Annotated in this window: 34 protein-coding genes; 15 read left to right on the top strand and 19 right to left on the bottom strand. The window is 70.1% G+C overall.

The features are described 5' to 3' along the window. The 4 genes from HY68_RS41130 to HY68_RS27530 form a co-directional block, all read left to right on the top strand. Positions 1–2425: discoidin domain-containing protein (locus tag HY68_RS41130; protein WP_078863816.1), on the top strand; the 2425-nt coding region annotated here is incomplete at its 5' end. 28 nt (positions 2426–2453) lie between these two features. Beyond that, positions 2454–5792: a discoidin domain-containing protein gene (locus HY68_RS27540; protein ID WP_241778698.1), complete on the top strand. Its 3339-nt coding sequence runs from the start codon at positions 2454–2456 to the stop codon at positions 5790–5792. Between the two features lie 242 nt (positions 5793–6034). After that, a complete protein-coding gene (locus HY68_RS27535) occupies positions 6035–6868 on the top strand; it encodes a PIG-L family deacetylase (protein ID WP_041993755.1) in 834 nt (277 codons plus the stop codon). 544 nt (positions 6869–7412) lie between these two features. Beyond that, entirely contained in the window at positions 7413–7979 is a 567-nt protein-coding gene (locus HY68_RS27530) for a YcxB family protein (protein WP_041993752.1), read from the top strand. A 39-nt stretch (positions 7980–8018) separates the two neighbouring features. Here HY68_RS27530 and HY68_RS27525 read toward each other — a convergent pair whose 3' ends face one another. Continuing rightward, entirely contained in the window at positions 8019–9449 is a 1431-nt protein-coding gene (locus HY68_RS27525; RefSeq protein ID WP_198533354.1) for an NAD(P)/FAD-dependent oxidoreductase, read from the bottom strand. A gap of 141 nt (positions 9450–9590) precedes the next feature. Here HY68_RS27525 and trxA point away from each other — a divergent pair, with 141 nt between their 5' ends. Further along, a complete protein-coding gene (gene trxA, locus HY68_RS27520; RefSeq protein ID WP_041993750.1) occupies positions 9591–9986 on the top strand; it encodes a thioredoxin in 396 nt (131 codons plus the stop codon). 68 nt (positions 9987–10054) lie between these two features. On the opposite strand, the gene HY68_RS27515 is transcribed toward trxA, so the two are convergent. Beyond that, positions 10055–11248 carry a thiolase family protein gene (locus tag HY68_RS27515; RefSeq protein WP_041997320.1) on the bottom strand — a complete coding sequence of 398 codons (1194 nt, stop codon included), beginning with the start codon at positions 11246–11248 and terminating at the stop codon, positions 10055–10057. A 141-nt stretch (positions 11249–11389) separates the two neighbouring features. Continuing rightward, on the bottom strand, positions 11390–11668 hold the full coding sequence (locus HY68_RS27510; protein WP_041993747.1) for a hypothetical protein: 279 nt from the start codon (positions 11666–11668) through the stop codon (positions 11390–11392). Between the two features lie 159 nt (positions 11669–11827). On the opposite strand from HY68_RS27510, the gene HY68_RS27505 reads away from it, so the two are divergent. Continuing rightward, on the top strand, positions 11828–12292 hold the full coding sequence (locus tag HY68_RS27505) for a type II toxin-antitoxin system PemK/MazF family toxin (protein WP_041993744.1): 465 nt from the start codon (positions 11828–11830) through the stop codon (positions 12290–12292). On the opposite strand, the gene HY68_RS27500 is transcribed toward HY68_RS27505, so the two are convergent. Beyond that, entirely contained in the window at positions 12277–13149 is an 873-nt protein-coding gene (locus HY68_RS27500; RefSeq protein WP_041993742.1) for a TIGR02452 family protein, read from the bottom strand. The two genes, HY68_RS27505 and HY68_RS27500, sit on opposite strands and share 16 nt — an antisense overlap. A gap of 171 nt (positions 13150–13320) precedes the next feature. Between HY68_RS27500 and egtA the strand changes: the two genes are divergently transcribed. Genes egtA through egtD form a run of 4 tightly spaced genes read left to right on the top strand, consistent with a single transcriptional unit; the run spans position 13321 to position 17733 of the window. Then, positions 13321–14631 carry an ergothioneine biosynthesis glutamate--cysteine ligase EgtA gene (egtA, locus tag HY68_RS27495; RefSeq protein WP_041993739.1) on the top strand — a complete coding sequence of 437 codons (1311 nt, stop codon included), beginning with the start codon at positions 13321–13323 and terminating at the stop codon, positions 14629–14631. After that, positions 14628–16019, top strand: coding sequence for an ergothioneine biosynthesis protein EgtB (gene egtB, locus HY68_RS27490; RefSeq protein ID WP_078863815.1), 1392 nt, complete (start codon positions 14628–14630; stop codon positions 16017–16019). Before egtA ends, egtB begins: the two co-directional genes overlap by 4 nt. Further along, a complete protein-coding gene (gene egtC / locus HY68_RS27485; RefSeq protein WP_041993736.1) occupies positions 16019–16774 on the top strand; it encodes an ergothioneine biosynthesis protein EgtC in 756 nt (251 codons plus the stop codon). Before egtB ends, egtC begins: the two co-directional genes overlap by 1 nt. Further along, entirely contained in the window at positions 16771–17733 is a 963-nt protein-coding gene (gene egtD, locus HY68_RS27480) for an L-histidine N(alpha)-methyltransferase (protein WP_041993733.1), read from the top strand. The genes egtC and egtD overlap by 4 nt, the downstream gene beginning before the upstream one ends. Here egtD and HY68_RS27475 read toward each other — a convergent pair. The 8 genes from HY68_RS27475 to HY68_RS27440 form a co-directional block, all read right to left on the bottom strand. Beyond that, positions 17628–18515 (bottom strand): lysophospholipid acyltransferase family protein, encoded by an 888-nt coding sequence (locus HY68_RS27475; protein WP_041993729.1) that lies wholly within the window; start codon positions 18513–18515, stop codon positions 17628–17630. The genes egtD and HY68_RS27475 overlap by 106 nt on opposite strands. Next, positions 18512–19348, bottom strand: a complete 837-nt coding sequence (locus tag HY68_RS27470; RefSeq protein WP_041993725.1) for a GNAT family N-acyltransferase — start codon at positions 19346–19348, stop codon at positions 18512–18514. The genes HY68_RS27475 and HY68_RS27470 overlap by 4 nt, the downstream gene beginning before the upstream one ends. A 187-nt stretch (positions 19349–19535) precedes the next feature. Beyond that, entirely contained in the window at positions 19536–20798 is a 1263-nt protein-coding gene (locus HY68_RS27465; protein ID WP_041997314.1) for an extracellular solute-binding protein, read from the bottom strand. A 199-nt stretch (positions 20799–20997) separates the two neighbouring features. Then, the gene (locus HY68_RS27460; protein ID WP_041993722.1) at positions 20998–22431 is read right to left on the bottom strand and encodes a cellulose binding domain-containing protein; all 1434 of its coding nucleotides are present in this window, start codon (positions 22429–22431) and stop codon (positions 20998–21000) included. Then, complete coding sequence (locus HY68_RS27455; protein WP_041993719.1) at positions 22428–23948, bottom strand: beta-N-acetylhexosaminidase; 1521 nt, start codon at positions 23946–23948, stop codon at positions 22428–22430. Before HY68_RS27455 ends, HY68_RS27460 begins: the two co-directional genes overlap by 4 nt. A gap of 13 nt (positions 23949–23961) precedes the next feature. Beyond that, the gene (locus tag HY68_RS27450) at positions 23962–24795 is read right to left on the bottom strand and encodes a carbohydrate ABC transporter permease (protein ID WP_041993716.1); all 834 of its coding nucleotides are present in this window, start codon (positions 24793–24795) and stop codon (positions 23962–23964) included. Further along, complete coding sequence (locus HY68_RS27445; protein ID WP_107070134.1) at positions 24792–25700, bottom strand: sugar ABC transporter permease; 909 nt, start codon at positions 25698–25700, stop codon at positions 24792–24794. Before HY68_RS27445 ends, HY68_RS27450 begins: the two co-directional genes overlap by 4 nt. Continuing rightward, positions 25697–26830 carry an extracellular solute-binding protein gene (locus HY68_RS27440; protein ID WP_241778697.1) on the bottom strand — a complete coding sequence of 378 codons (1134 nt, stop codon included), beginning with the start codon at positions 26828–26830 and terminating at the stop codon, positions 25697–25699. The genes HY68_RS27445 and HY68_RS27440 overlap by 4 nt, the downstream gene beginning before the upstream one ends. Here HY68_RS27440 and HY68_RS45575 point away from each other — a divergent pair. Beyond that, positions 26814–27086 carry a hypothetical protein gene (locus tag HY68_RS45575; RefSeq protein ID WP_241778696.1) on the top strand — a complete coding sequence of 91 codons (273 nt, stop codon included), beginning with the start codon at positions 26814–26816 and terminating at the stop codon, positions 27084–27086. The two genes, HY68_RS27440 and HY68_RS45575, sit on opposite strands and share 17 nt — an antisense overlap. A 71-nt stretch (positions 27087–27157) precedes the next feature. After that, positions 27158–27988: a GntR family transcriptional regulator gene (locus HY68_RS27435; RefSeq protein WP_041993710.1), complete on the top strand. Its 831-nt coding sequence runs from the start codon at positions 27158–27160 to the stop codon at positions 27986–27988. 46 nt (positions 27989–28034) lie between these two features. Here HY68_RS27435 and HY68_RS27430 read toward each other — a convergent pair whose 3' ends face one another. Continuing rightward, positions 28035–29873 carry an MFS transporter gene (locus HY68_RS27430; protein WP_041993707.1) on the bottom strand — a complete coding sequence of 613 codons (1839 nt, stop codon included), beginning with the start codon at positions 29871–29873 and terminating at the stop codon, positions 28035–28037. A 282-nt stretch (positions 29874–30155) separates the two neighbouring features. Here HY68_RS27430 and HY68_RS27425 point away from each other — a divergent pair, with 282 nt between their 5' ends. Further along, positions 30156–30371 (top strand): dodecin, encoded by a 216-nt coding sequence (locus HY68_RS27425; RefSeq protein ID WP_041993704.1) that lies wholly within the window; start codon positions 30156–30158, stop codon positions 30369–30371. 55 nt (positions 30372–30426) lie between these two features. Further along, complete coding sequence (locus HY68_RS27420; RefSeq protein ID WP_041993701.1) at positions 30427–31431, top strand: LLM class flavin-dependent oxidoreductase; 1005 nt, start codon at positions 30427–30429, stop codon at positions 31429–31431. A gap of 38 nt (positions 31432–31469) precedes the next feature. On the opposite strand, the gene HY68_RS27415 is transcribed toward HY68_RS27420, so the two are convergent. Genes HY68_RS27415 through HY68_RS27405 form a run of 3 tightly spaced genes read right to left on the bottom strand, consistent with a single transcriptional unit; the run spans position 31470 to position 34898 of the window. After that, positions 31470–32216 carry a succinate dehydrogenase/fumarate reductase iron-sulfur subunit gene (locus HY68_RS27415; protein ID WP_041993698.1) on the bottom strand — a complete coding sequence of 249 codons (747 nt, stop codon included), beginning with the start codon at positions 32214–32216 and terminating at the stop codon, positions 31470–31472. Continuing rightward, complete coding sequence (locus HY68_RS27410; protein ID WP_041993695.1) at positions 32213–34189, bottom strand: fumarate reductase/succinate dehydrogenase flavoprotein subunit; 1977 nt, start codon at positions 34187–34189, stop codon at positions 32213–32215. The genes HY68_RS27415 and HY68_RS27410 overlap by 4 nt, the downstream gene beginning before the upstream one ends. A 1-nt stretch (position 34190) precedes the next feature. Beyond that, complete coding sequence (locus HY68_RS27405; RefSeq protein ID WP_041997309.1) at positions 34191–34898, bottom strand: succinate dehydrogenase cytochrome b subunit; 708 nt, start codon at positions 34896–34898, stop codon at positions 34191–34193. Positions 34899–34980: 82 nt separating this feature from the next. On the opposite strand from HY68_RS27405, the gene HY68_RS27400 reads away from it, so the two are divergent. Then, positions 34981–35889, top strand: coding sequence for a LysR family transcriptional regulator (locus HY68_RS27400; protein ID WP_241778797.1), 909 nt, complete (start codon positions 34981–34983; stop codon positions 35887–35889). Positions 35890–35911: 22 nt separating this feature from the next. Here the strand turns inward: HY68_RS27400 and HY68_RS27395 are convergent, their stop codons facing one another. The 3 genes from HY68_RS27395 to HY68_RS27385 all read right to left on the bottom strand — a co-directional run bounded on the left by HY68_RS27395 (position 35912) and on the right by HY68_RS27385 (position 40021). Beyond that, on the bottom strand, positions 35912–38083 hold the full coding sequence (locus HY68_RS27395; protein ID WP_041993689.1) for an EAL domain-containing protein: 2172 nt from the start codon (positions 38081–38083) through the stop codon (positions 35912–35914). After that, the gene (locus tag HY68_RS27390; RefSeq protein WP_041993687.1) at positions 38080–38889 is read right to left on the bottom strand and encodes an SAM-dependent methyltransferase; all 810 of its coding nucleotides are present in this window, start codon (positions 38887–38889) and stop codon (positions 38080–38082) included. Before HY68_RS27390 ends, HY68_RS27395 begins: the two co-directional genes overlap by 4 nt. 208 nt (positions 38890–39097) lie before the next feature. Beyond that, positions 39098–40021, bottom strand: coding sequence for an SCO0930 family lipoprotein (locus HY68_RS27385; protein ID WP_041993684.1), 924 nt, complete (start codon positions 40019–40021; stop codon positions 39098–39100). Between the last annotated feature and the right edge of the window lie 357 nt (positions 40022–40378).

Here is a 40378-nt window from a genome sequence, read left to right as displayed (position 1 = left end):
CCCGGCGCACGCCGCCGCCGCGGCGCGCGCCATCCATGTGGCCAAGAACGGCAACGACGGCAACGCGGGCACGCAGGCCTCCCCGTATCTGACGATCAACCACGCCGCGCAGGTCGCACAGCCCGGCGACACCGTGGTGGTGCACGCCGGGCTGTACCGCGAGACGGTCAAGCCCGCGCGCGGCGGCACGGACGAGCAGCACCGGATCACGTACACCAACGCCGGCGACGGTGAGGTCGCCGTCAAGGGCTCCGAGGAGATCAACTCCTGGACCCGCGGCAGCGGCGACGTCTGGAGCGTCACGCTGCCCAACAGCTACTTCGGCGACTGGAACCCGTATGCCCAGGGGCAGCCGAACGGCGGCGGCGGGGGCACCTTCGCCGGCTACACCGCAGGTGACGTCTATCTGGACGAGAGCGCGTACCGCGAGAAGCCGTCGCTCAGTACGGTGCAGGGCGCGGCCAACACCTGGTACTCCGAGGTCGGTTCGACCAGCACCACCGTCTGGGCCAACTTCAACGGCGCCGACCCCAACGCCCGGCTCGCCGAGCTCAACGTCCGCCGGCAGGTCTTCGCGCCCGACGTGTGGGGCCTCGGCTACATCACCCTCAACGGCTTCACGATCAAGCAGGCGGCCAACACCTACTCGGACTTCCCCGACAGCCCCGACCGCAGGCAGGCCGGCGCGATCAGCGTCTACGGCGGGCTGAAGTGGATCATCGAGAACAACATCGTCATCAACGCCAGGACGATCGGCATCGACATCGGTCTGAGCAACGACACCTGGGCGGGCAACCGCCCCGGCACAGCGCGCACGGACTTCCACAACACCGCCGCTTACGGCTCGCACATCGTGCGCAACAACTACATCGCGAAATGCGGCCAGTCGGGCATCGCGGGCGTCTTCTCCTGGCACTCCCAGATCCTCTACAACAGGATCGAGGACACCAACTACCGCGACGAGTTCAGCGGGGCGGAGACCGCCCCGATCAAGGTCCACTACATGAACGAGGGCCTGATCAAGGGCAATTACGTCAAGAACTCCAAGGGCGGCAACTCGGCCGGCATCTGGACCGACTGGGGCAGCCAGAACGTCCGTGTCACCGGCAACATCGTGATGAACAGCCCCTGGGGCTACTACGCCGAGGCCGTCTTCGGCCCCGTCCTGGTGGACAACAACGTCTTCATCGGCAACAGCGACATCCGCACCCTGGACGCGACCGGCATCGTCTTCGCCAACAACCTCTTCGTCGACAACGGCGCCATCCACCACGACGGCAGCGGCCGTGAGGCGTACTACTTCCAGCCGGGCACGATGAACGAGACCAGCGCGCTCACCTCGCCCGAGAAGTTCTTCTGGTACAACAACCTGGTCCAGGGCTCGACGCTGCCGGAGAACGCCACGGACAAGACCCAGGTGAAGGAGGGCAATTCCACCGGCACGGTCTCCAACGTCCGGTACGCGGCGACGAACACCCAGCTGTCGCTCACCTTCGACCTGGACGCGTCCGGCATCCACGGCAACACCCCGGTCACGCGGGCCAGGGTCGGCAACATCCCGCTGGCCAACCAGTCCATCCAGGCCGATGTGACCACGGACTTCTTCGGCCAACAGGTCAGCGCCACCGACACGATGGCCGGTCCTTTCGCCACCGCACACAACGGCGGCAACTCCCTCACCCTGTGGCCGCCGGCCGGCCAGACCGTACCCACCCCGCCGGCCCCACCGGCCGGCACTCCGGTGAACCTGTCGCTCGGCGCCGACGCCAAGGCCGTCGCCTCCTATCAGGACGGCAGCTACCTGGCGTCCAACGCCATCGACGGCAACGGCTCGTCGCGCTGGTCGAGTGACCACAACAACGACCCGAACGCCTGGATCTACGTCGACCTCGGCGCGCGGTACGCGCTGTCCACCGCCGTACTCAACTGGGAGGCCGCATACGGGAAGGCGTACAAGATCCAGGTCTCGGACAACGCGTCCGACTGGACCGACGCCTACTCGACGACCAACGGCCAGGGCGGCACCGAGACGGTCGGCGTGGGCAAGAGCGCCCGCTACGTACGGATGCAGGGCGTCACGCCCGCCACCGCATACGGCTACTCGCTCTACGAGTTCGAGATCTACGGGACACCCGTCGGCGGCACGGGCACCAGCAACGCCACCGTCTACGGCGACGCCAACTACACCGGTACCTCGGCCGCCTTCGGGCCCGGCGACTACGACCTGCCGGCGCTCCAGGCCAAGGGCATCGCCAACGACTCCATCTCGTCGCTCCGGGTCCCGGCCGGCTCCACCGTGACCGGCTACGCCGACGCCGGATTCTCCGGCGCCGCCTGGAAGTTCACCGGCGACACCCCGAACCTGACCGCCACCGGCAACAACGACGCCATCTCGTCCCTGCGCGTCACCGCCAACGGAAGCTGAGGGGCGAATCCCCATGACCGAATCCCCCATGACCCGATCACCCATGACCGAATCCCGCACGATCGTCGTCAAATCCCGCACACCGCACACGGGGAGAAAGCTGCTCGGCGTCGCCGTGACCTTCTTCCTCCTGCTCACCATGGCGTTGCAGGCGTCCCCGTCGAGCGCCGCCGACACCCCCGTCAACCTCGCCCGCAATCCCGGCGCCCACGCCGTCGCCTCGTTCCAGGACGGCGACCACGTGGCGTCCAGCGCCATCGACGGCAACACCGGCACCCGCTGGTCGAGCGACCACAGCAACGATCCCGGCGCCTGGATCTACGTCGACCTCGGCGGCGCGTACACGGTCTCGTCCGTCGCGCTGACCTGGGAGGCCGCGTACGCGAAGGCGTACAAGCTCCAGACGTCCGACGACTCGGTGCACTGGACCGACGCCTACTCCACGACGAGCGGCACCGGCGGCACCGAGACCGTCGCCGTCAACAAGTCGGCGCACTACGTGCGGATGCAGGGTGTCACGGCCGCCACCCAGTACGGCTACTCCCTGTGGGAGTTCGCGGTCTACGGCACCGGGAGCGGCGGCAGCGGCGGCGCGGCCGTCGGCTCGCCGACCGTGGCGCCGTCCACCACCTACCCGACGACGTACGGCGACTGGCAGAACGGGCTGCTGGCCGGCAACGGCAAGCAGGGTGTCATCGTCTTCGGCAACCCGCGCGACGACACGGTCGTCTTCGACGACAAGGACTTCTTCATGGCGCGGTCCGAGGCGCGCCCGCACCGCACCTTCAACACCGTCAGCCAGGACAACATCAACACGATCCGCGACGAGCTGATCTCCGGCCAGTACCAGCAGGCCAACCAGCTCGCCGCCGACGTGCAGGGCTACCAGGGCGGCGGCGAGGGCAGCAAGCACCCCGGCTACAAGATGACCGTCGCGATGCCGGACGCGGGACCGATCAGCGACTACGTCCGCTCCACCGACTACGCGAACGGCGTGGTGAAGGTCAACTGGGCCGACAACAAGGGTGCGTGGGAACGGGACTCGTTCGTGTCCCGCACCGACGGCGCCACCGTCCAGTACCAGGCGGCGCCCGCGGGCCAGAAGGAGACCCTGACCCTGGGCCTGTCCATCGACCCGGCGATGAACCTCCTCAACAAGGGCGTCACCTCCACCGACAACTCCACCACCGACTATCTGAACCTGCGGGTCAAGTACCCGAGCGGCAGCTACAACGCCGGCTACGAGGGCGTCACCCGTATCGTCACCGACGGCACCAAGACCATCAGCAACGGCAAGGTGACCGTCGCGAACGCCAGTTACGTACTCCTGCTGTCGCTGACCCAGCGCTACAACGGCACGTACAACGGTGGTGTCCCGGCCGAGCAGGAGTGGAGCAAGAACCTGCTCCGGCAGAAGCTCGCCGGGCTCAGCAGCGACTACTCCACCCTGCTCAACCGGCACACGAGCGCGCACAGTTCGATCTTCGGCCGGGTCTCGGTCGACTTCGGCGCCACTCCCGCCGACCGCGCGAAGTCCACCGAGCAGCTGCTCGCCGAGCAGAAGTCCTCGTCCACGCCGGTCCCGGCGCTGTACGAGCGGATGTTCTACGCCGGCCGCTACCATCTGCTCGGCTCCAGCGGGCCCACACAAGCCCCCGACCTGCTCGGCAACTGGACGGGTGACAGCAACGTCGGCTGGGACGGCTACTACCATCTGGACGCCAACCTCAACCTGCAGATCTCCGGCGGCAACATCGGCAACATGCCGGAGGCCATGGCGGGTTACTTCTGGCTCAACCAGCAATGGCAGAAGGACTTCGAGACCAACGCCAAAAAGCTCCTCGGCACCCGGGGCATGCTCACCGGCGGCAACACCCCGAACGGCGAGGGCCTGATCTCCAACATCAACTTCGACTACCCGTACCAGTACGTGACCGGCGGGGAGTCCTGGCTGCTCGAACCGTTCTGGGAGCACTACCAGGTCACCGGGGACACCACGTTCCTGGCCGACAAGTACTACCCGCTGATCCGCGACATGGGCGACTTCTACGAGGACTTCCTCACCAAGAAGGACGTCAACGGTAACTACATATTCGCCGGTTCCGTCTCGCCGGAGAACACCCCGCCGGGCGGGGTGCCGCTGGCCGTCAACTCCGTCTACGACATCTCCGGCGCCAAGTTCGCGCTGACGACGCTGATCCAGACCGCGAAGACCCTCGGCCGCGACGCCGACAAGATCCCGGTCTGGCAGGAGAAACTGGACCACCTGCCGCCGTACCTGATCAACAACGACGGTGCGCTGGCCGAGTGGGCGTGGCCCGACCTGGCGAACAAGAACAACTACCAGCACCGCCACTCCAGCGGCCTGCTGCCGGTGTGGCCGTATCGCGAGATCACTCCGGAGACCAACTCCGCCCAGTTCAAGGCCGCGCAGGTCTTCCTGCAGAAGAAGGACCAGGGCGCGTACGAGAACGCGGGACACGGGCTGCTGCACGGGGCCCTGATCGCGGCCGACCTCGACATGCCCGACTCGGTGGGCGCGAAGCTGCTGCGCTTCGCCAAGGACGACTACTACTACAGCAGCATGGCGACGTCCCACTACAACAACCACAACACCTTCGCCACGGACGTCGTCAACTCCGTGCCCACGGTGATGATGGAGATGCTGGCCGCCACCAAGCCCGGCACGCTGGAGCTGCTGCCGGGGCTGCCGAAGGGCCTGGACAAGGGGTCCGTCTCCGGGATGCTCGGCAAGAGCCAGTTCACCATCGACAACCTGGCCTGGGACACCAAGGCCCACACGGCGAAGGTGACGCTGACCTCGAAGATCAACCAGAACCTGACGCTGATCCAGCGCTCGGGCATTTCCTCGATCACCGCCGACGGCGTGACCGTGCAGAGTTCCCCGCTGGGCAACATCGCACGTGTGCTGCCGCTCCAGGCCGGCAAGACCGTGACCGTCAACCTCACCATGAGCGCCCCGAGGACCAACCTGGCCCAGGGCAAGCCGGCGACGGCCTCGTCCCAGTCCGGCGCCGACCAGTCGGCCGCCAAGGCCGTCGACGGGGACCTGAACACCCGGTGGAGCGCCAGCCAGGACCCGAACAGCTGGATCCAGGTGGACCTCGGTGCCACGTACAGCCTCTCCGAGGTGGACCTGCTGTGGGAAGCGTCGTACGCGAAGGCGTACGCGCTGCAGGGGTCGACGGACGGCACCACCTGGCACGACCTCGCCACCCGCACCAACGCCTCGGGAGGTACGGAGAAGATCCCGGTGAGCGGGCAGGCGAGATACGTCCGCATGAAGGGCAGCCAGCTGTCGGGACAGTGGGGCTACTCGCTCTACGAGATGCAGGTGTACGGCTGACGCGCGGCGGCTGACGGCGCGCGGCCGTAGGCGAACCGGGGTGCCGGGGCTACCGAGCGTGGTGGCCCCGGTACCGTCATGTCGGGCGTCGGCCCAGGCCACGACGCGCCTGGCGCTTCGACGTGCTGGTCGCGCCGGGAACAGGGGGTGCGGCCGGCACGGTTGTACCGGCCGAAGGACCAGCGCCGGTATGCCCGCCGCGCACTCGCATCACGACGCATTTTCCGCAGGAGGACTTTTTCATGACTGACCGGCCCTTGACGCTGATGGCGGTACACGCCCACCCCGACGACGAGGCCACCGGAACCGGAGGGGTCCTGGCACGCTATGCGGCGGAAGGCATCCGCACGGTCCTGGTGACCTGTACCGACGGCGGCTGCGGTGACGGACCAGGAGGTGTCAAGCCGGGCGATCCCGGCCACGATCCGGCGGCCGTCGTCGCGATGCGCCGTCGGGAACTCGAAGCGAGCTGTGAAGTCCTGAAGATCAGCGATCTTGAGACGCTCGACTACGCCGACTCCGGAATGATGGGCTGGCCGACCAACGACGCCCCCGGCTCCTTCTGGCAGACCCCCGTGGAGGAAGGCGCCGCCCGGCTCGCGGACCTCATGCGCCACTACCGGCCCGATGTGGTCGTCACCTATGACGAGAACGGCTTCTACGGCCACCCCGACCACATCCAGGCCCACCGCATCACGATGGCGGCGCTGGAGATGATCGAACAGACGCCCAAGGTGTACTGGACGACGATGCCCCGCTCGGCGATGCAGCGGTTCGGCGAGACCCTGCGCGAGTTCCAGGAGGACATGCCGGAGCCGGACCCCGCCGAGGCCGAGGCGATGGCCGAGATCGGCCTCCCGGACGACGAGATCACCACCTGGGTGGACACCACCGCGTTCAGCGGTCAGAAGTTCGACGCGCTGGCCGCGCATGCCAGCCAGGGCGACAACATCTTCTTCCTCAAGATGGGCAAGGAGAGGTTCGGCGAACTGATGGGCACGGAGACGTTCCTACGCGTCAAGGACGCCACCGACGCGCCCGTACCCGAGACGGACCTCTTCGCCGGCCTGCGCTGACCTGCCCGTATCGCCTGAGGAACGGCGGGTCCGGAGCAGCCGCAGCCCGCACGGCTGCTCCGAACCCCCGCTGATCAGTTGACGACCGGTCAGTTGCCGGTCAGGACCGCCGTGTTGTTCGTGAGGTCCGGGTCGACGTCCCGTCGGTGCCGAGCGGCAGCGTCTGCTCGTACGGCTCGTTTTCCGTCCCTGATGGGTCAACCGCTCACCATGAAAACGTCAGGCACCGGTTGAGCTTCAGCAAAATAGTCAAACTTCCTTCACGAATATTCACGAATGGTTCACCTGCCTTCGGATGCGCTTTGTCCCTAAAGGCCCTATCACGACGTGCGGTTGAGGTCGAGGGCGACCGGGGGAACAACTGCCCCTGCCTCAAGGGTTTTGGGGCCCTGAGCAGGGCCCGGGGCGGCCACGGGTCGGGGAGCGTCCGGCACGGGCCGGCACCCGCAGGTGCCTGGCTGGGGCAGGCGGGTGGTGAGCGTAATATCCGGCTGATCTTTCGCCCGGCGGCGCACACTGCCCGCCTTGAGCTCAAGGGGACAGCGTGACCGTCGAACAGCAACCGGACACCACGAACACCGAGGACACCGTGCGCCTTGTCTGCCGGCCGACCCGGGAGGACATAGCCGAAGTCATGCGCGTCAGACGGCGGGTGACTCCGAGTGGGCGACGGAGCCGGATCATAGGGGCTGTCGGCCTGGTCCTTTGGGCTGTCGCGCTCGTGCTGTTCGCGATGAACGGCCAGCTGCTCGACAGTGCGGTGCCCCTGTTGATCGTCGTGGTGGCGCTGTGCGCTCTGACGCTCGGCCTGAGGCGCCTCGCCGCGCGCCAGGTGCACAAGCTCAGGACGAGCCGCGGCGAGCACACGATCACGGTGGGTTCCGACGGTGTTCGCGTCGCAACCGACCTGAACACCATGCGAGTTCCGTGGTCGCAGCTCTCCGGATACGTGGAGACGGAGAACCTCTTCGCCCTTCTGCACACGGGAATGAACGACATCAACACCACGCCACTGCCGAAGGCGGCCCTCGCGCAGCCGGCCGATATCGACCGGCTGCGTGACGTGCTCGACCTCCATACGTCCCGCATCGGAAGCGCATCGCGAGCCTGAGAAGGAACCGCCAAGGCACGTCGCCGGGCTGACGAGACGTCAGCCCCGGTACGTCTCCAGAAGGCGGAGCCAGATCTCGCTGATGGTCGGGTAGGCCGGGACCGCGTGCCAGAGGCGGTTGACGGGGACCTCGCCGGCTACCGCGATCGTGGCCGAGTGGAGCATTTCGCCTACCGCAGGGCCGGCGAAGGTGACGCCCCGGAGGATTTCTTCGTCCAGGTCGACGATCATGCGGGCGTGGCCCGTGTAGCCGTCCGCGTAGAGGCCCGCGCCTGCTACGCCGCTCATGTCGTAGTCGACCGCGCGGACGCGGTGGCCCGCTGCTGCGGCTTCGGCGAGGGTGAGGCCCACCGAGGCGATCTCCGGGTCGGTGAAGACGACTTGGGTGACGGCCGCATGGTCGGCGGTGGCCGAGTGGGCACCCCAGCGGTCGGTTTCCAGGAGGGGGACGTGCTGGGCCCTGGCGGCGATGGCGGCGCCGGCGATACGGGCCTGGTACTTGCCCTGGTGGGTCAGCAGGGCGCGGTGGTTGACGTCGCCGACCGCGTAGAGCCAGTCGCTGCCCTTGGCGCGGCAGCTGTCGTCGACCTCGATCCAGTCGCCGGGCTTGCGGCCGACCGTCTCCATGCCGAGGTCGTCGGTGCGCGGGGCGCGGCCGGTGGCGAAGAGGATCTCGTCCGCCTCGATCCGTTCGCCGTTGTCCAGGACGGCGGTGACGGGTCCGGTGCCGCCGTCGCGTTCCACCTGGGTGACGGAGGTGTTCGTACGGACCGACACACCCGCCTCGGTCAGGGACTCGGCCAGCAGCTTGCCGGCGAAGGGTTCCATGTTCGGCAGCAGCCCGTCGCCGCGTACCAGGAGGGTGACCTCGGAGCCGAGCGCCCGCCATGCCGTGGTCATCTCCACGCCGACCACTCCCCCGCCCACGACCACGAGCCGGTCGGGTACGTGCTGGGAGCTGGTCGCCTCGCGGCTGGTCCAGGGCTTCGCGCCGGCCAGGCCCGGCAGGTCGGGCAGGACCGCGCGGCTGCCGACGCACACGGCGACGGCGTGCCGTGCGGTGAGCACCTGCTCCTCGCCCTCCGGGGTCGTCACCACGACCTTCTTGGTGCCGGCGAGCCGTCCGTGGCCCCGGTAGAGGTCGGTGCCGGTGCTCTCGACCCAGGCGACCTGGCCGTCGTCCTTCCAGTCGGACGTGTATTCGTTCCGGTGGGCGAGCACAGCGGCGGCGTCGAGCGGGCCCTGCACCGACTGCTTGAGGCCCGGCACCCTGCGCGCCTCCGCGCGCGCGATGGCCGGGCGGAGCAGTGCCTTGCTCGGCATGCAGGCCCAGTACGAGCATTCGCCGCCGACCAGCTCGCTCTCGACGATCGCGGCGCTCAGCCCGTTGGCCCTGGCGCGGTCGGCCACGTTCTCCCCGACCGGTCCCGCACCCAGCACCACAACGTCGTAATCCATGGCATCCGTCATGGGGTCAGTCTGGTCCGGGCGGGGCCGCATGGCCACACGATCTTCGGGAACGGTCCAGGAATACGGCTCAGGAATACGACGGTGGCGGCAGCCGTTGTGCGAGGCGGCTCCCACCGGTGAATCAGGAAGAGGTAGCAGGCAATGGCCACAGTGGAACTCACGAAGGAAAACTTCGACCAGACGGTGTCGGAGAACGACTTCATTCTGATCGACTTCTGGGCTTCCTGGTGCGGACCGTGCCGCCAGTTCGCCCCCGTCTACGAGTCGGCGTCGGAGCGCCACGGAGACCTCGTCTTCGCGAAGGTCGACACGGAGGCCCAGCAGGAGCTGGCCGCCGCGTTCGAGATCCGCTCCATCCCGACACTGATGATCGTCCGTGACAACGTCGCGGTGTTCGCCCAGCCGGGTGCGCTCCCCGAGACGGCCCTTGAGGACGTGATCGGTCAGGCCCGCGCGCTGGACATGGACGAGGTCCGTAAGTCCGTCGCGAAGGCCGAGGCCGAGGGCGACAACAAGCACGTGGAGAACCAGGGCTGAGACAAGCCCCGGTCCCGGCGTTCGGCGGTCCCGGTCAGTGGTCTCGCGCCGTCAGCGCTCTCGGGCCGTCAGCGCTCCAGCACCAGCGCCAGGCCCTGGCCCACGCCGATACAGAGCGCGGCGAGGCCGGTGCCTGAACCGGCTGCCGCCAGCTGATGCGCCACCGATCCCGCCAGCCGGGCGCCTGACGCGCCGAGCGGGTGGCCGATGGCAATCGCACCGCCGCGCGGGTTGACCAGTCGCGGGTCGAGTTCGGGCCATTCGGCGAGGCAGCCGAGCGACTGCGCGGCGAACGCCTCGTTGAGCTCGAAGGTGGTCAGGTCGGCGAACGACCGGCCGGCCTTCGTGAGCGCCCGCCGGACGGCCTCGACCGGCCCGAGGCCGAACAGCTGCGGCTCGATGCCGGTGACGGCGGACGTGCGGATCCGGGCCAGTGGTTCACGGCCCGTCTCGCGCAGCCCGTCCTCGTCCACGATGAGCAGGGCCGCCGCGCCGTCGTTGAGCGGCGACGCGTTGCCGGCCGTCACCGTACCGCCGCCTTCCGTGCGGAAGGCGGGCTTGAGCTTGGCCAGGGCCTCCATCGACGTGCTGTCGCGGATGCACTCGTCGCGGGCGAGTTCCACGCCCGGGTACGGGACGACCTCACCCTCGTAGAGTCCCGCCGCCCACGCGTCGGCGGCCTTGCGGTGGCTGGCGAGCGCGAAGGCGTCCTGCTCCTCGCGGGTGATGCCGTGCTTGTCCGCGATCTGCTCGGCGCCCTCGCCGAGCGGTACGGTCCACTCGGCCGGCATGGCCGGGTTGGTCATCCGCCAGCCGAGCGTCGTGGAGTGCAGCTGCTGGTGCCCGGCGGGGAACGCGCGCTCCGGTTTCTGCAGCACCCACGGCGCGCGGGACATCGACTCGACGCCGCCCGCCAGTACGACGGAGGCGTCGCCGAGCGCGACGGCGCGGGCCGCCTGGATGACCGCTTCGAGCCCGGACCCGCAGAGCCGGTTGACCGTCACGCCCGGCACGGAGACCGGCAGGCCGGCCAGCAGGACGGCCATTCGCGCGACGTCCCTGTTGTCCTCGCCCGCGCCGTTCGCGTCCCCGAAGACGACGTCGTCGATCCTGGCCGGATCCAGCCGCGGGGTGCGCTCGACCAGTGACCGCACCACATGCGCGGCGAGATCGTCGGGGCGTACGGAGGCGAGCGCCCCGCCGAACCTGCCGATCGGGGTGCGGACGGCGTCGACGACGTAGACATCCCGGATGGTGGTCATCGGATCTGCGGATCCCTTCGACACGGCGGCTCTGCCGGACAACTCGGCTGTGTTGCCGTGCGAACGGTCGTTCACATCGGCCAGCGCGAGTCTCCGCCCGCCGACGGGCCACTGTCAACGCGCCTCAAGGACGGTGCGCGATCAGCTGGGGCTCGCGTCCACCACCCGCGCCGACAGGCCGTAGTCCACTTCCTGGCCGTCGATCAGCAGCGCCTCCACCGTGTGGGTCTGCGGGTCGATGTCGGCCTCCATGCCGTTGCCCGCGTAACGGGGGTAGCCGGAGGCGCCGATGTCCCCGGTCGCCTCCACCACGGCCGAGCGCAACGCCTGCGCGTCGTCGGGCGGTCCGTCCGAGCCGTCGGCGTGTTCGGCGTGTTCTGCGACCAACAGGATCTCGAAGCGCTGCGGAACGATAGTCATGCGGGTGACGCTAGCCCCTCCCCCGCCCCGTTCGGCGGGTACGGCGCGCGGACCGGCGCGACGTGGCGTGGGACACGCCCCGGATCGTCCGGCATCGTCCCGGATCGTCGGGGTGACCCGCCCGGCGGCGGGCCGCACACAGGTCCTAACGTCTTGCGGATGACGCCCTTTCCCAGCGCCCAGGACCATGCCGACAGCGACTTCCCGGGCCGCAGCGGCCCCACCGCCACGACAGAGGCCGAGCCCCGCGAGGTGGGTCCGGTACGCACCGAGTACGCGCCCGTCCACGACGGCGATCCCGACCCCGGCGAGATCGTCTGGACCTGGGTGCCTTACGAGGAGAACGACGGACGCGGCAAGGACCGGCCGGTCCTGGTGGTCGCCCGTGAGCCCGGCGGCACGCTGCTCGCCGTCCAGCTCTCCAGCAAGACCCACAACCAGGACCGCGACTGGGTGCCGATCGGGGTCGGCCCCTGGGACCGCGCGGGCCGTGACTCGTGGGTGGCGATCGACCGGGTCATGCGGCTCCACGAGGGAGGCATGCGGCGCGAGGCGTGCGCCCTGGACCGGGGCCGCTTCAACCTCGTCGTGAACCGGCTCAAGGAGCGCTACGGCTGGGCCTGAGCAGCCCCTGAGCTGTGCGGTCCGCGCCGGGTCAGCACGTCCGCCAGCACGTCGCGGAACGCCGACAGCGTCGTACGCGCCGCCGTACGGTCCAGCACCGCGAAGACCGTCTCGTCGAAGTGCCCGGCGAACCGCCCGTCCCCGGTGAGCAGGGCCCGAAAGGTCCCGGCCACCTGGGCGGGGTCGTTCTGGAAGACCCCGCAGCCCCACGCGCCCAGCACGAGCCGCCGGTATCCGCTCTCCGCCGCCGTCTCCAGGACCCGCTCGGCCCTGGAGGCGAGCGCGGCGGGGACGCGGTGGCTCTCGTCGGGGACGCGCCGCGCGATCACCCCCGCGTTCGGCGCGGGCGACGTGAGGAAGCCGGCCCGGAACGGGACGGCGAGCAGCCGGCCCCGGTCGTCGCGGAAGACCGGCACCCCGGGTGAGTGGATCACCCGGTCGGTGTAGAAGGGGCTGCGGTCTTCGCGGTGGTGCGCGTAGAACTCGGGCGCGCGCAGCAGCGTCGCGTACAGCGCCGAGGCGCGGCAGAGCGCTTCCTCCTGGGCCTGCGCGCCGTTCAGATAGCCGCCGCCGGGGTTACGCGCCGAGGCGAAGTTCAGCACGGCCACCGGGCCGGTCGCCGCCGCCGTGAGCCGCGCCGCGGCCTCCAGGCTGCTCTCGTCCGTGACCTCGACGGTCCCCTTTCGGCCACGGTCCAGGACGACCGGGACGGGCTCGGGCCCGTACATCCGGGTGCCGGCGAGCGCGGCGTCGAGCGCCGGGCGTATCAGCACGTCGGAACCGTCGGGGCCGCGGTAACGGCCGGCCCCGACGATCTCCTCGGTCTCCTTTGCGATCCCCCGCAGTCGCGCACTCATGTGCGGAATCGTGCGTGAGGGATCACCTCCGGGGCAACCGGATTTCTGACGATTCGGTGACTCAAGGGCACTCTTGTGCGAACTGGCGGGAGTGGCCTTAGGTTGGACCGGAGCGCTTCGTCCCGACCCCGGGACGAGGTCGGTCACGGTCTTCGACAGGAGGATCCGGCCATGCCATCCGACCGTTTGATCGACGCGGAACAACCGCTCGGCGAGGACGACGCCGAGGCGCTGTTGCGCGGCATATGTTTCAAGACCGGGCCACCGCGCACCGTCGGTGTGGAACTGGAATGGCTCGTTCACGATCTGCACGACCCGCGCGACCCCGTCCCTGTCCACCGCCTCGAAGCCGCCTTCGACGGCCTGCGGACCCTGCCGCTGACCTCGGCACTGACCTTCGAACCCGGCGGCCAGCTGGAGCTCAGCTCCCAGCCCGCCGCCTCCCTGATGGAGTGCGTCGCCTCCACAGCGGCCGATCTGGATCTCGTCCGTCCGGCGCTGCGTACGGCGGGCCTCGCGCTCACCGGTTACGGACAGGACCCCTGGCACCTCCCGCAGCGCATGCTGCACGCGCCCCGCTACGACGCCATGGAGGCGTATCTCGACCGGATCGGCACCGCCGGCCGGGCCATGATGCGTACCACCGCGTCCGTCCAGGTGTGCCTGGACGCGGGACACGAGGAGCCGGGACCGCTCGGCTACGCGCGACGCTGGCAGCTGGCCCATCTGCTCGGGGCCGTGCTGGTCGCCGCCTTCGCCAATTCGCCGATGCGTGAGGGCAGACGGACCGGCTGGCGGTCCACCCGGCAGGCGATGTGGACCCAGCTCGACCCGGCCCGCACGGCGGCGCCCTCGCTGCGGCTCGAACCACGGGCCGCCTGGGCGGCGCACGCCCTGGACGCACCGGTGATGTGTGTCCAGACGCCGGGAGGCCCCTGGCACGTGCCGGACGGGGTCTCGTTCCGTGACTGGATCAGATCGGGGCTGCCGCGCCCGCCGCTGCGCGCCGATCTCGACTACCACGTCACCACGCTCTTCCCGCCGGCCAGACCGCGTGGCCATCTGGAGCTGCGGATGATCGACGCGCAGCCGGGTGAGGACGGGTGGCTGGTGCCGCTCGCCGTCACGACCGCGCTGTTCGACGATCCGGAAGCGGCCGAGAGCGTGTACCGCGCCGTCAAGCCGCTGGCCGACACGGCGGGAGCCGGGCCCGCGCCCGGCAACCCGCTGTGGATCAGAGCGGCCCGCGACGGACTCGCGGACCCGGAACTGCACGCGACAGCGGTCACCTGTTTCGCCCTCGCCCAGGAGGCGCTTCCGCGCATCGGGGCCAGTACCGCGATCCAGGAGGCTGTCGCCGCCTTCACCGAACGCTTCGTGCTGCGGGGCCGATGTCCCGCCGACGAGCTGCGCGTCCCCGAACGCGTCACCGACCGCGTCCCGGAACGCGTCTTCGAACCTGAGAAGGATCTCCGCCCATGACCGACCGAACCGCCGGGAGCCCGCAGGCCCCGCGCGCCCCGCAAGCGACCGTCATCGAGATATCCGCCGACTCGGCCGAGGCGCTGCGCCGCCGCGCCGTCGAGTCGCTGACCACCGCACGCGCCCGTACGGCGCTGCTGACCTCCTGCGTCGACGACCACGATCTGACCGCGCAGCACTCGCCGCTGATGTCCCCGCTGGTCTGGGACCTGGCGCACATCGGCAACCAGGAGGAGCAGTGGCTGCTGCGTAACGTCGGCGGCGGGGACGCGCTGCGCCCCGAGATCGACTCCGTCTACGACGCCTTCGAGCACCCGCGCTCCGAGCGGCCCACCCTGCCGCTGCTGGCGCCCGCCGAGGCGCGCGCGTACGCCTCCGACGTACGGGGGCGGGTGCTCGACATCATCGAGCGCGCGCCGCTGACCGGGGGCGGCGGCCGGCTGCTGGACGCCGGCTTCGCCTTCGGGATGATCGCGCAGCACGAGCAGCAGCACGACGAGACCATGCTCATCACCCACCAGCTGCGCAAGGGTCCGGCGGCGCTGACCGCGCCCGAGCCGCCCGCCGGCGACGTGACGGGGCTGCCCGCCGAGGTGCTGGTACCGGCGGGGCGCTTCACGATGGGCACCACGGCGGAGCCGTGGGCGCTGGACAACGAACGCCCGGCGCACCAGCGGCTGGTGCCGGCCTTCTTCATCGACACCGTGCCGGTCACCAACGGCGACTATCTGCGCTTCGTCGAGGACGGCGGCTACACCGACGAGCGGTGGTGGGCCCCGGAGGGCTGGGCCCAGATACGCGAGCACGGCATCGGCGCGCCGCAGTTCTGGCGGCGCGAGGCCGGCCAGTGGCTGCGCCGCCGCTTCGGCACGGTCGAGCCGGTGCCGATGGACGAGCCGGTGCTGCACGTGAGCTGGTACGAGGCCGACGCGTACGCCCGCTGGGCGGGGCGCAGGCTGCCCAGCGAGGAGGAGTGGGAGAAGGCGGCGCGCTGGGACCCGGCCACCGGGCGCTCACTGCGTTTCCCGTGGGGCGACGAGGAGCCGACGCAGGAGCACGCCAACCTGGGTCAGCGCCATCTGCGCCCCGCGCCGGTCGGCAGCTATCCGCGCGGCGCCTCACCGCTCGGGGTGCGCCAGCTGATCGGGGACGTCTGGGAGTGGACGTCGAGCGACTTCCTGCCGTACCCGGGCTTCGTGGCGTTCCCGTACCGGGAGTACTCGGAAGTGTTCTTCGGCAGCGCGCACAAGGTGCTGCGCGGCGGCTCGTTCGCGGTGGACTCCGTGGCCTGCCGCGGCACGTTCCGCAACTGGGACCTGCCAGTGAGGCGGCAGATCTTCGCCGGGTTCCGCACCGCGCGGGACGCGGCACCCGGGGAGGGCGCCTGATGTGCCGCCATCTCGCCCGGCTCGGGCCGCCGGCGGCGCTGGGCGAGGTGCTGGTCGCACCCGCCCACGCGCTGTACCGGCAGTCGTGGGAGCCGCGCAGGCAGCGGCACGGCACGGTGAACGCCGACGGTTTCGGGGTCGGCTGGTACGCGGAGGGCGATCCGGCGCCGGCCCGCTACCGGCGCGCCGGGCCCATCTGGGCCGACCTCGGCTTCACGGATCTGGCCCGGGTGGTCCGTACGACCGCGCTGCTCGCCGCCGTGCGGGACGCGACGGAGCCGGGCGCCGACGGGGAGGCCGCGGCCGCGCCCTTCGCGTCCGGGCCCTGGCTGTTCAGTCACAACGGGGCGGTCAAGGGCTGGCCGGGGAGCCTGGCGGCGCTAGCCGCCGGGCTGCCCGGCGAAGAGCTGCTGTCCCTGGCCGCCCGTACCGATTCCGCACTCGTGTGGGCGCTGATCCTGCACCGGCTGCGGCGCGGCGACTCGATCGGCGAGGCGCTGGCCGACACCGTGACCGAGGCGGCCGCCGCCGCGCCGGCGTCCCGGCTCAATCTGCTGCTCACCGACGGCGGCACGATCGCGGCGACCGCCTGGGGGGACACCCTCTGGACGCTCACCGGGCCGGACGACGGTGTGGTGGTCGCCTCCGAGCCGTACGACGACGATCCGCGCTGGCGCGAGATCCCCGACCGGACGCTGGTCGTCGCCACCCGTACCGACCTGTCGCTGACCCCCCTCAAGGAGCCCCCCGCGTGAGCCCCTTCCAGCTGACCCGCACCCTGCCCGAGGACGCCACCGACGCCGCGCTGCGCGCCGACGTGCGTGAGGGCCTGACCCGTACGCCCAAGACGCTGCCGCCCAAGTGGTTCTACGACGCGCGCGGCAGCGAACTGTTCGAGGAGATCACCCGGCTGCCCGAGTACTACCCGACCCGCGCGGAGCGGGAGATCCTGCTCGCGAGGGCCGGGGAGATCGCGGCGGCGAGCGGCGCGAGCACCCTGGTCGAGCTGGGTTCGGGCTCGTCGGAGAAGACCCGCCATCTGCTCGACGCGCTGAAGGGACTGCACAGTTATGTCCCGGTCGACGTGAGCGAGAGCGCCCTGACCGGGGCGGCCGAAGCACTCGTCGCCGACCGTCCCGACCTGCGGGTGCACGCGCTGATCGCCGACTTCACCGCCGGTCTCGAACTGCCCGCCACACCGGGGCCACGGCTGGTCGCCTTCCTCGGCGGCACCGTCGGCAATCTGCTGCCCGCCGAGCGCGCCCGGTTCCTGGCGTCGGTGCGCGCGCTGCTGGACCCCGGCGACACGCTGCTGCTCGGTACGGACCTGGTGAAGGACGAGTCCACGCTGGTCAGCGCCTACGACGACGCGGCCGGTGTGACGGCGGCCTTCAACAAGAACGTGCTGTCGGTCATGGACCGTGAGCTGGGCGCCGACTTCGACCCCGCCGACTTCGAGCATGTGGCGCGCTGGGACCGGGAGCAGGAGTGGATCGAGATGCGGCTGCGGGCCCGGCGCGCCCTCACCGTGAAGATCCCCGAGCTGGATCTGCTGGTCAGCTTCGAGGCCGGTGAGGAGGTCCGTACGGAGGTGTCGGCGAAGTTCCGTCAGGACGGTGTGCGCGCCGAGCTGGCCGCCGCGGGGATGGAGCTGACGCACTGGTGGACCGATGAGGCGGGACGGTTCGCGCTGTCGCTCGCGACGGTGAGCTGACCGGCGAGGGCGAGCGCGCGGCGGTCGGTGTGCAGACCGGCGGGGATCAGCGGCAGGACCGTGATCTCCGCCGTGAGCCCGCCGGCCGTCGCGATCCGCCACAGCGAGGCGGTCAGGGTGTCGTCGCCGACGAAGGCCGGTGCACCGGAGCGGTGGCCTTCAGGCCCCCGGTAGGTGATCCGGACGGGCCGTACGGGCACACCGGCGTCCAGCGCGGCCTGGAACACCGCCGGGGTGAAGCGGCCCCGGCCGCCGCCGCACCAGGTGCACGCCTCGGGGAAGACGATCACCCGTGAGCCGTCGGTGAGCGCCGAAGCGAGGGTGCGTACGGTCGCGGGCAGTGCCCGCAGCCGCTCGCGCTCGACGAAGAGGGTGCCGCCGCGCGCCGCCACCCCGCCCAGGACGGGCCAGTGCCGGATCTCGCTCTTGGCCAGCATCCGGCCCGGCAGGACAGCGGCGATCAGCGGGATGTCGAGCCACGAGATGTGGTTGGCGACCACCAGCACCCCGCTCCCCCGCCCCGGTGTGTCCGGCCGCCCGGCGCCGACGATCCGTACCCGCAGGCCGAATCCCCTGAGCAGGGCGCGCGCCCAGTGCCGGGTGAGCCGGTCACGGGGCGCGGCGCCGAGCGTGGCGACCAGGGGCGCGGCGAGGACCCCCGCGAGCAGGACGGTCAGCCCCGCCAGCACCCGGCCCGCGGCCACCGCCGTACGGGCCACGGGACCGTGGTGCGTGCCGCAGCCCCGCGGGGTGCAGGGCGCGGTGGGCAGCCAGCCGCTCATGCCGCCGGTACGAGCGACAGGAAGTGCCGCAGGTAGCGCGGGTCGGTACGGCGCATCGACAGCAGGACGTAGAGGTCGGCGACGCCGAACTCGGGGTCGTGCGCGGGCGCGCCGCACACCCAGGCGCCGAGCCGCAGATAGCCGCGCAGCAGGGGCGGCAGCTCGGTCCTGGGGGCCGGCCTGCCGGTGTCCTGCGGCGTCCAGGGGCGGAGCGGGGTGACCCGGTACTCCTCGGGGGCGAGGTGCTTGTCGCGTACGGTGCGCCAGGTCGACGCGGCCAGTGTGCCGCCGTCGGCGAGCGGGACCGAGCAGCAGCCGGCGAGCCAGGTGTGTCCGCTGCCGGTCATGTAGCGGGCGAGTCCGGCCCAGATGAGGCTGATGACGGCGCCGGTGCGGTGCAGCGGGTGCACGCAGGAGCGGCCGACCTCGACCAGGTCGTCGCGGATCGGGCCGAGCCGGGAGAGGTCGAACTCGCTGTCGGAGTAGAGCCGTCCGGCGTCGCGCGCCCGGTCGGGGGGCAGCAGCCGGTACGTGCCGACGACTTCGCCGGTGCGCTCCTCGCGTACCAGCAGGTGGTCGCAGTACGCGTCGAACGCGTCGCTGTCGTAACCGGGTTCGGAGCTGTCGAGCTTGGCGCCCAGCTCGCCGGCGAAGACCTGGTGGCGCAGCCGCTGGGCGGCGCGTACGTCGGCCAGGTCGCGGGCGAGGGAGACCACGTAGCGCGGTTCGGCGGTGTGCGGGGCGGCGACGAAGGGGGCGGGTGTCGTGGGCACGACGGGGGCGGGTGCGGCGGGTGCGGTGGGGAGGAGCGGGGCGGGGACGGCGGCGGGCATGGGTGTCTCCTGTGCCGATGGGAAAGGCGGCGACCGGGCCCGCCGCGTGCTGCGGCGGGCCGGCACCTCGTTTCTTCCGTCACCGGCTGGATTTGACATGACCACACGGCGGAAAGCGGATGTGGGACGGCTGAATGCCGGGGGGTGGTGCACCGGCGCCTGCGTCCGACCCGGGCGCCCCCGCGGCTTAGCCGGAGGTGAGCGCCGTCGTGATCAGCTCCGACGCCGCCTTGGCGGCCTTCTTCGGGTCCTGTCCCTCCAGCACCTCGGTCATGTACGGCTTGATCGGGTTCTTGGCCTCGACGCTGGCCCACTGCGGCGAGTTGGGGGTCGCCCGGCCGCGCGCCGCGCCCACGGCCATCGCCGCCGTGCTCTCGTCGCCGCTGATGACCCCGGCGAGGGTCGTCTTGTTGGGGACGTAACTCATGGTCCTCGCGAGGTCCGTCTGCCACTTCTCGCCCGCGAGCGCCTCGACCACATCGGTGGCCGCCGTGCCGTGGTGGGTGTTCTTGGGGACGATCAGGTCGGATCCGCCGGTGAACACGGCGCCGGGCGTGTCGGCGGTCTTGCCGGGGATCGGGAAGAAGCCCAGCTTGCCCTTGAGATGGGGGTTCTTCTCCTCGATGATCCGGGCCGAGCTGGGGGTCGAGATGATCTGGGCGACATCGCCCTTGGCGAAGACGTCGGCCTGCGGCGGTGTGGCCTCGTCGGAGTTCTTCGGCCCGTTGCCCAGGCCCTGCAACTGCTTGTAGAAGGCCATGCCGCGCAGGGCTGCGGGCGTGTCGAGGGTGCCGTGCCAGTTGCTGCTGCCGTCCTCGACGGCCAGCTCGCCGCCCTCGTCCCAGATGAAGCCGGCCAGGCTGTACCAGTCCTGTCCCGCGAGATAGATGCCCTGGGTGTCGGCGGTGTTGAGCGCGGTGGTGTCGGCGATCCATTCGTCGCGGGTCCTGGGCAGCTTGTCGATGCCGGCCGCCTCGAACAGTTCCTTGTTGTAGATCACGATGCGGTTGGCGGCGTACCAGGGGATGCCGTACTGGTCGCCCTCGATACGGCCCGGCTGGGCGAGGCCGGGCAGCCAGTCCTCGCTGCCGAGGTCGCGTACCGACTCCAGGGTGAGCCCGCGCAGGTGCGAGGTCTCGGCGTACTGGGCGACCTGGGTGTTGCCCACCTCGATGACGTCCGGCGGGTTCTCGCTGTCCAGCGCTGCCAGGACCTTGTCACCGATCCCGGTCCACTCCTGGATCTTGACGTCGAGGGTGATCTTGGGGTGCGACTTCTCGTACGAGGTCACGAAGCGCTTGAGGAACGCGTCGGACACGCTGTCCTTCATCAGCCAGACCGTGACCGTCGGCGAGTCGTCCTTGCCGCCTCCCCCTGGCAGCGAGCCGCAGCCGCTGAGAGCGACGGCGGACAACAACGCCGCGGAACAGACAAGACAGCGGTTCTTCACGTAGGTCACCTTCTGCGTGATGGCACGGGAGCGTGGCGCAACGAGGAAACCCGACATGGGGGGAGCGAACATTGTTCGCACGGGTGTGCCGATTTTGGTATGGACCAATGGGTCGGTCAAGTCCCGAAACCGGACACCGGGGTGCGGGCGCCCTCCGGCACCCGCACCCCGGCCCTTCGTGAACGTTTCTGACGGTTCGTCAGCCGCCGTTCGGCACCGTGTCCTCGAACGCGGTCCCCGCGCCGCGGTACGCGTTGACCTTGGCGCTGACCTGCGCAGGAGTCAGTACCTGGTCCTTGACGTGCAGGACGTAGTCGACCTTCTGGTCGTAGGCGCGCGGGGTCGTACTGGACTGGCCGCCGAAGTCGATCAGCCACTGGTTGAAGTTGATCGACATGGGCCGCTCGGGGAGGTACTGGGCGTCGTGCGTGCCGAAGAGCTGGCCGTCGATGTAGTACGTGATCGCGTTGTTGTCGATGGTGAGCACCAGGTCGTGCCAGCCGTTGTAGCTCGACCGGCCTTCGGTGTGCTGGTTGACCGCGACCCAGGGGTCGGGGTTGTAGGTCTCCCAGGAGGTGGTGTAGAGGATGTTGGACGACTCGCCCCAGCCGCCGTTGGGGAGGTACTCGAAGTCGTACTCCGCGTAGTCGTCCGCCATCGGTGCCTTGAGGTCGTTGATGGTGAAGAAGGTCTGTACGAGGTGGTCGCCGTCAGGGCCCGACTTCGGTGTGTCGGCGAACTTGACCCGGGCCGCGTAGGTCCCGTTCTTGAACTTCGTCGCCTGGGTGAGGACTTCGGTCTGCTCGGTGGTGCCGCCCGTGCCGGCGGTCGAGGTCTCCAGATTCATGATCGAGTTCGTCCCCTCCTTGGCGAAGGTGACGTTGTCGGGGGCCCAGGTGGCACCCGGGATGCCGGGTCCGCCGGAGTTGGCGCGCACACTCCAGCCGTGGCCGGCGATCGACGGGTCGGTGTACGAGGTGTAGTTGAAGTCGTCGAAGAGCGTCGCCCCGCCGGTGGGCGGATCGGTCGGCGGGTCGGTGGGCGGGTCCGTGGGGCCCCCGGGGTCGTTGCCCGCGGGGGCGGTGCCCCAGACGAGTGTGCCGCCCACGGTCGCGGTGGCCTTGGTCCAGTCGCCGTACGAGGTCTGTGCGGGACCGTAGGAGTAGTCGTCGCTCTGGTTGAGCGACGCCCAGTTGGAGCGGTAGAAGCGCAGCTGCATGTCGCTGGTGTCGGCGCCGGGCGCGAGGGTGCCCGCGCCCGCCGTGAAGCCGATCTCCAGATAGCGGTCGGCGGTCGCCGTCGGGTGGGCGAGGGTGCCGAAGGTGCCGGTGATGTTGGCGCAGCCCTTGACCGCCCAGGAGCAGGCGAAGGTGTACGAGGCGCCGGCGTCGGCCTTGAAGTAGTAGCGGACCTTGACCGTGCTGAGCGAGAGCGCCGAGCCCGAGGTGTTGACCACCTTGAACCACGGCTCCGCCTGGTCGGACCCGGTGGAGCTCTGGCGGTACTGCACCTTGACCGTGGGCGCCGCCGCCGAGGCGGGCAGGGCGGTGAGGGCGGCGCAGCCGAGGCCGGCCGCCGCGCCGAGCGCGACAGCGGTCCTGAAGCGTGCGGTGGCGGTCTTCCTTCTGTTCATCGACCGGTTTCCTCTCCTGACAGGGATGGTGCGGGGAGGTGGTGCGGTGGGCGGCCGGGCACATGGAGTGCGTCGAGCCGGGTTCGGTGGTGTGCGAGGCGGTCCTGGAACCCCGGCCAGTCGCGGTGGGCGGACCAGGCCGTCTCGGCGAGCGCGCACAGCCGGGGGAAGGCGAGATATTCGGCGTGCGCCTCGGTGGGGACGTACTCGGCCCACAACTGCGCCTGGGTGCCCAGGACATGGGCGGCGGCCTCGGGCTCCCAGCTGGGCGGCGCGGGTTCGAGGGCGTAGACGTCCCGCAAGGTGACGACACCGCCGGGCTGGCCCGGCGGTTCGCCGGGGCGCTCGCTCTGCGGGTAGTCGAGGAAGGTGGACCGGTGCGGGGCCATGATGATGTCCTGGCCGCGCCGGGCGGCGGTGAGTCCGTGCGACTCCTCCAGCCACGGTGCCGCGGTGAAGCCGTCGGGCAGGTCGCTGCCGGTGTCGGTCCAGCCGAGCGGGCGCCGGCCGTTCGCGGCGAGGTGGGCCCCGACGCGGCCGAGCAGCCAGCCGCGCAGGGCTTCCGGGCCCGCGAGCCCTTCGTCCACGACCCTGCGGTGGGCGGCGGGCGACTGCCGCCACTCGACGACGGGGCACTCGTCGCCGCCGAGGTGCACATGGCGCGAGGGGAAGGTGTCCATCACCTCGTCGAGCACGGTGCGGAAGAAGTCGACGACCTCGTCGTGGACGCCGAAGATGTTCTCGCTCACGCCCCAGCGGTCCCATACGCCGAGCCGGCGTCCGGGTACGTTGCCCAGCTCCGGATAGGCGGCGAGCGCGGCCCGTGCGTGGCCCGGCAGCTCTATCTCCGGTACGACGGTGATGCCGCGCTCCGCCGCGTAGCCGACGAGACCGGTCAGCTCCTGGCGGGTGTAGGCGCCGCCGTGCGGCAGACCGCCGATCTCGGTGAGCTTCGGGTAGCCGGCGACCGGCATCCGCCAGCCCTGGTCGTCCGTCAGATGCAGGTGCAGCACGTTGAGTTTGTGCAGCGCGAGCAGATCGGTGAACCGGTACAGGAAGGAGACGGGCCGGAAGCGTCTGGCGACGTCCAGCATCACACCGCGCCAGGCGAACCGCGGCACGTCGGTGATCTGGACGCAGGGCAGCGTCCACGCGGTGCCGCGTACGGGAGTGTCCGACAGCGCCTGGGGCGGCAGGAGTTGACGGATCGTCTGGATTCCCCGCAGCAGCCCGGCGGGGCGCGCCGCGCGCAGCAGTACGGCGTCGGTGCCGACGGTGAGGCCGTACCCCTCGTCGCCGAGGCCGCCGAGCGCCGGGTCGACGACGAGCACGACACGGCCGTCGTCGGACGCGGGCAGTGGCAGTCCGGTGGCGGGGGCGAGCAGGGTGCGCAGCAGGGTGGCGGCCGCGGTGGCACCGCCGGGCGCCGCGCGTACGGCGGTGTGTGCGTCGAGGGTGAACCGTCCGGGCAGTGTGCCCAGATGGGTGGGGCGTGGGACCAGTGGGGGTGCGGTCATCTCGGTGTTTCCCCTATCCCTTGACGGCGCCGCTGGTCATCCCGGTGGCGACCCGGCCCTGGAGCACCAGGAAGAGGGCCAGCACGGGCAGGGCGAAGAGGGTGGAGGCGGCCATGGTGGCGCCCCAGTCGGTGCCGAACACGTTGGAGAAGGACGACAGCCACACCGGCAGGGTGCGGTCGTCCTGGTTCTTGATGATCAGCATGTTGGCGAAGGCGAACTCGTTCCAGGCGGTGATGAAGCCGAAGAGCGAGGTGGCCAGCAGCCCGGGTGCGAGCAGTGGGAGGGTGATCCGGCGGAAGGCGTCGGCGCGGGTGCAGCCGTCGACCTGGGCGGCCTCCTCCAGCTCCACCGGGATGGCGGTGAGGAAGCCGCGCAGTGTGACGATGGTGAAGGGCAGCGTGATCATGAAGTAGATCAGGGTGAGCATGGACAGCTTGTCGAGCATGTCCGTGTCCCTGGCGATGATGTACATCGGGATCAGCAGCGCTTCCCAGGGCGCGACTTGCGCGATGAAGACCATCAGGATGAAGCCCCTGCGGCCCCGCCAGCGCAGCCGGGCGACGGCGAAGGCGGCGCCGAGGGCGACGATCAGCGCGAGGATCACACAACAGCCGGTCACCAGCAGGCTGTTGCGCCAGAACAGCCAGAACCCGTCGGCGTGCACGGCCTTGTCGAAGTGGTCGAGGGTGAGCGAGGTGGGCAGGAAGACGGGGGTCTCGGACTGGATGTCGACGGTCGGCTTGAACGCGGTCAGCACCATCCAGTAGACGGGGAAGACCGAGCAGACGAAGACCAGCAGCGCCACCGCGTTGAGCGGCAGCCGGCGGGTGCGGCGGCGGATCATGCTTCTGCCTCCTGCCGGAACATCTGCCGGAAGTAGACGACGAGGACGGCGACGAGCAGCACCACGGTGATGGTGGAGGCGGCGGCCGACAGGTCGTAGCGGTGCAGGGACTGGGCGACGCGGTAGGCGTAGACGGGCAGGGTGGTCGTGGCGTCGCCGGGGCCGCCCTTGCTGATGGCCCAGATCTGGGCGAAGCAGCGGAAGACCCAGATGACTTCGAGGCACAGCACGAGCCCGAAGAGGGGCCGCAGCATGGGCAGGGTGACGGAGCGGAAGATCCGGGCGGCGCCCGCGCCGTCGATGCGGGCCGACTCGTACAGCTCGGCGGGTACGGTCAGCAGCGCGGCGTGCAGGGTGATGGCGGCGAACGGCACGGACTGCCAGACGACGAGGGTGACCAGGATGGTGAAGGTCGCACTGCCGTCGGCGAACCAGGAGTAGTTCTCGTACGAGTCGAAGCCGAGCTGGACGAGCAGCCAGTTGACCACTCCGAGCCGGGACGCGAACAGCCACTGGAAGACGGTCGTGGTGGCGATGACGGGGCTGGCCCAGGCGAGGACCAGACCGCACATCACCAGCAGCCGCATCCTGCGCCCGAGGTGCTGGAGCAGCAGCGCGACTCCGGTGGCCAGCACCATGATCAGGACGACATTGATCCCGGTCCACCAGAAGGTCCGCCGCACCACCTCCCAGAACTCGTCGTCGTCCAGGATCTCCCGGTAGTTGGCGAGCCCGGCGAACGAGGCGCCGCCCCTGATGAGTTCGCCGAGGCCGTAGTGCTGGAAGGAGATGACCAGGTTGCGGACGAGCGGATACGCGAGGAGGTAGGCGGCGCCGAGCACGGTGGGGGCGATCAGCAGATACGGCCAGAGCGCCCCGCGTACGGCCCTGGGGGCCGCCGTCATGAGCCGAGCGTCTTGGTGATGCTGGTCGAGGCGGTCTTCGCCGCCTCGGCGGGGTCGCTGCCCGTGAGCACCGCCGTCATGTACTGCTTGATCGGGTTGGTGGCCTCGACGGCCGCCCACTGGGGCGAGTTGGGGGTGGCCCGGCCGCGTGCGGCGCCCGCCGCCATCGCGGCCGTACCCGGGTCGCCCTGGACGGCCTTGGCGAGCGAGGTCCTGTTGGGGACGTAACTCATGGTCCTGGCCATGTCCGTCTGCCACTTGTCGCCGGTGAGCGCCTTGACCACCTGGTAGGCGGCGTCGTGGTGGGCCGAGGCCTCGGGGACGACGAGGTCGGAGCCGCCGGTGAAGACGGAGCCGGGGGTGCCGGCCTCCTTGCCCGGTATCGGGAAGAAGCCGATCTTCCCCTTGAGCGCGGGGTTGGTCTCCTCGATGAGCTTGGCCCCGCCGGGGACGGAGATGATCTGGGCGACGTCGCCCTTGGCGAACACCTCGGCCTGCGGCGGTTTGGCCTCGTCGGAGTCCTTGGGCCCCTTGCCGAGCGCCTGGAGGCGCCGGTAGAAGTCCATGCCGGCCAGCGCCTGGGGGGTGTCGAGGGTGCCCTTCCAGCTGCCGCCGGTACGGGTGGCGAGGTCGCCGCCCTCGTCCCAGATGAAGCCGGCCAGGGTGTACCAGTTCTGCCCGGGTAGGTAAATGCCCTGCGTGGCGCCCTTGTTGAGCTTCGCGGTGTCGGCGAGCCAGGCGGCGTGGGTGGTGGGCGGCGCGGTGATGCCGGCCTGGGCGAAGAGGTCCTTGTTGTAGACGACGACCCGGTTCGCCGCGTACCAGGGGATGCCGTACTGCTTGCCGTCGATCTTCCCCGGCCCCGCGAGCCCCGGCAGCCAGTCGGCGCCGGACAGGTCCTCGGTGCGGTCCGTGAGGTCCTCGACGCCGCCGCTGGCCGCGTACTGGGCCACCTGGGTGTTGCCCACCTCCATGACGTCGGGGGCGTCCTTGCTGGCCAGGGCGGCGGTGACCTTCTCGCCTATGCCGTCCCACTCCTGGATCTGGATGTCCAGGTCGATGTCCTTGTGGGTCTTGGCGAAGTCCTGTTCGAAACGGTGGAGGAAGGCGTCGGTGACGCTGTCCTTCATGATCCAGACGGTGAGTTTCTGCGGTCCCGCCGACGTGCCGGAGGACGAACTGCAGGCGCTGAGTGCCAGGGTCGCCGCGAGTGCTGCGGAACCGGCGATGAAGCGGATCTTCACGGACCACCCCAATGGGATACTGACCAATTGGTCAAGTGGTAAAGCGCGTGACCAGAAGGTGGCATGGACCAATGTTGCCGTCAAGACCCTTGAAAACATTGACCTTCGTCGTCACATGGGCGGTACGTGCCGGTTACCATGACACTTACCAGTTGACCAGTTAGGATCGCCGTAGCGCGGCACAGCCCGCCAGAAGCAGGAGAGGTCAAATCCATGGGGAGTGGCTCGTCGGGTGGTGGCGTGCTCAAGCGGGAGCGGGTACGGGAGCATCTGCTCGGCCTGATCGAGGCCGGCAGCCCGGGGGACGCGATCCCGTCCGAACGCACGCTCTGCGCCGAACTCGGTGTGTCGCGGCCCACGTTGCGGATGGCCGTGGACGAACTCGTCGCCACGGGGCAGCTCGTACGGGAACACGGCCGCGGCATGTTCGTCGCGCCCGCCAAGATCACCCAGGAACTCACCTCGGACGACACGGCGTTCGTCGTCCCGCGCGCCTCGGGCGCCTGGTCGAGCCGGATCCTGGAGCGGGCCACGATCCAGGCCGGCGCCAGGATCGGCCGCAAGCTACGCGTGTCGCCGGCCGCCGAGCTGATCTACATCGCCCGGCTGCGGCTGGTCGACGGCGCGCCCATCGCGATCGAGCATCTGCACATCCCCGCCGAGCTGGCCCCCGCGCTCACCCCGCAGGAGCTGGAGGCCGGTGATCTCTACGACCATCTGCGCGAGCACCACCAGCTCTCCGTGCACGAGGCCACCCAGTCGATCGAGCCGACCGTGGTCAACGAGGCGGAGGCGGCCGTGCTGGATGTACCGGTGCTCTCCCCCGCGCTGCTCATCGAGCGGCTGACCCTGGACACCTCGGGCCGGCCCGTGGAGTACGTGCACTCGCTCTACCGCGGCGACCGCTACCGCATCGTCTCGCGGCTGGCGCTCGGCAGCCCCGCCCCGCGCCCCCGTACCGGCGGCCACCACCCGGGCATCCCGCCGGGCGACTTCGCGCACGACGGGATCATCACCTCGTCCACCACGGGAGACGCCTACTGACCCGCGGTGAGCGGGTCAGCAGGCGTCGTCGGGGAAGCCGGTCCGGTCAGTCCTGCGGCTGCCTGGCGGGGGCCGGTCCGTCGCCGCTCACCGGGCCGCCCTCGTCGGGCACGACCAGTTCGGACAGCGTGAGTCCCGACTCGCCGGAGACCGCGGCCAGTTCCGAGCCCAGGGACTCGGGGGCGATCACGGTGTGCTTGCGGCCCAGCGGGCCCGTCAGCAGCGAGGACACGGCGGCGACCACACAGGCGGCCACCGCGAACCAGAAGGCGATGACCAGGCCCTGGTGGAAGGGGCCCGAGATCAGATGCGGGAAGAACTCCTTGCCGGTGACCTTCGCGCCGCCGTCGGGCAGCTTGGACAGCTGGTCCCCCAGCAGCTCCTTGAACGGGTTGTAGCCGAGGAACGCGGCGAACAGCACGGCGATCGGCGGCAGATGGGAGACGTTCTGCGCGACACTCTCCGGCACCCCCTGGGCGAGCAGCCCGTCGTGCATCGCGCTCGGCAGGTTGCTGGACAGGCCGACGATCATCAGGCTGAAGAAGATGCCGATGGACAGCACGGACGACGAGTTCTGGAAGGTCGCCGTCATCCCGGCGCCGACCCCGCGCGACCTGGCGGGCAGCGCGTTCATGATCTCGGCGCGGTTCGGCGAGGAGAACAGCCCCGAGCCGAGGCCGTTGACGAACAGCAGGACCGCGAAGATCCAGTAGTTGAAGTCGGTCGGCAGCTCCATCAGCGCCACGAACCCGGCGCCGGTGATCAGCGCGCCGACGACGGTGAACATCCGGGCCCCGAACCGGTCGGAGAGCCATCCGGAGAGCGGCGCCGACAGCAGGAAGCCGACGGTCAGCGGGATCATGTAGATGCCGGCCCACAGCGGGGTCTTCTCGAAGCTGTAGCCGTGCAGCGGCAGCCAGATCCCCTGGAGCCACATGATCAGCATGAACTGCAGACCACCACGGCCGAGCGCCATCAGCAGGCTGGCGATGTTCCCCGCGGTGAAGGCGCGCAGCTTGAACAGCGAGAGCCGGAAGAGCGGCTCCGCCACCTTCATCTCGATCCAGACGAAGATGCCGAGCACCACGACGCCGCCGATCAGGGCGGCGAGCACCATCGGGTTCAGCCAGCCCATCGTGGACGAGCCGTAGGGCTGGATGCCGTACGTGATGCCGACGAGGACGGCGATCAGGCCGACGGCGAAGGTGATGTTCCCCCACCAGTCCATCTTGGCCTTGAAGCGCGCGCCCGTGTCGTGCAGCTTCATGTACGCCCAGATGGTGCCGAAGATGCCGAACGGCACCGAGACCAGGAAGATCAGCTTCCAGCTGACCGGGGCCAGCACGCCGCCGAGGATCAGTCCGATGAACGATCCCGCGATGGCGGCGATGGAGTTGATGCCGAGCGCCGTACCCCGCTGGTGCGTGGGGAAGGCGTCGGTCAGGATCGCCGTGGAGTTGGCGAAGAGCAGCGCGCCGCCGATGCCCTGGGCGATGCGCCAGCCGATCAGCCACAGGGCGCCGGCGCTGCCGTCGAAGTAGGTCAGCGAGAGGGCGATGGAACAGAGGGTGAAGACGGCGAAGCCCATGTTGTACATGCGGACCCGGCCGAACATGTCGCCGAGCCTGCCGAACGTCACGACGAGCACGGCCGTGACGACCATGAAGCCCATCAGCATCCACAGCAGATAGCTGGTGTTCGCCGAGTCCAGCGGATCCAGATGGATACCGCGGAAGATGTCAGGCAGTGCGATCAGGACGATCGACTGGTTGATCATCACCATCAGGACACCGAGGGTGGTGTTCGACAGCGCGATCCATTTGTAGTGCTCTCCTGGGCCGTCGGTCCGCGGTGACTTCGCGGCGCTCTGGTGAGTTATGCCCACAATTGCCCTTGCTCCTTCGCGTACGCCCTGCTCCCGGCCGACCACAGTCGAAGACTGATGGTCTATGCATGCAATCTATCCCTTGCGTGTGACTTACATATGTCCGGGAGATAGGAACATCCGATCGGATGAGGTACGACCGGCAGGGAAGGCCGAATCCGCAGGCCGAATCCATGACGCAGATCACACGACGGTGTCCGCATCGCGGACCGCCGGGGTGTGCGGCACGGTGGAGTGGACACCCGTCACACCCGTACGTCGCGACGAAGTGGAGTACAGCCCATGTCTGAGCACACCTACCGGGTCACCGAGATCGTCGGCACCTCCCCCGAAGGCGTCGACAAGGCCATTCGCAACGGCATCAGCCGCGCGTCGCAGACGCTGCGCGGCCTCGACTGGTTCGAGGTGACGGAGGTACGCGGTCACATCGTCGACGGCGAGGTCGACCACTACCAGGTGGGTCTCAAGGTCGGCTTCCGCCTCGACGACGGCGAGTGAGGCCGGGTCCTGGCCCGGCCGGGAATCCCGCCGGGCCAGGAGCGTTGGACTGAGGGTGAGTATCACGGCCGGCATCCCGTTCTCCGTACTGGACCGCTCCCGGACCCGGCAGGGCCGGGACGGTCCTCGGGTGCTGCGCGACACCGTGCGGTTCGCCGGGCGGATCGAGGAGCTGGGCTACCACCGCTTCTGGGTCTCCGAGCACCACAGCGTGCCGGGCGTCGCCGGGTCGGCGCCCACCGTGCTCGCCGCGGCCGTTGCGGCGGCGACCGGCACGATCCGGGTCGGCACCGGCGGGGTGATGCTGCCCAACCACCAGCCACTCGTCGTCGCCGAGCAGTTCGGGGTGCTGGAGTCGCTGTTCCCCGGCCGGATCGACATGGGCCTGGGCCGGTCCGTCGGATTCACCGACGGGATACGCAAGGCGCTGGGCCGGGACAAGCAGGACGCGGACGACTTCCCCCGGCAGCTCGCCGAGCTGCTGGGCTATTTCACCGGTGAGCAGGGCGCCCATCCGCAGGTGCACGCCCATCCGGCCGAGGGACTGCGGGTGCCCGCGTTCGTGCTGGCCACGGGGAAGGGCGCCCAGGTGGCCGCCGAGGCCGGGCTGCCGCTGGTCATCGCCGCCGTACGGGGTGAGGACGCCATGGTCCGGGCCATCGAGGGGTACCGCGAGCGGTTCCGGCCCTCCGCCTGGGGCGAGCGGCCCTACGTGGTCGTCTCGGGCACCGTGGCGGTCGGCGCCACCACGGAGGAGGCCCGCAGGCTGCTGCTGCCCGAGGCGTGGTCCACGGCGTACTCCCGCACCCATGGCGCGTTCCCGCCGCTCGTCCCCGTCGACACGGTCCTGGACACCCCGATGACCGCGCGGGAGCGCACGCTGTTCGAGGAGGCGCGGGACGGCCAGCTGTACGGCACGGCCGACGAGGTGTCCGCCGCTCTCGACAAGCTGCTGGCGCGCACCGGGGCCGACGAGTTCCTGGTCACGACCAGCACGTACGACGGGGACGCGCTCCTCGACTCGTACCGCCGGCTGGCGGAGCTGCGCGGGCTGCGTTAGCGGGCCCGCGTCGGCCGGCGGGCGTCAGCGGGCGGGCGTCAGCGGGCGACCTTGCGGTTGGCGCGCAGCCACTCCTTGTTCATCGACGTGATCGACATCAGCGGGATGCCCTTGGGGCAGGCCGTGGCGCATTCGCCGGCCAGGGTGCAGCCGCCGAAGCCCTCGTCGTCCATGGTCGCGACCATGTCGAGCACCCGGGTCTCACGCTCGGGCCCGCCCTGCGGCAGCACGTTGAGGTGGTTGATCTTCGCCGAGGTGAAGAGCATCGCCGAGCCGTTGGGGCAGGCGGCCACACACGCGCCGCAGCCGATGCACTCGGCGTGCTCGAAGGCGAAGTCCGCGTCCGGCTTGGGCACTTGCGTGGCGTGTGCCTCGGGGGCCGCGCCGGTGGGCGCGGTGATGTAACCGCCGGAGCCGATGATCCGGTCGAACGCCGAGCGGTCCACCACGAGGTCCTTGACGACGGGGAAGGCCCCGGCCCGCCACGGTTCGACGTCGATGGTGTCGCCGTCATTGAAGTGGCGCATGTGCAGCTGGCAGGTGGTGGTGCGCTCGGGGCCGTGGGCGTCGCCGTTGATGACGACACCGCAGGCGCCGCAGATGCCCTCGCGGCAGTCGTGGTCGAAGGCGACCGGCTGGTCGCCCTTGAGGATGAGTTCCTCGTTGAGGGTGTCGAGCATCTCCAGGAACGACATGTCCTCGGAGATGCCGTCGATGGCGTAGGTGACCATCGCGCCGGGCGCCGCCGCGTCGCGCTGACGCCAGACGCGCAGGGTGAGCTTCATGCGTAGCTCCGCTGAGTGGGGTGGACGTACTCGAAGACGAGGTCTTCCTTGTGCAGGACGGGGGCCACGCCGGTGCCGTGGTACTCCCAGGCGGCCGCGTACGAGAACTCCTCGTCGCGGCGGGCCGCTTCACCGCCCTCGGTCTGTGACTCCTCGCGGAAGTGGCCGCCGCAGGACTCGGCGCGGTGCAGCGCGTCGAGGCAGATCAGCTCGGCCAGTTCCAGGTAGTCGACGATGCGGTTGGCCTTCTCCAGCGACTGGTTCAGCTCCTCGCCGGTGCCCGGCACCTTGATCCGGCGCCAGAACTCCTCGCGGATCTGCGGGATCCGGTCGAGCGCCTTGCGCAGCCCGTCCTCCGTGCGGGCCATCCCGCAGTACTCCCAGAGGAGTTCGCCGATCTCCTTGTGGAAGGAGTCGGGGGTGCGGTCGCCGTCGACGGCGAGCAGCAGCCGCAGCCGGTCCTCGGTGTCGGCGACGGCCTCCTCGACGGCCGGGTGCGTGTGGTCGACGGGGTCGAGGTGCGGGTTGCGCGCCAGGTAGTCGTTGAGCGTCGCGGGCAGGACGAAGTAGCCGTCGGCGAGGCCCTGCATCAGCGCGGAGGCGCCGAGCCGGTTGGCGCCGTGGTCGGAGAAGTTGGCCTCGCCGATCGCGAACAGCCCCGGCAGGGTGGTCTGCAGGTCGTAGTCGACCCACAGGCCGCCCATCGTGTAGTGGATCGCCGGGTAGATGCGCATGGGCACCTCGTACGGGTCCTCCGCGGTGATCCGCTCGTACATCTCGAAGAGGTTGCCGTACTTCTCCTCGACGGCCTTGCGGCCGAGCCGGCCGATGGCGTCGGCGAAGTCGAGGTAGACGCCCTGGGCGCCGGGACCGACGCCGCGGCCCTCGTCGCAGACGTTCTTCGCGGCACGTGAGGCGATGTCGCGCGGGACGAGGTTGCCGAAGGACGGGTAGATCCGCTCCAGGTAGTAGTCGCGCTCGTCCTCGGGGATCTCGGCGGGCGGCCGGGCGTCGCCGCGCGCCTTCGGCACCCAGATCCGGCCGTCGTTGCGCAGCGACTCGCTCATCAGGGTCAGCTTGGACTGGTGCTCGCCGGAGCGGGGGATGCAGGTGGGGTGGATCTGGGTGAAGCAGGGGTTGGCGAAGTAGGCGCCGCGCCGGTGGGCCCGCCAGACCGCGGTCGCGTTGCTGTTCTTGGCGTTGGTCGAGAGGTAGAAGACGTTGCCGTAGCCGCCGGAGGCGAGCACCACGGCGTCGGCGAAGTGCGTGGAGACCTTGCCGGTGATCAGGTCGCGGGCGACGATGCCCCTGGCCCGGCCGTCCACGACGATCAGGTCGAGCATCTCGGTGCGCGGATGCATCTCGACCCCGCCGGCGGCGATCTGCCGGGACAGCGCCTGGTAGGCGCCGAGGAGCAGCTGCTGGCCTGTCTGACCGCGCGCGTAGAACGTACGCGAGACCTGGACGCCGCCGAACGAGCGGGTGTCGAGGAGGCCGCCGTACTCACGCGCGAAGGGCACGCCCTGGGCGACACACTGGTCGATGATCTCGACGGAGACCTCGGCGAGCCGGTGCACGTTGGACTCACGGGAGCGGAAGTCGCCGCCCTTGACGGTGTCGTAGAACAGCCGCTGGATGGAGTCCCCGTCGTTGCGGTAGTTCTTGGCGGCGTTGATGCCGCCCTGCGCGGCGATGGAGTGGGCCCGGCGCGGGGAGTCCTGGTAGCAGAACTGGACGACGTGGTAGCCCTGTTCGGCGAGGGTGGCGCCGGCGGCCCCGCCGGCCAGTCCGGTGCCGACGACGATCACGGTGTGCTTGCGGCGGTTGGCGGGGTTGACCAGCTTGGCCTCGAAGCGGCGCCGGTTCCAGCGCTCGGCGACCGGGCCTTCGGGGGCCTTGGTGTCCGCGACGGGCTCTCCGGTGGTGTACTCGGTGAAGTCGTTGGGTTCGTTCGGTTCGCTCGGTGCGTTCATTTCAGTTCACCAGTCCGGTCATCACGGAGACGGGCACGACTATGAAGCCCGCGGTCAGCACCAGCGCCAGCAGGTTGGCCGTGGCCTTGAGCACGCGCTCCCTGGTGGGGCTGCCGACGCCGAGCGTCTGCGCCGCGCTCCAGAAGCCGTGCTGGATGTGCAGCCCGAGGGCGAGCATCGCGACGATGTAGATGACGTCGTTCCACCAGCGGGAGAAGGTGTCCACGACGTTCTCGTACGGGTGGCCCTCCTGGAAGCCGCCCGAGTGCACGGTCCCGGTCGTCAGGTCGAGGATGTGCCAGACGATGAACAGGGCCAGGATGATCCCGCCCCAGCGCATGGTGCGGGTCGCGTAGCTCGTGCGCTGCCGCTTGTGCGCGTACTTCACCGGCCGCGCCGCGAGGTCGCGGCGGCTGAGCTGGTAGGCGCAGACGCCGTGCAGGACGACGGCGGCGACAAGTCCCACGCGGACGATCCACAGGGCCCAGGAGTAGTGCAGCAGCGGCTCGCCCATGGTCCGCAGCCAGTGCGCGTAGCTGTTGAAGCTGTCGAGGCCGAAGAAGATCTTGAGGTTGCCGTACATGTGGACGACCAGGTAGCCGAGCATGACAAGCCCGCTCACCGCCATGATCGTCTTCTTGCCGACCGTCGATCCCCACAGGGTGCGGGGCAGGGACGGCCGTTTGTCCGTCCGCGTTGCCAGAGCCATGTGCATGACGCTAGAGGCCACGGCTCAAGAGGTCCAAGACATGGTGCGGCTCATGTCGATAGGCAGGGCCTATCATGTCATCGTGCAGTTCCATCAGCTTCACTACTTCGTGGCCGTCGCCGAGACCCGGCACTTCACCCACGCGGCCGAGCGGGTCCATGTGGCACAGCCCTCGCTGTCCCAGCAGATCAAGTCGCTGGAGAACGAGCTGGGGGCCGAGCTGTTCAGCCGGGCGCGCGGCAACGTCTCCCTCACCGAGGCGGGCGAGGCGCTGCTCCCGCTGGCCCGGCGGATCCTCGCCGACGCGGAGACCGCGCGGCACGAGGTGCAGGAGCTGGTCCAGCTGCGGCGCGGCCGGGTCAGGCTCGGCGCGCCGCCCAGCCTGTGCACAGGCCTGCTGCCCGAGGTGCTGCGCACCTTCCACGACCTGCACCCCGGTATCGAGCTGCTGATCGAGGAGAGCGGCTCGCACGACCTGGTACGTGATCTGGCGCGCGGTGCGCTCGACCTGGCGCTGGTGGTGCTGCCGCTGCCGACGCCCTCACCGGCGCTGAGCACCGTCGAACTGCTCCAGGAGGACCTGGTCGTGGTCTCGTCGGCGGCGAGCCCGGCGCCGCGGCGGCCGGTCAGGATCGCCGATCTGCAGGGCCAGCCGCTGGTGATGTTCCGGCACGGCTACGACCTGCGCGAGCTGACCGTCGCCGCCTGCCGGGCGGCGGGGTTCGAGCCGGCGTTCACCGTCGAGGGCGGCGAGATGGACGCCGTCCTGGGCTTCGTACGGGCGGGCCTCGGGGTCGCCGTCGTACCGAGCATGGTCGCGGCCCGTGCGGGCCGCGACCTGCGCGTCACCGCGCTGGCGAGGCCGGGCCTGCGCCGTACGATCGCGCTGGCGCGCCGTACGGACGTGGCACCGCCACGCGCCGCCAGGGAACTGCAGCGCGTGCTCCTGTCCACCCAGGCCGCACGGCCCGCCGGGAACCCGGAGTCCTAGGGCCTGTCGTTCGGATCAGGTCCTAGACCGCGTCCACCAGCAGCAGCCGGTGCAGTTGGCTGGGCGGGCCCGGGCGGGCGTAGTACCAGCCCTGTGCGGTGTCGCAGCCAAGCCGGCGCAGATGGTCCGCCTGTGCGCCCGTCTCGACGCCCTCCACCGTCACGGCCAGATCCAGGCTGTGCGCGAGCGAGACGATGCCCTCCACGATCTTGAGGTCGACCTCGTCGGCCGGATGCTGCTGCATGCCCTGTGTGAAGGAACGATCCAGCTTGAGGACGCTCACCGGCAGCCGGCGCAGATTCGCCAGGTTCGAGTAGCCGGTGCCGAAGTCGTCCAGCGCTATCTCCACGCCCATCTCGGCGAGCTGGCGCAGCGGTTTGAGCAGATCCTCGTCGGCGCCGATCAGCGCCGACTCGGTGACCTCCAGGCAGAGCGCGCCCGGCGGCAGCCCGACGCGTTCGAGGATGTCCACCGTGTCGGCGACGAGCCCGGGGTGGTGCAGCTGGGTGGGCGAGAGGTTGACGTTGACGGTCAGCAGCCCCGGCGCCGCGCCCTCGGGCCGGTCGTCCTGCCACAGCATCGCCTGGCGCACGGACTGTTCCAGCACCCAGCGGCCGAGCGGCACGATCAGCCCGGTGCGCTCGGCGAGCGCGATGAAGCGGTCGGGGGCGAGCACGCCGTGCTGCGGATGGTGCCAGCGCACCAGCGCCTCGGCGCCGTGCACGGTGGCGTCGTCGAGCCGTACCAGCGGCTGGTACTCGATGAAGAACTCGTCGCGCTCCAGCGCGGCCGGCAGCGCGGTGGTCAGTCCGTGCCGGGTGATGGCGCGGGCGTCGGCCTCCGGGTCGGCCAGCTCGAAGCGGTTGCCGCCCGCCGCCTTGGCCCGGTACATCGTGATGTCGGCGCTGCGCAGCACCGCGGCCGCCGTGTGCTCCGCGGCGAGGCCCTCCACCACTCCGATGCTGCCCCGGACGGTGAATTCCCTGCCGTCGAGCCGGATCGGGGTGGCGAGCGCGCCGAGGATCCGCGATGCCAGGTCGGCGACCTCGGTCTGGGTGTCGGGCCCGGTGGTCAGGGCGACGAACTCGTCGCCGCCGAGCCGCGCGACCATCTCGCCCGGCGCCGTCGCGCAGCTCTGCAGCCGGTCGGCGACCTCGACCAGCAGCCGGTCGCCCGACGAGTGGCCGAGGCTGTCGTTGATGGCCTTGAAGCCGTCGAGATCGAGGTAGCAGAGCCCGAAGCGCGCGTTGTCCGGGGCCGCGAGGGTCTTGTCGAGCCGTTCGAAGAACAGCGTCCGGTTGGGCAGTCCGGTCAGCGCGTCGTGCGTCGCCTCGTAGCGCAGCCGCAGATTGAGCAGCCTGCGCTCGGTGGTGTCCTCCAGCAGCGCCAACTGGTACTGCGGCTGCCCCTCGGCGTCCCGCAGCAGCGAGAACGTCAGATTGGTCCACAGGACCGTGCCGTCGTTGCGGTAGAAGGGCTTCTCCGCCCGGAAGTGTTCGCGCTCACCGCGCACCAGTTCGCCGTGCAGCCGCCAGACCTGGGGGCGGTCCTCGGGGTGCACCCACTGGTTGACGTTGCGGCTGCGCACATGGTGTTCGAGCCCGCCGAACATCTTGGTGAGGGTGTCGTTGACCTCCAGCACATTGCCTTCGAGGTCGGCGATGACGATGCCGATGGCCGCGCCCTCGAACACGGCGAGGAACCGGGCCTGGGTGGCGTGCAGCGCCTCCTCGGCGCTGCTGCGCGCCGAGAGGGCCGAGCGTGCGATGGCCTCCTGCTCGGCGAGGGTGCGCTCGCGCAGCGCCTGGGCGAATCCGCCGGCCAGCGCGTGCTGCAGCCGGGCGCAGCGTGCCCTGCCCTCCTCGGCGCCGAGTTCCTCCGTGCCGCAGTAGAGCACCAGGTACGAGTCGACGACGCCGAGCGTACGGGCGAGCGCCTCGGGGTCGGTGCAGTGCAGCGTCACCAGGGCGGTGCCCACCCGCTGCGCCGGCGCGTTGTCGAAGTGGCGCGCGTGCAGCGCCAGGTTCAACTCGCGGGCCAGCGGCAGCAGAAGCTTCTCGAACTCGGGGCGGGTCAGCGACGTGGCCGCGGACGGGAAGACCGCCCGGCTCCAGATCGTCGCGAACCGGCGGAGTCTGTCTTCCAGGCCGTCCGGGTCCTCTGCGGAGCCCGACGCCTGCGACGGCACCATCACGCCTTGCGCCCAACCCCGGCGAAGCCCGAGAAGGCGAACGGATCCGCCTGGGCCACGGGGGTGTCGGGCCGCCATTCGGGCATCGCGACCAGACCGGGTTCGACCAGGTCGAAGCCGTCGAAGAAGCGCGCGGTCTCCGCCCGGCCGCGCATCACCAGCGGATTGCGGATGGTGCGGTAGACGCCGACGGCGCCGCCCGCCTGCTCCTCGGTGGCGGGGATGCCCTCGTACGAGGCGTGCGTGAGGATCAGCAGGCTGCCGGGCGCGAGCGCGTCGCGCAGCTCGGCGACGGCCTCGTACGGCTTGTCGGCGTCCTCCAGGAAGTGCAGGACGGCGACGAGGAGCAGCGCGACCGGCCGGTCGAGGTCCAGCAGCCGGGCCTCGGAGCCGGTCAGGATCTGCTGCGGCTTGCGGAGGTCTGCGGCCATCACGACAGCGTTGTCGTTCTCGGCGAGCACCGCCTCACTGTGTGCGACGGCGACCGGGTCGTGGTCGACGTACAGCACGCGCGCCGCTGGCTCCGCGGCCTGCGCGACCTCGTGCACATTTCCGAAGGTGGGAATGCCGGAGCCGATGTCGAGGAACTGGGTGATGCCGTCGTCCAGGGCGAAATTCACGGCGCGGCGCATGAATGCGCGGTTCGCCTTCATGATCGCCGGAAGACCCGGCAGGAAGCCGATTGCCTTCCGCGCGGCTTCCCTGTCCACCTCGAAATTGTGCGAACCGCCCAAATAGTAGTCGTAAATGCGGGAAACGCTCGGCATCGATATGTCGATGCCTCGCGGGGCCCAGGCGGGACGCTCCATCGATGTCTCCAACAAGTCGCCACGGGTTGCGGCCGGGACGCGGCCGGTTGTTCGAAGCGAGGCTACTGATCGACCGCCAAGAGAGCGAGCCCAAACGGAAATTAGAGATCCGTTCTTGGTCACACACCGCTGGCACATGCGGCCGGTCCGCCCTCGTGCCGGGGGGGGCAGGAGGGCGGACCAGTGGGCCGGAGGCGCGACGTGGGGACTACTTGGGCGCTCCGACCGGCTTGGCGTCGGGGGAGGCGGCGAACCATGTGCCGCCCACGCCCTGACCATTGACATCACCGGGCTTCTTGTCACCGGCAAAGGTATAGACGGGCCAGCAGTCGACGCTCTGCTGCTTGAGTCCGTCGGGACGGTTGAAGGTCACGAATCCCTTCTTGATGATCCCCTTCGTGTCCTTTATGTCGAGGGGGGCGACAACCGGCCACTTGTCGAGGCAGGCGCCGGTGCAGGCCGACTTCATCGGCCAGGCCGAGTCCTTGGTGAACCGATAGACCGTCATTCCCCGCGCGTCCACCATGATGTCGCCGAGTTTCGGGTCCTTGCGGACGGAGAGTCCCGGCAGGTCGGCGGTGGCGGCGGCCGGTGCGGCCTTCTTGCCGTCCGGGGCCGCGGCGAACCAGGTACCGCCCACCCCCTGTCCGGTGGCGTCGCCGGGGTTGGTGTCCTTGGCGTAGCGGTACATCGGCCAGCCGGCGATGGTCAGTTGCTTGGTGCCGTCGGCCCTGGTGACCTCGCCGATCAGCGAGGGGTCGACGCCGGGAGCGGCCTCGGCGCCGTCGGCCGCGACGATCGGCCAGGCCGTCGCACAGGCGCCCTCGCAGTTCGACTTGGGCGGGCTCGCCGTGTCCTTGTCGAACCGGTAGAGCGTGAATCCAGCGCTGTCCGTGACGACCTTGCCCAGCTTCTCGCTGTCCCAGACGGCGAGTTGACCGGCGGGCTTGGCCGCTTCCGCCTTGGTGTCGGCGCCGTATCCGCTGTCGGTCCCGTAACCGCCGGCCGCGGGCTGAGCCGCCCCGACGGACTGGCCGTTGGTCTGCGTGCCCTTTTCCTGACCGCACGCCGTCGTCAGCGCCAATACGGCCACCGCGGCCACCACGAGCGAGGCGTTCCGCCTGCTGTTCATGTCAACTCCCGTTGTCTGCAAGCTAGTTGAAGCGCCCGGGTGCGCCGTTCATGGCCCTAGGTACGGGCGGCGAGGTGCTCAGCGTTCAAAGCGGCCGAAAAAAACTTGTGAATCGAGAATTCGTGCCCACCAAATCCCCCTATCTGGGGGAATCCAGCGGACTATCGGCGCGCCGCGAGAAAACGGGGTCCAATATCTCGCCCGTGTACGGATCCCACGTCGGACGGCTGCTGGCTGCCTCCGCGCTCCTCTGGCTGCTCGCAGCTCCGGTGCCCGCCACCGCCGACAGCTGCGCCTACGCGTCGCTCGGCCCCGGCGGCTGGACGGCGGTCGCCCACGCCGGCGACAACGACTGCT

It is taken from the genome of Streptomyces sp. AcH 505, from assembly GCF_000818175.1.
Lineage (GTDB): Bacteria > Actinomycetota > Actinomycetes > Streptomycetales > Streptomycetaceae > Streptomyces.
This window is presented reverse-complemented; position numbering and strand designations above follow the sequence as displayed.

Excerpts from the sequence above, each read along its gene's own strand:
- HY68_RS27500 (WP_041993742.1), bottom strand. The coding sequence starts at position 13,149 with ATGAGTGCGCGACTGCGGGGGATCGCAAAGGAGACCGAGGAGATCGTC.
- egtA (WP_041993739.1), top strand. The coding sequence starts at position 13,321 with ATGCCATCCGACCGTTTGATCGACGCGGAACAACCGCTCGGCGAGGAC.
- HY68_RS27455 (WP_041993719.1), bottom strand. The coding sequence starts at position 23,948 with ATGACCGCACCCCCACTGGTCCCACGCCCCACCCATCTGGGCACACTG.
- HY68_RS27385 (WP_041993684.1), bottom strand. The coding sequence starts at position 40,021 with ATGAACAGCAGGCGGAACGCCTCGCTCGTGGTGGCCGCGGTGGCCGTA.
- HY68_RS27470 (WP_041993725.1), bottom strand. The coding sequence starts at position 19,348 with ATGCCCGCCGCCGTCCCCGCCCCGCTCCTCCCCACCGCACCCGCCGCA.
- HY68_RS27415 (WP_041993698.1), bottom strand. The coding sequence starts at position 32,216 with ATGAAGCTCACCCTGCGCGTCTGGCGTCAGCGCGACGCGGCGGCGCCC.
- HY68_RS27535 (WP_041993755.1), top strand. The coding sequence starts at position 6,035 with ATGACTGACCGGCCCTTGACGCTGATGGCGGTACACGCCCACCCCGAC.
- HY68_RS27450 (WP_041993716.1), bottom strand. The coding sequence starts at position 24,795 with ATGATCCGCCGCCGCACCCGCCGGCTGCCGCTCAACGCGGTGGCGCTG.
- HY68_RS27425 (WP_041993704.1), top strand. The coding sequence starts at position 30,156 with ATGTCTGAGCACACCTACCGGGTCACCGAGATCGTCGGCACCTCCCCC.
- HY68_RS27435 (WP_041993710.1), top strand. The coding sequence starts at position 27,158 with ATGGGGAGTGGCTCGTCGGGTGGTGGCGTGCTCAAGCGGGAGCGGGTA.
- HY68_RS27440 (WP_241778697.1), bottom strand. The coding sequence starts at position 26,830 with ATGAAGGACAGCGTCACCGACGCCTTCCTCCACCGTTTCGAACAGGAC.
- HY68_RS27525 (WP_198533354.1), bottom strand. The coding sequence starts at position 9,449 with ATGACGGATGCCATGGATTACGACGTTGTGGTGCTGGGTGCGGGACCG.
- HY68_RS27460 (WP_041993722.1), bottom strand. The coding sequence starts at position 22,431 with ATGAACAGAAGGAAGACCGCCACCGCACGCTTCAGGACCGCTGTCGCG.
- HY68_RS27405 (WP_041997309.1), bottom strand. The coding sequence starts at position 34,898 with ATGGCTCTGGCAACGCGGACGGACAAACGGCCGTCCCTGCCCCGCACC.
- HY68_RS27505 (WP_041993744.1), top strand. The coding sequence starts at position 11,828 with ATGACGCCCTTTCCCAGCGCCCAGGACCATGCCGACAGCGACTTCCCG.
- HY68_RS27510 (WP_041993747.1), bottom strand. The coding sequence starts at position 11,668 with ATGACTATCGTTCCGCAGCGCTTCGAGATCCTGTTGGTCGCAGAACAC.
- trxA (WP_041993750.1), top strand. The coding sequence starts at position 9,591 with ATGGCCACAGTGGAACTCACGAAGGAAAACTTCGACCAGACGGTGTCG.
- HY68_RS27445 (WP_107070134.1), bottom strand. The coding sequence starts at position 25,700 with ATGACGGCGGCCCCCAGGGCCGTACGCGGGGCGCTCTGGCCGTATCTG.
- HY68_RS27515 (WP_041997320.1), bottom strand. The coding sequence starts at position 11,248 with ATGACCACCATCCGGGATGTCTACGTCGTCGACGCCGTCCGCACCCCG.
- egtB (WP_078863815.1), top strand. The coding sequence starts at position 14,628 with ATGACCGACCGAACCGCCGGGAGCCCGCAGGCCCCGCGCGCCCCGCAA.
- HY68_RS27410 (WP_041993695.1), bottom strand. The coding sequence starts at position 34,189 with ATGAACGCACCGAGCGAACCGAACGAACCCAACGACTTCACCGAGTAC.
- egtC (WP_041993736.1), top strand. The coding sequence starts at position 16,019 with ATGTGCCGCCATCTCGCCCGGCTCGGGCCGCCGGCGGCGCTGGGCGAG.
- HY68_RS27540 (WP_241778698.1), top strand. The coding sequence starts at position 2,454 with ATGACCCGATCACCCATGACCGAATCCCGCACGATCGTCGTCAAATCC.
- HY68_RS27390 (WP_041993687.1), bottom strand. The coding sequence starts at position 38,889 with ATGGAGCGTCCCGCCTGGGCCCCGCGAGGCATCGACATATCGATGCCG.
- HY68_RS27475 (WP_041993729.1), bottom strand. The coding sequence starts at position 18,515 with ATGAGCGGCTGGCTGCCCACCGCGCCCTGCACCCCGCGGGGCTGCGGC.